Origin of the sequence: Fluctibacter corallii (genome assembly GCF_025751585.1) — a bacterium.
Lineage (GTDB): Bacteria > Pseudomonadota > Gammaproteobacteria > Enterobacterales > Alteromonadaceae > Fluctibacter_A > Fluctibacter_A corallii.
Map to the genome: position 1 here is coordinate 634,643 of NZ_JAOWKX010000001.1, position 57,671 is coordinate 692,313.

Annotated in this window: 58 protein-coding genes (2 of these 58 running past the window's edge); 21 read left to right on the forward strand and 37 right to left on the reverse strand. The window is 43.9% G+C overall.

The features are described 5' to 3' along the window. The 5 genes from OE749_RS02855 to zapE all read right to left on the reverse strand — a co-directional run. Window positions 1-145, reverse strand: partial view of a MotA/TolQ/ExbB proton channel family protein gene (locus OE749_RS02855; protein ID WP_263710835.1) — the 5' end (the start) only. The gene continues 377 nt to the left of window position 1, outside the view; the window shows 145 of its 522 coding nt (coding positions 1-145); it begins with the start codon at window positions 143-145; the stop codon falls past the left edge of the window. Between the two features lie 5 nt (window positions 146-150). Beyond that, the gene (locus OE749_RS02860; protein ID WP_263710836.1) at window positions 151-1,515 is read right to left on the reverse strand and encodes a MotA/TolQ/ExbB proton channel family protein; all 1,365 of its coding nucleotides are present in this window, start codon (window positions 1,513-1,515) and stop codon (window positions 151-153) included. A gap of 13 nt (window positions 1,516-1,528) precedes the next feature. Then, complete coding sequence (locus tag OE749_RS02865; RefSeq protein WP_263710837.1) at window positions 1,529-2,296, reverse strand: DUF3450 domain-containing protein; 768 nt, start codon at window positions 2,294-2,296, stop codon at window positions 1,529-1,531. Between the two features lie 441 nt (window positions 2,297-2,737). Then, window positions 2,738-3,460, reverse strand: coding sequence for a YebC/PmpR family DNA-binding transcriptional regulator (locus OE749_RS02870; protein ID WP_263710838.1), 723 nt, complete (start codon window positions 3,458-3,460; stop codon window positions 2,738-2,740). A 68-nt stretch (window positions 3,461-3,528) separates the two neighbouring features. Next, window positions 3,529-4,626, reverse strand: a complete 1,098-nt coding sequence (gene zapE, locus OE749_RS02875) for a cell division protein ZapE (RefSeq protein ID WP_263710839.1) — start codon at window positions 4,624-4,626, stop codon at window positions 3,529-3,531. Window positions 4,627-4,730: 104 nt separating this feature from the next. Here zapE and OE749_RS02880 point away from each other — a divergent pair, with 104 nt between their 5' ends. The 3 genes from OE749_RS02880 to OE749_RS02890 all read left to right on the forward strand — a co-directional run bounded on the left by OE749_RS02880 (window position 4,731) and on the right by OE749_RS02890 (window position 8,015). Further along, window positions 4,731-5,168: a YhcB family protein gene (locus OE749_RS02880; RefSeq protein ID WP_263710840.1), complete on the forward strand. Its 438-nt coding sequence runs from the start codon at window positions 4,731-4,733 to the stop codon at window positions 5,166-5,168. Window positions 5,169-5,337: 169 nt separating this feature from the next. Beyond that, complete coding sequence (locus tag OE749_RS02885) at window positions 5,338-6,696, forward strand: DegQ family serine endoprotease (protein WP_263710841.1); 1,359 nt, start codon at window positions 5,338-5,340, stop codon at window positions 6,694-6,696. Between the two features lie 230 nt (window positions 6,697-6,926). Further along, complete coding sequence (locus OE749_RS02890; protein ID WP_263710842.1) at window positions 6,927-8,015, forward strand: trypsin-like peptidase domain-containing protein; 1,089 nt, start codon at window positions 6,927-6,929, stop codon at window positions 8,013-8,015. 100 nt (window positions 8,016-8,115) lie between these two features. Here the strand turns inward: OE749_RS02890 and murA are convergent, their stop codons facing one another. The 7 genes from murA to mlaF are packed head-to-tail and all read right to left on the reverse strand — an operon-like array spanning window position 8,116 to window position 12,726. Then, the gene (gene murA / locus OE749_RS02895) at window positions 8,116-9,378 is read right to left on the reverse strand and encodes a UDP-N-acetylglucosamine 1-carboxyvinyltransferase (RefSeq protein WP_263710843.1); all 1,263 of its coding nucleotides are present in this window, start codon (window positions 9,376-9,378) and stop codon (window positions 8,116-8,118) included. A gap of 9 nt (window positions 9,379-9,387) precedes the next feature. Next, window positions 9,388-9,648 (reverse strand): BolA family protein, encoded by a 261-nt coding sequence (locus OE749_RS02900; RefSeq protein WP_263710844.1) that lies wholly within the window; start codon window positions 9,646-9,648, stop codon window positions 9,388-9,390. Between the two features lie 33 nt (window positions 9,649-9,681). Next, window positions 9,682-9,993, reverse strand: a complete 312-nt coding sequence (locus OE749_RS02905) for an STAS domain-containing protein (protein WP_263710845.1) — start codon at window positions 9,991-9,993, stop codon at window positions 9,682-9,684. Next, on the reverse strand, window positions 9,994-10,656 hold the full coding sequence (gene mlaC, locus OE749_RS02910) for a phospholipid-binding protein MlaC (RefSeq protein ID WP_263710846.1): 663 nt from the start codon (window positions 10,654-10,656) through the stop codon (window positions 9,994-9,996). Window positions 10,657-10,668: 12 nt separating this feature from the next. Next, window positions 10,669-11,136 carry an outer membrane lipid asymmetry maintenance protein MlaD gene (gene mlaD, locus OE749_RS02915; RefSeq protein ID WP_263710847.1) on the reverse strand — a complete coding sequence of 156 codons (468 nt, stop codon included), beginning with the start codon at window positions 11,134-11,136 and terminating at the stop codon, window positions 10,669-10,671. 14 nt (window positions 11,137-11,150) lie between these two features. Then, a complete protein-coding gene (mlaE, locus tag OE749_RS02920) occupies window positions 11,151-11,930 on the reverse strand; it encodes a lipid asymmetry maintenance ABC transporter permease subunit MlaE (protein ID WP_263710848.1) in 780 nt (259 codons plus the stop codon). Continuing rightward, a complete protein-coding gene (gene mlaF / locus OE749_RS02925) occupies window positions 11,923-12,726 on the reverse strand; it encodes a phospholipid ABC transporter ATP-binding protein MlaF (RefSeq protein ID WP_263710849.1) in 804 nt (267 codons plus the stop codon). Before mlaF ends, mlaE begins: the two co-directional genes overlap by 8 nt. A 476-nt stretch (window positions 12,727-13,202) precedes the next feature. Here mlaF and OE749_RS02930 point away from each other — a divergent pair, with 476 nt between their 5' ends. The 11 genes from OE749_RS02930 (at window position 13,203) to OE749_RS02980 (ending at window position 20,959) form a co-directional block, all read left to right on the forward strand. After that, window positions 13,203-14,159, forward strand: coding sequence for a calcium/sodium antiporter (locus tag OE749_RS02930; protein ID WP_263710850.1), 957 nt, complete (start codon window positions 13,203-13,205; stop codon window positions 14,157-14,159). 16 nt (window positions 14,160-14,175) lie between these two features. After that, window positions 14,176-15,144 carry a KpsF/GutQ family sugar-phosphate isomerase gene (locus tag OE749_RS02935; RefSeq protein WP_263710851.1) on the forward strand — a complete coding sequence of 323 codons (969 nt, stop codon included), beginning with the start codon at window positions 14,176-14,178 and terminating at the stop codon, window positions 15,142-15,144. Continuing rightward, complete coding sequence (gene kdsC / locus OE749_RS02940) at window positions 15,144-15,698, forward strand: 3-deoxy-manno-octulosonate-8-phosphatase KdsC (protein ID WP_263710852.1); 555 nt, start codon at window positions 15,144-15,146, stop codon at window positions 15,696-15,698. The genes OE749_RS02935 and kdsC overlap by 1 nt, the downstream gene beginning before the upstream one ends. Next, window positions 15,695-16,255 (forward strand): LPS export ABC transporter periplasmic protein LptC, encoded by a 561-nt coding sequence (gene lptC, locus OE749_RS02945; protein WP_263710853.1) that lies wholly within the window; start codon window positions 15,695-15,697, stop codon window positions 16,253-16,255. Before kdsC ends, lptC begins: the two co-directional genes overlap by 4 nt. Further along, window positions 16,227-16,775, forward strand: a complete 549-nt coding sequence (lptA, locus tag OE749_RS02950; protein ID WP_263710854.1) for a lipopolysaccharide transport periplasmic protein LptA — start codon at window positions 16,227-16,229, stop codon at window positions 16,773-16,775. Before lptC ends, lptA begins: the two co-directional genes overlap by 29 nt. A gap of 2 nt (window positions 16,776-16,777) precedes the next feature. After that, window positions 16,778-17,503: an LPS export ABC transporter ATP-binding protein gene (gene lptB, locus OE749_RS02955; protein WP_263710855.1), complete on the forward strand. Its 726-nt coding sequence runs from the start codon at window positions 16,778-16,780 to the stop codon at window positions 17,501-17,503. Window positions 17,504-17,589: 86 nt separating this feature from the next. Further along, complete coding sequence (locus OE749_RS02960) at window positions 17,590-19,062, forward strand: RNA polymerase factor sigma-54 (RefSeq protein ID WP_263710856.1); 1,473 nt, start codon at window positions 17,590-17,592, stop codon at window positions 19,060-19,062. A gap of 27 nt (window positions 19,063-19,089) precedes the next feature. Continuing rightward, entirely contained in the window at window positions 19,090-19,377 is a 288-nt protein-coding gene (gene hpf / locus OE749_RS02965) for a ribosome hibernation promoting factor (RefSeq protein ID WP_263710857.1), read from the forward strand. An 18-nt stretch (window positions 19,378-19,395) separates the two neighbouring features. Further along, a complete protein-coding gene (ptsN, locus tag OE749_RS02970; RefSeq protein WP_263710858.1) occupies window positions 19,396-19,842 on the forward strand; it encodes a PTS IIA-like nitrogen regulatory protein PtsN in 447 nt (148 codons plus the stop codon). Further along, window positions 19,839-20,684 carry an RNase adapter RapZ gene (gene rapZ, locus OE749_RS02975; protein WP_263710859.1) on the forward strand — a complete coding sequence of 282 codons (846 nt, stop codon included), beginning with the start codon at window positions 19,839-19,841 and terminating at the stop codon, window positions 20,682-20,684. The genes ptsN and rapZ overlap by 4 nt, the downstream gene beginning before the upstream one ends. After that, window positions 20,684-20,959 carry an HPr family phosphocarrier protein gene (locus OE749_RS02980; protein ID WP_263710860.1) on the forward strand — a complete coding sequence of 92 codons (276 nt, stop codon included), beginning with the start codon at window positions 20,684-20,686 and terminating at the stop codon, window positions 20,957-20,959. The genes rapZ and OE749_RS02980 overlap by 1 nt, the downstream gene beginning before the upstream one ends. Window positions 20,960-21,000: 41 nt before the next feature. Here the strand turns inward: OE749_RS02980 and OE749_RS02985 are convergent, their stop codons facing one another. Continuing rightward, window positions 21,001-21,585, reverse strand: a complete 585-nt coding sequence (locus OE749_RS02985) for a PEP-CTERM sorting domain-containing protein (RefSeq protein WP_263710861.1) — start codon at window positions 21,583-21,585, stop codon at window positions 21,001-21,003. 272 nt (window positions 21,586-21,857) lie between these two features. Between OE749_RS02985 and OE749_RS02990 the strand changes: the two genes are divergently transcribed. Beyond that, a complete protein-coding gene (locus OE749_RS02990; RefSeq protein WP_263710862.1) occupies window positions 21,858-22,148 on the forward strand; it encodes a Rho-binding antiterminator in 291 nt (96 codons plus the stop codon). Between the two features lie 84 nt (window positions 22,149-22,232). On the opposite strand, the gene OE749_RS02995 is transcribed toward OE749_RS02990, so the two are convergent. The 19 genes from OE749_RS02995 to fadB form a co-directional block, all read right to left on the reverse strand. Continuing rightward, the gene (locus tag OE749_RS02995; protein ID WP_263710863.1) at window positions 22,233-22,898 is read right to left on the reverse strand and encodes a YitT family protein; all 666 of its coding nucleotides are present in this window, start codon (window positions 22,896-22,898) and stop codon (window positions 22,233-22,235) included. Between the two features lie 308 nt (window positions 22,899-23,206). Next, window positions 23,207-23,959 (reverse strand): EAL domain-containing protein, encoded by a 753-nt coding sequence (locus OE749_RS03000; protein ID WP_263710864.1) that lies wholly within the window; start codon window positions 23,957-23,959, stop codon window positions 23,207-23,209. A gap of 106 nt (window positions 23,960-24,065) precedes the next feature. Beyond that, entirely contained in the window at window positions 24,066-27,182 is a 3,117-nt protein-coding gene (locus tag OE749_RS03005) for an efflux RND transporter permease subunit (RefSeq protein WP_263710865.1), read from the reverse strand. A gap of 11 nt (window positions 27,183-27,193) precedes the next feature. Then, a complete protein-coding gene (locus tag OE749_RS03010; protein ID WP_263710866.1) occupies window positions 27,194-28,321 on the reverse strand; it encodes an efflux RND transporter periplasmic adaptor subunit in 1,128 nt (375 codons plus the stop codon). A gap of 84 nt (window positions 28,322-28,405) precedes the next feature. Then, window positions 28,406-28,783: a hypothetical protein gene (locus tag OE749_RS03015; protein WP_263710867.1), complete on the reverse strand. Its 378-nt coding sequence runs from the start codon at window positions 28,781-28,783 to the stop codon at window positions 28,406-28,408. 59 nt (window positions 28,784-28,842) lie between these two features. After that, entirely contained in the window at window positions 28,843-29,421 is a 579-nt protein-coding gene (locus OE749_RS03020; protein ID WP_263710868.1) for a pyridoxine/pyridoxamine 5'-phosphate oxidase, read from the reverse strand. 28 nt (window positions 29,422-29,449) lie between these two features. Then, entirely contained in the window at window positions 29,450-29,863 is a 414-nt protein-coding gene (locus OE749_RS03025) for a hypothetical protein (RefSeq protein WP_263710869.1), read from the reverse strand. Next, window positions 29,864-30,097: a tautomerase family protein gene (locus OE749_RS03030; RefSeq protein ID WP_263710870.1), complete on the reverse strand. Its 234-nt coding sequence runs from the start codon at window positions 30,095-30,097 to the stop codon at window positions 29,864-29,866. Between the two features lie 61 nt (window positions 30,098-30,158). After that, window positions 30,159-31,409 carry a S41 family peptidase gene (locus OE749_RS03035; RefSeq protein WP_263710871.1) on the reverse strand — a complete coding sequence of 417 codons (1,251 nt, stop codon included), beginning with the start codon at window positions 31,407-31,409 and terminating at the stop codon, window positions 30,159-30,161. A gap of 204 nt (window positions 31,410-31,613) precedes the next feature. Beyond that, window positions 31,614-32,072: a nuclear transport factor 2 family protein gene (locus tag OE749_RS03040; RefSeq protein ID WP_263710872.1), complete on the reverse strand. Its 459-nt coding sequence runs from the start codon at window positions 32,070-32,072 to the stop codon at window positions 31,614-31,616. A gap of 141 nt (window positions 32,073-32,213) precedes the next feature. Then, entirely contained in the window at window positions 32,214-32,795 is a 582-nt protein-coding gene (locus OE749_RS03045; protein WP_263710873.1) for a YajG family lipoprotein, read from the reverse strand. Window positions 32,796-33,023: 228 nt separating this feature from the next. Continuing rightward, window positions 33,024-33,560 (reverse strand): DinB family protein, encoded by a 537-nt coding sequence (locus OE749_RS03050; protein ID WP_263710874.1) that lies wholly within the window; start codon window positions 33,558-33,560, stop codon window positions 33,024-33,026. 18 nt (window positions 33,561-33,578) lie between these two features. Continuing rightward, entirely contained in the window at window positions 33,579-34,607 is a 1,029-nt protein-coding gene (locus tag OE749_RS03055) for a DUF2157 domain-containing protein (protein WP_263710875.1), read from the reverse strand. A 21-nt stretch (window positions 34,608-34,628) separates the two neighbouring features. Next, on the reverse strand, window positions 34,629-34,958 hold the full coding sequence (locus OE749_RS03060; RefSeq protein ID WP_263710876.1) for a hypothetical protein: 330 nt from the start codon (window positions 34,956-34,958) through the stop codon (window positions 34,629-34,631). A gap of 127 nt (window positions 34,959-35,085) precedes the next feature. Next, on the reverse strand, window positions 35,086-35,403 hold the full coding sequence (locus OE749_RS03065) for a hypothetical protein (RefSeq protein WP_263710877.1): 318 nt from the start codon (window positions 35,401-35,403) through the stop codon (window positions 35,086-35,088). Between the two features lie 88 nt (window positions 35,404-35,491). After that, window positions 35,492-35,980, reverse strand: a complete 489-nt coding sequence (locus OE749_RS03070) for a YbaK/EbsC family protein (RefSeq protein ID WP_263710878.1) — start codon at window positions 35,978-35,980, stop codon at window positions 35,492-35,494. Between the two features lie 51 nt (window positions 35,981-36,031). Further along, window positions 36,032-36,502: a GNAT family N-acetyltransferase gene (locus OE749_RS03075; protein WP_263710879.1), complete on the reverse strand. Its 471-nt coding sequence runs from the start codon at window positions 36,500-36,502 to the stop codon at window positions 36,032-36,034. A gap of 76 nt (window positions 36,503-36,578) precedes the next feature. Beyond that, complete coding sequence (gene fadA, locus OE749_RS03080) at window positions 36,579-37,742, reverse strand: acetyl-CoA C-acyltransferase FadA (protein ID WP_263710880.1); 1,164 nt, start codon at window positions 37,740-37,742, stop codon at window positions 36,579-36,581. Window positions 37,743-37,763: 21 nt separating this feature from the next. Beyond that, complete coding sequence (fadB, locus tag OE749_RS03085; RefSeq protein WP_263710881.1) at window positions 37,764-39,920, reverse strand: fatty acid oxidation complex subunit alpha FadB; 2,157 nt, start codon at window positions 39,918-39,920, stop codon at window positions 37,764-37,766. 443 nt (window positions 39,921-40,363) lie between these two features. Here fadB and OE749_RS03090 point away from each other — a divergent pair, with 443 nt between their 5' ends. The 4 genes from OE749_RS03090 to mgtE all read left to right on the forward strand — a co-directional run bounded on the left by OE749_RS03090 (window position 40,364) and on the right by mgtE (window position 47,659). Beyond that, window positions 40,364-42,250, forward strand: a complete 1,887-nt coding sequence (locus OE749_RS03090) for a lytic transglycosylase domain-containing protein (RefSeq protein WP_263710882.1) — start codon at window positions 40,364-40,366, stop codon at window positions 42,248-42,250. 126 nt (window positions 42,251-42,376) lie between these two features. Further along, window positions 42,377-43,696 (forward strand): Xaa-Pro dipeptidase, encoded by a 1,320-nt coding sequence (gene pepQ / locus OE749_RS03095; protein WP_263710883.1) that lies wholly within the window; start codon window positions 42,377-42,379, stop codon window positions 43,694-43,696. Between the two features lie 318 nt (window positions 43,697-44,014). Further along, window positions 44,015-46,132 carry a sensor domain-containing diguanylate cyclase gene (locus tag OE749_RS03100; RefSeq protein WP_263710884.1) on the forward strand — a complete coding sequence of 706 codons (2,118 nt, stop codon included), beginning with the start codon at window positions 44,015-44,017 and terminating at the stop codon, window positions 46,130-46,132. A gap of 165 nt (window positions 46,133-46,297) precedes the next feature. Further along, window positions 46,298-47,659: a magnesium transporter gene (gene mgtE / locus OE749_RS03105; protein ID WP_263710885.1), complete on the forward strand. Its 1,362-nt coding sequence runs from the start codon at window positions 46,298-46,300 to the stop codon at window positions 47,657-47,659. Window positions 47,660-47,901: 242 nt separating this feature from the next. Here mgtE and OE749_RS03110 read toward each other — a convergent pair whose 3' ends face one another. Next, window positions 47,902-48,588, reverse strand: coding sequence for an RES family NAD+ phosphorylase (locus OE749_RS03110; protein ID WP_263710886.1), 687 nt, complete (start codon window positions 48,586-48,588; stop codon window positions 47,902-47,904). Next, window positions 48,572-48,961, reverse strand: a complete 390-nt coding sequence (locus OE749_RS03115; RefSeq protein ID WP_263710887.1) for an MbcA/ParS/Xre antitoxin family protein — start codon at window positions 48,959-48,961, stop codon at window positions 48,572-48,574. The genes OE749_RS03110 and OE749_RS03115 overlap by 17 nt, the downstream gene beginning before the upstream one ends. A 554-nt stretch (window positions 48,962-49,515) precedes the next feature. On the opposite strand from OE749_RS03115, the gene OE749_RS03120 reads away from it, so the two are divergent. Next, window positions 49,516-49,962 (forward strand): PA2169 family four-helix-bundle protein, encoded by a 447-nt coding sequence (locus tag OE749_RS03120; protein WP_263710888.1) that lies wholly within the window; start codon window positions 49,516-49,518, stop codon window positions 49,960-49,962. Window positions 49,963-50,053: 91 nt separating this feature from the next. Here OE749_RS03120 and OE749_RS03125 read toward each other — a convergent pair whose 3' ends face one another. From OE749_RS03125 to arcB, 3 genes are all read right to left on the reverse strand, one after another. Then, entirely contained in the window at window positions 50,054-50,392 is a 339-nt protein-coding gene (locus OE749_RS03125) for a tRNA-binding protein (protein WP_263710889.1), read from the reverse strand. A gap of 101 nt (window positions 50,393-50,493) precedes the next feature. Beyond that, window positions 50,494-51,339, reverse strand: coding sequence for a helix-turn-helix transcriptional regulator (locus tag OE749_RS03130; protein WP_263710890.1), 846 nt, complete (start codon window positions 51,337-51,339; stop codon window positions 50,494-50,496). Next, window positions 51,332-53,674, reverse strand: a complete 2,343-nt coding sequence (arcB, locus tag OE749_RS03135) for an aerobic respiration two-component sensor histidine kinase ArcB (protein WP_263710891.1) — start codon at window positions 53,672-53,674, stop codon at window positions 51,332-51,334. Before arcB ends, OE749_RS03130 begins: the two co-directional genes overlap by 8 nt. A gap of 609 nt (window positions 53,675-54,283) precedes the next feature. Here arcB and gltB point away from each other — a divergent pair. After that, a protein-coding gene (gene gltB / locus OE749_RS03140) for a glutamate synthase large subunit (protein WP_263710892.1) crosses the window boundary here: on the forward strand, window positions 54,284-57,671 show its 5' portion. Its footprint extends 1,079 nt past the window's final position; the window shows 3,388 of its 4,467 coding nt (coding positions 1-3,388); the start codon lies at window positions 54,284-54,286; the stop codon falls past the right edge of the window.

A 57,671-nucleotide genomic window follows, 5' to 3' on the forward strand; every position in this document is an offset into this window, starting at 1 on the left:
TAAAAACAGGGTGCGTCACAAACAGATAGAATGCTCGCTCAAGAATCAATAGCCACATAACGAATATCAGCAAACCGATGACCAGCAGAACCTGGCCACCTGTCTCTGTAAAATCTCGAATTGCCTCAAACACTTCGGTAAACATGCGTATTAGCCTCGCTCAGCGCGCTCAGCAATCACACCTGAAGCTTGTTCTTGTAAAATCGCCACGATATTGCGGTTTTGAGTATTGAGCAGTGCATATAGCAGCGTCATCGGAATCGCAACAACCAAGCCCAACACTGTCGTGACAAGGGCTGTAGAAATACCGCCAGCCATTAGCTGAGGGTCGCCTGTGCCGAATAACGTAATCGCCTGGAAGGTGTTAATCATACCGGTAACCGTTCCCAACAAGCCCATTAGCGGCGCGACGACAGAGATAATTTTGATAATCGTTAAATTACGTCCAAGTTTTGGCAACTCGCCAAGAATGGCCTCTGTCAGATGCAGTTCAAGTGCTTCGGTATCGGCCTTGGCGTACCTATCACGTACCTGCATTACGCGACCTAGTGGGTTGTTGTCTTTAAACTCGGGGGTTTTTAATTGCCTGTTCACTTTAGCACGCGTTACCGTTAACGAGATGAGTCGCTCTAATGCCAGTAACAGCCCTACAGCACCGACAGCAAGAATAATGTAACCAACGATGCCACCTTGCTCTACTCGTTCTTGAAGGTTTGGTGCTTGTACAAGTAGCCCCAAAATAGAGCCCCCAGTCGGATCTAAACCAAACTCAACTAGCTCACCTTTCGATTGTTGCAAAGCCGAAGCGGTGTCTTGATAGCGATCAACGGGCTGACGAACCAACTCAGAAACCGATCCTGTTACACCGTTGTACTCAAGGTATTTGCCATCTGAAACCAGCGCGAATGGCCCTACACGTACCACATCTTTATTCACTTTGTTTCCGCCAGCTTCAACAACATCCGTCTTGAACGTCGTGACTTTGCCTGATTCTGTCATTTCACGCTGAATTTCAAACCAGACACGCTCAATCTCTTCGATTGACGCCAACTTTGAGCTTGAGCCCATAGACTGAGCCAGTTCATCTAGAAATTCTGCGCGCCCTGGAATTTGTGCAGAGATCACCGAGTTGTAAAATTTGTTTTTCGTGTCACCCGATACTTGCTGTAACACACCAAACAGCTCTTTAAGCGAACCCAAGCGTTTTGTTAATGCTTCGTTTAAATCTGCAATTTTGAAATCATTTTCTTCAAATTGTGTTTCGAGTTGTTCTGAGTTTCTTAGCATCTGATCACGTTGCTGGCGTGCTTCACGCAACATTTGATCTTGCTCCGCTCGCTTCTGCGTGAAGATTTTTTCACGAGATACATTTTGCTGATTCTGCATGAACTGGCCTTGTTCAAGCTGCTTTAATAGCGCATCAAGATCCAAGGCTCGGCCTTCTTGCGCCCATGCCTGCCCAAGAAACAGGGTTGCCAGAAGGCCGCTTGCGATAGATTTTAGTAGTGTTTTCATTCTCGTCCCCTCCTTAGTCAGTCAATGCAACTGGCATCATAAGTAGATCAGGTGCCATTTGTTTTTTCGCCATACGTAACCCCTTGGTTACCTGTGTACGATAACTGGAAGGCAATGCTTCCCACTGGCGGGTGCGTTTATTCCATACGCCCTGTTCACTAGCATCACGAGTTTGATAAATTAATGCTGTACGCCCAACACGAAGAAAGTCAACATCTCGCTCCTGACCGCTTAGGGTGATCAACCCAGAGTAAGCTTCTAGTGTTTTGCCGTATTCCATCTCAATTTGATAGGCTTCCATCACACGACGAAACTTCTCTGACGCAGCAACATCTGCACGCTCCATCAAGCTTTTTAACTCATTGATGCGGGTAGCACGTTCTTCTGGAAGAAATGGAACATCTAATGCGATGAATTGCTCAAGCCCATCAATCATACGAATCATGAGTGGCGTAATTTGGCGCTCAATCACGCTGACTTCGTCGATGGCTTTATTTAAGTCAGCCATTTCTTGGTCTTGGTTAGCGATTTGCTTTCTCAATTGCGCGTTATAAACTTGCAGGCCATCAATTTCTTTATTGATCGTCTTAAACTGCTGAAGTTTAGACGCTACCTGATCCATAATGTTGTTGATTTTATCTTGAGACTTGGCAGCAGATTCATTAATTTTGGCTGCTTCTTTCGTCACAGGCTCAATATAGTCATTGTCTTGCGCTATGGCTGCATTAACCGCCAAGGCACTAGCGAGTATTGCAACTGGCAGTCGGTTGAAAAGCTTCATACGATCAAACCTTAAAATGTGAAAAGTCAGTAGAGCACTGACCCATTAAAACTGCGCAAAGGATAGGCCGAATGTGTGACATTTTTATTACAAATTTAAATACTTAGATGAGTAAAAAGCGCTAAACATCTCCTGTTTATGCCTCACTCTCAATAGTCACGGGACGTAGCGTTTTTTAAGGCGTTGAAATAAAAACGTCTTGCTCTGTATTCATTTCACTTTGAGATATATCGATTTTTTTGGGCAACTATTTTCAGTCTATGTATGACAATCACGTGAAGGAAGCATGACAGTAAAATGGAAAGGAAAATAATAAATATAACGAAAGAGAAGCTGTCACAAATCAGTAAAAAATCAACCATTTGAACATTAAATTACACTTAGAAAAAAGCCCTCATATGAGGGCTTACTTCACTAAATATTCATTTGATGATATTTGAGTTATCGCTCAACAACGGCATTGTGATAGACGTTTTGTACATCATCACAATCTTCCAGCATCGCCATAAATTTATCAAACATAGCAACATCATCGCCGCTCACCGGCGTTTCAGTTTGCGGAACCCAGGTGATCTCATCCACATCGAACTCAACACCTTCCAGTGCGTCTGTTAGCGTTGTTTTTGTCTTAAAGTATTCTGTATGCGGCGCAAAGACAGTGATTGTGCCATCTTCAGATTCCACATCAGTGACATCAACATCCGCTTCCATCAATAACTCAAGGATGGCGTCTTCATCGTTACCTTTGAAGCCAAGAATCGCTTGATGATCGAACATATGGGCAACAGCACCAGGCGCGCCAATTTTCGCATTCGTTTTAGTAAAGCAGTTGCGTACATCTGTAATGGTACGGTTATTATTGTCTGTCAGACAATCAACAATCACCATACAATTACCCGGTCCGAAACCTTCATAACGCGCCGGTACAAAGTCTTCACCTGCACCACCGGCAGCCTTGTCTATGGCCTTATCGATGACATGGCTTGGAACTTGGTCTTTTTTTGCTTTATCCATCAAGCGACGTAGCGCTAGATTCGTATCAGGATCAGCTCCACCATTTTTAGCGCACACGTAAATTTCTTTACCGTACTTTGAATATACTTTAGTTTTCGCGCCGGCCGTTTTCGCCATGGCCGCCTTTCTTACTTCAAACGCTCTGCCCATTCGAATTCTCTTCTTAATTCATTAATCACATTTCACGATAGTGGCGGAATTCTACCCGCACAGCCGTATCAGGGCAAATGCTCTGTGGCTAAATATTCGTGAGACTGCATTTCTTTTAATCGACTCAAACAACGCTTAAATTCAAAACTAAGCTGCCCTTCGGTATAAATTTCTTCAAGGGGTGCCTCAGCCGAAATGATTAATTTAACGTTGCGCTCGTAAAATTCATCCACCATTGCAATAAAACGACGAGCAATGTCATCTGTCGTTTGTCCCATTTGCTCAACATTGGCAAGCAGTACTGAATGGTATAAGCGACTGATTTCCATATAATCTGTTTGGCTTCTAGGACCATCGCACAGCTCTCGGAATTCAAACATCACCACGCCGTCGGCATTACGTATCGTGTTTATTTTTCGATTTTCAATATCAATCTCTTGATTCAGCGTGCCTTCTTCTGGTGCCAACTGTTTAAAATACATATGCAGATTTTCAGAGGCGGTTTTATCAAGTGGATAATGGTATATCTCGGCTTGCTTTAGGGTACGTAAGCGATAATCAATGCCGCTATCGACATTCACAATGCGCGTGTTTTGTTCAATGAGTTCAATGGCTGGCAAAAAGCGAGCGCGCTGGAGCCCGTTACGATAGAGCTCTTGAGGCACAATGTTAGATGTCGCCACCAGTACGATCCCCTGAGCAAACAACTCTTGCATTAACGTTCCAAGAATCATCGCATCAGTAATATCTGATACAAAAAATTCATCAAAACAAATTACCTTCGCTTCTTTAGCAAAGCGCTTGGCAACAATTTTCAAGGGATCTTGCTCACCAGGTAATGCTTTTAGTTCTGCGTGCACTTTGTGCATGAATCGATGAAAGTGAATACGCAATTTATTGTCAAAGGGCAAACAATCGTAAAATGTATCAACCAGATACGTCTTGCCACGACCAACACCGCCCCAAAAATAAATTCCCTGAATACCAGGGCGTTTCATTCCTTTACCGAATCGTTCGGCTAAGCGCACACGCCATGTAGCTTTTTTCTGGGGTTGCGTCAGTTCGTCATACAGCCGCTGCAATTCTTTTACTGCACGCTCTTGTGCCTCATCATACTTAAATTCCGGACTTTGCAAGTCTTGCTGGTATTTTTGCCAGGGAGTCATGGCCACATTTTTACCTTTTAACACATCTTGATTCAAAATTATTTGACCGCATAGTTTGCTTAGCGAGTATCATTAAGTAAAGACTTTCTGAATTTGGAGTAATTATGGACTGGATTGTTGGAATTTTATTATTGCTTGCTGGCGTGATTGTCGGCTTCTTTATCGCGAAATATGTTTACGCAAACCAAAACAAAAAAGCGAGTAAAGACACAGCCAACACACTCAAGCAAGTATTAGCACAGCAAGCGGCAAGTCATATTAATCAAAGCCGCATGATTGTAGATACCTTAAAACTTGAATGTGAAAAGCTTGAAGAAGAAATCAATGGTTACGAAACGCTTTTGCAAAGCGAAACCAAAAATGAAGGTGGCGCGAAGCTAAATTACTTTGGTGAACACGCGACGACTATCATTGGCAATCAGCAAAAGCGAGAAAAACGCGCTGCTAGTGCCACAGATGTGCAACCACGTGATTTCTCAATGGGTGGTTCGGGCCTGTTCGACGGCTCAGTAAATGAGCAAGTCGTCGACAAACAAAAATAATTAGTGAACTTTTTTCTGTAACACTAAGTCTTTGTAAAACAGTCTGTTGCAAACTGAATATTTTTGTTCAGTTCACAGGTTTAAGACTTAGTGACTTAGCAACTGGCATTCGTTGGCATAGGCCAACGATATCTGTAACTATGGATTTAGCATCGGAGAATTTTCTAGAATGAAAAAAAACGCCAATCGAGTTGTCATCGCAGTTTTCATGATGTTCAGCAGCCTAATAGGTGCATCATCGGTCACGGCAGCATTACCGTTTTTTGGAGAGGATAAGCCGCCTTCACTGGCCCCCATGTTGGAAGAGACCATGCCTGGAGTCGTCAGTATTGCGGTAGAAGGAACACAAGTTTCTAGGCAGCGAATACCTGAAATGTTTCGTCATTTCTTTGGAGGCCCAAGCGAACAAGTGCAAGAAAGGCCATTCAGAGGGTTAGGGTCTGGTGTTATTATCAACGCAGAGCTAGGGTATGTCGTTACCAACAATCATGTGGTCGATAATGCAGATAAAATTATTGTAAAACTGGCCGATGGTCGAGAGTTACAAGCCAAAAAGCTAGGCGCTGATGAGCAAGTAGATATTGCATTATTAAAAATTGATTCAGACGATTTAACCGCGATACCGCTCGCTAACTCAGATAAACTTCGTGTAGGAGATTTCGTCGTTGCAATTGGTAATCCATTTGGTTTAGGCCAAACGGTGACCTCTGGAATTATTAGTGCCTTAGGACGCTCAGGTCTTAACATTGGTGGCCTTGAAGATTTCATTCAAACTGACGCGGCTATTAACCGAGGCAACTCTGGCGGTGCACTGGTGAGCTTGGATGGTAAGTTAGTTGGAATCAACACCGCAATTTTTGGCCCTAATGGTGGAAACGTGGGCATTGGTTTCGCTATTCCAAGCAATATGATGAAGAGTCTGGTTGATCAAATTGCTGAATTCGGTGAAGTCAGACGTGGACTTCTCGGCATTTTAGGCCAAGATGTTGACGCAGGTTTGTCTGAAGCAATGGAGCTTAGTGTGAGTAAAGGGGCATTCGTAAGCGAAGTCCAACCTGACTCTGCAGCTGAGAAAGGCGGATTGCAACCAGGCGACATCATTACCTCCGTTAACGGTAATAGTTTAAATGGTTTCTTTGAGCTTCGAGCCAAAATCGCGACATTAGGCGCCGGATCAGAGGTGAAACTGGATGTATTACGTAAAGGTAAGCGTGAAACAATTACCGTCGTATTAGATGATGCTAAACAAAGCGTCGTTGAGGCCAAAGAAATGCATCCTGCACTGGAAGGTGCAACCCTTGCTAATGGCCAGACAAAGCGAGGCGATGCAGGTGTAGAAATTACCGAATTGGTAAACCGATCTCCAGCTGCACGCATTGGTCTTGAAGAGGGCGATGTGATTGTTGGCGTAAACAGACAACGTGTTAATTCAGTTTCTGAGCTGCGCAACATTCTTGATGAAGCAAAAGGCGTAATCGCCTTCGACATTCAACGCGGTAATTCTACCCGTTACATTGTTATCCGCTAATTACATTCTTTATTTTTCAACCCAGCATCTGTCGTCAGAAGCTGGGTTGACTTCTGTGTCTCAACAAGCCAGCACTGCCACCTTTCACGCCAGCAATCAATTTGACATTTAACAGCTAATCTCAATGGCTGAAATCAAGTTATCAAATTCACCTTAAAATCAAGCATATATCACGATTGTTACTGTTATAATTCAGGGTTCAGTGATATGCTTTCTATCACGTACACTCAATGCTTTTTAATCACGTGAAACTTCCCAGCTGGATAACCTTCATTCTTCGCTCTGCACTGTTAGGCGTGATTATTTCCGTATTAATGCTACTTCTTGTGCCAGAGCTTCGCCGTGGAAGTGGTATTACACTGGATTGGTTCGCTTACGAAAGTAGCGCGCCAGAAAAACTGAGTTATTACAACGCAGTGAGTCATGCGGCTCCTGCGGTGGTAAACATTTACAGTAACAGTATTGATGTGCAAAGTAGTTTGTTTACCCAACGCTCTGTAGAACGGACGCGCACTAGTTTGGGGTCCGGTGTGATCATGACTGAAAATGGTCATATTCTTACTTGTCTGCACGTTATTCAAAATGCAGAAACCATCTTTGTTGGACTACCAGACGGACAATTAGCCGCCGCGGATTTGGTTGGACAAGATATTCATACTGATTTGGCCGTTCTAAAAATCGACGTAGAAAACCTTCACGTGATTCCACAGCTAGACGACCCAGATACGCGAGTGGGCGATGTTGTTCTAGCCATAGGTAATCCTCTCAATCTAGGACAAACTATCACACAAGGTATTGTGAGCCGTATTGGCAGAAATATTTCATCGCATTTTATCGATTTTATTCAGACCGATGCAGTGTTAAATGAGGGGAATTCTGGCGGTGCATTAGTAGACAGCAATGGGTACTTAATTGGTATCAACAATGCCAACTTTAAAACAGTCGATAACCGCCGCCGATTAAGAGATGTCGACGGTGTATTTTTCGCAGTTCCGTATAAACTCGCTCGGCGCGTAATGGATGAAATTATTGCAACAGGGCGTGCAACCCATGGAGTATTAGGGTTCTCTGCAACGTCGATGCCCAACACCATAGGCATTGTTATCAATACCGTATTTCCAGGCGGACCGTCCGAACAAGCAGGTCTGCAACCAGACGACGTTATTATGGCAATAGACGGCGTGGCAGTAAAAAACGTTTACGAGACACTGGATAAAGTAGCCAGTAGCACGCCAGGTACAATACTTACTTTAGAGGTAAGAAGAAACGGTGAAACCCTTAATCTACCGGTGACTGTAGCTGAATTAGGCCAGCAATAGTACATTGATTAGCAGCGTAGACAGCAGCTAGAAACATTAAAAAATAGGGAGCAAGTGCTCCCTATTTTATTATCAACTTATTAGCTAATTCAGTATATATTTAAGCAGATTCTCGACGGATGTTCGCGCCAATTCCTCTGAGCTTTTCCTCAATTTTCTCATACCCTCGATCAAGATGGTAAATACGATCAACGGTCGTTTCACCATCAGCCACGAGACCCGCAATAATTAAGCTGGCAGAAGCGCGTAAGTCCGTTGCCATTACCTGAGCTCCTTTAAGGCGAGGAGTACCATTGCATACCGCACTATGAGCCTCTAACGCAATATTAGCGCCCATACGCTGAAGCTCAGGTACGTGCATAAAACGGTTTTCGAAAATAGTTTCAGTTACCACACCCGTTCCCTCAGCGACACAATTTAGTGCTACGAACTGAGCTTGCATGTCAGTTGGAAAAGCAGGGTGTGGGGCCGTTTTAATATTGACACATTTGGGACGCTGACCTTTCATATCTAGCGATATCCAATCGGCACCTGTTGTGATTTCAGCACCTGCCGAGCGAAGTTTAGCTAACACGGCCTCTAAGGTATCAGGAGCAGCCGCTTCGCATCGCACACTTCCACCGGTGGCAGCCGCTGCCACGAGAAATGTGCCTGTTTCAATACGATCTGGTAATACACGATAATGACAACCTTCCAGGCTTTTCACACCTTCAATCGTGATAGTATCAGTGCCAGCACCCGATACGTTGGCACCCATACGATTTAAACAATTCGCCAAGTCGACAATTTCAGGTTCTCTTGCCGCATTTTCGAGAATAGTCTTACCTTCAGCTAACGCCGCTGCCATCATCAGATTTTCAGTGGCGCCAACGCTGACGATATCCATGAAGATAGTCGCGCCTTTCAGACCGCCCTCGGCTTTTGCTCTGATATATCCACCTTCTACTTCGATAGTTGCGCCCATTTTTTCTAGGCCAGCCAAATGCAAATCAACAGGCCTCGCACCAATCGCACAACCACCAGGAAGAGAAACGTTTGCTTCATGATACTTTGCCAACAACGGCCCAAGTACTAAAATAGACGCACGCATTGTTTTCACGAGCTCATATGACGCCGTGAAATTACCGACAGAAGTCGGGTCTAGCTCCAATACACCCGATTCATGGCGTTGTATTTTCACGCCTAACTCAGTCAATAGCGCAATACTTGTATTGATGTCGCGAAGATTTGGTACGTTGTCAAAATGACAAGGAGAATCGGCCAGAAGCGATGACATCAATAATGGCAATGCGGCATTTTTTGCACCAGAGATTGTTACAGTGCCCGATAATGCTGGGCTAGCCTGAATAACCAACTTGTCCATGGTAACGCTTTACTGCTGTGGCATATTGAACATTTTCTCGCGTGACCATTGCTCAACTGAAAATGTTTTAATTGAAATTGCATGCATCGATCCGTCTGCAATTTTGTCTTTCAAAGGTGCATAAATAAACTGTTGCTTCTTCACTCTCGACATATCACCAAATTTATCGCTAACAGCAATAATTTGAAAATGAGAGCCATCACCTGTCACGTAGACTTCATCTAGGCCTAGTTCATCTTTCAACAAAGATGCAATCTGGTCGTTATCCATTGGGTTTACCTTGTAGGTTAAATTTAGAAAAGACTATTCTAACGGTAAAAGCGATGTCGCATCGCTTATATCAGCGAGTTTACGCAAACTATCTGGTACGTTTTTGAATGACAAGGAAATCTGCTCGGCATCTGCAAACCCTGTTAATTCAATCATTGTTGCCAGTGTAGCAGAATCTACCTTTACCACCTCAGTCATATCAATAACAAGCGCGTTGTTCGACTTTACGGCCTGCAAAACATGCTTTTTACGCTCTGACCAATCACGCGTGACAGTGGTGCGGTTAAAGGCACCACGTAGTTCAATTATACCGTCTTGATCTCGAATTACTTGAAGAGACGACAATTACGCTTCCTCATCACGCTTTTTGATTTCTATAGGTTGCTGAACTTTTTCACGCATAAGCGCGATCACCTTATCAACACCTTCTTGACGCAAAATGGATTCAAATTCTTTTTGCTTACTAGACAGCACGCTGATACCTTCAGCGACCATGTCGTATGCTTTCCATTCATTCGTTTTTGTATTTTTACGCACTTTGAAAGCAAGCTTAATATCTGGACGTCCAGGTTCTTTAACGATAGCTCTAACCGTTACATTGTTGTCACCTTCAACATCACTGACAGGCTCAAACTGTACAGTTTGATTGTCATAGTAACCAAGTGCAACCGCATACGTAGTAATGAGATATTCGCGAAATACTTGAATGTACTCCACCAATTTATCTTTAGGTACTTTTTTGAAGTATTTGCCTAAAACCTTATACGCAGAAAACTTATAATCTACGTACGGAAGCAGTTCTTCTTCCATTATTTGCTTCAGTAAATCAGGGTTTTGCTTGATCTCAGGCTGTTCGTTTTTAATTCTATCGAAGGTCACTTGTGCAACTTCATGAATCATTTCATACGGATTCTCGTATTCCTTCTGCTCAGCCATTGATGGCATTGACACCGCAGACACTAAAACTAGCACTACAGTTGAAACCCAAGCTTTAATATTCGTGTACATGGAAACCCCTAATTAATCGTTATCGCGGCTAAAGAGGAACTGACCAATTAGATCCTCTAATACTAACGCAGACTTCGTGTCTTCAATATAATCGCCTTCTTTGAGCATTTCTATCCCATCAAAGGTGAACCCAGGCTGAAATCCGATGTATTGCTCACCCAATAGGCCGGATGTCAAAATAGAAACTGAACTCGTTTCAGGAAACTCGTTGTATTCTTTGAAAATAGCTAGCTCAACAACTGGTGTATAGTCATCTGGATCAAGAAATATCTTTTCAACTCTGCCGATGGTTACGCCCCCTACTTTGACGGCAGAACGCGGTTTAAGCCCACCAATGTTGTCGAACTTAGCAAGAAGCTGATAGGTGTCTCCATTTCCACTCATGCCCTGATTGGCGACTTTCATTGCTAACATCATGGTGGCAGCAAATGCAATCACCACAAATAGGCCGACCATTAATTCAATCTTACGAGATGCCATTTCTCATTTTCCCTCTAAATACCAAACATCAGCGCGGTAAGAACGAAGTCTAATCCAAGCACTGCTAATGAAGAATACACAACGGTTTCGGTCGTTGCTTTGCTGATCCCTTCAGACGTTGGGACAGCATCGTAACCTTTAAACACACTTATCCAGGTCACCACGAATGCAAAGACAATGCTTTTAATCACGCCATTAACGACATCCTCTTCCCACTCAACGGTTGCTTGCATAATTGACCAATAACTTCCTGCATCTACGCCAAGCCAATCAACACCGACAAGATGACCGCCTATAATGCCCACCGCACTAAAAATAATCGCTAGCATCGGCATTGAAATAAGACCGGCCCAAAGGCGTGGTGCGATGATGCGGCGCAATGGATCTACGGCCATCATCTCTAAACTACTAAGCTGTTCCGTAGCTTTCATCAGACCAATTTCTGCGGTCAATGCTGAACCTGCTCGCCCTGCAAATAACAGGGCGGTCACCACAGGTCCTAACTCTCTTAGCAAAGAAAGTGCAACCATTGGCCCAAGGCTTCCCTCTGCGCCATAATCCACTAAAATAGTGTACCCTTGCAGCGCCATAACCATGCCAATAAATAAGCCAGAGACGACAATAATCGACAATGACTTCACCCCAACTACATGCATTTGTTTGATAACTAAAGGGAAATGCTTAATAGGTTGAGGTTTGGCTACGACTGCTCCCCACAAAATTTGTGTTGCTCGTCCGATAGCACGTAATTTATTTAACGTGCCAGCTCCAACATCCGCTAACCAGCTAACCAACGTGCTTCTCCATAAGATCTTCTTTCAATTCATTTGCCTTAAAATGAAACGGTACTGGACCATCCGCTTTACCTTGCAAAAACTGTTGCACCAACGCCGACTGGCTTTGCTTGATTTCATCAGCCGTTCCCTCACCAATTATTTTTTGCTCAGCAAGTATGTAAATATAATCGGCTATCGTCAGCACTTCGGTGACATCATGGGTGACGACAATACTGGTTAAGTTGAGCGCATCATTTAATTCTTTAATCAGTTTTACCAATACCCCCATTGAGATAGGGTCTTGCCCTGCAAAGGGTTCATCGTACATGATTAACTCAGGATCTAACGCAATAGACCTAGCCAATGCAGCTCTTCTCGCCATCCCTCCGGATAGCTCTGCTGGCATCAAATTAGCCGCGCCACGTAATCCAACGGCTTGTAATTTCAATAATACAATCGTACGAATCAAAGATTCAGGCAGGTGCGCATGCTCTCGCAGCGGAAATGCCACGTTGTCGAATACTGACATATCGGTAAATAGTGCACCACTTTGAAACAACATACTCATTTCACGGCGTGCAGTAAAAAGTGCTGAGCGTGACATGCTAGGAATAGATTGCCCTTTAAAGCGAATATCACCACTGTCAGGTCTGAGTTGGCCACCAATCAATTTCAATAACGTGGTTTTGCCAATACCACTGGGGCCCATCACCGCGATAATTTTGCCTTTCGGAATGGTGAGAGAAATACCATCGTAGATTTTTCTTTCCCCTCGAGAAAAACTTAAATTATCAATTTCTACCAAATTATCCATTAATTATATAAATCCCAAGCTCACATTCAGGTATGCAATGCGGTAAACAGGTGCTTAATATGCGGTTAGTCTACACTTTTTCAAGCAAGTTCAACAAAATCAAAACGTAACAATATATATAAGGTGGTAACCTATCACATTGAAGCAAATATCGATGGTCGCTCTAAAATCATGATAAATAAACGAGCTTAACTTACTGTGCTCTACTTCTATCGCAAATTGCTTAGAAAAACGCCTTTTAACCCTTGAAAGTTTCTTCTTTAGATACAAGGTTATAGGAAATGTTTATAGATTTTGAGACAATCGCTCACGCGTAAACACGTTGCCTGTGCTCTAACACAACTTCGTATGTACGATAAAAGACGTTGCCACTTGCTAAATGGCAAAGATCAAGTTGGCTCAATGTTTATACGCCGCGTAATTATACGCACATGTTAGCCTAAAACATAGTCTGGAAAAGTTAAGAAGATTAAACTGTGATAACTCAATGTATTATTTTTCTCATTGGCCTCGCTGTCTTAAGTTGGAGTGCAGACCGATTTGTATACGGGGCATCTGCATTAGCCAAAAACTTAGGCGTCAAGCCTATGGTTATTGGGCTTACAATAATCGCTATGGGCTCGTCGGCTCCTGAAATTGTTGTCTCCGCCGCAGCATCAATCTCTGGCAATACCGACACAGCAGTAGGTAATGCTATCGGCTCCAACATCACTAATGTCGCTCTAGTACTTGGCGTGACAGCTCTACTCAAGCCGTTGATCGTTAGTTCTACTACAATTAGACGAGAAATGCCCGTGTTATTACTTATCACGTTGTTGGCATTGTACTTTTTGTATGATAATCAATTGACCTTCGTTGAAGGTGCCATTCTTATTGCGTTACTTATCGCGATGATAGCAGCACTAGTGTGGATGTCATTAAATGTAGAAAAAGGCGACCCCATAGAGAAGGAAACCGAAGACGAAATTCCCACAGGCGTTTCCACTGGCAGTGCAATTTTTTGGATTGTTGTCGGGCTGATCATGCTGCCTCTTAGCGCGCATTTTATGGTAGAAGCCGCCGTATTTATTGCGCGTCACTTCGGACTCTCTGATCTTGTTATTGGCTTAACCATTATCGCGTTGGGCACGAGCCTCCCTGAACTGGCTGCGAGCGTCGCGGGTGTACTAAAAGGAGAAGACGACTTAGCTCTGGGGAACATTATCGGCTCGAATATTTTCAACATATTAGCAGTGATGGCCATGCCAGGGCTTATTGCTCCGGGACTTATTGACCCTAATGCCGCATCACGTGACGGTATTGCGATGCTACTAATCACAACACTCATGATTATTTTTAGCTTTAATATCCGCGGAACAAGACGTATTAATCGCTATGAGGGTATTGCCTTAGTGGGCTGCTTTATTGGCTATCAATACATTTTATTCGCCTAAGTTTGAGTAAACGTTCATGATTACAAACTATACGCAATCTGCATTAAACGTTCTGGATATTGAGCAGCGAGCCATTCAACATATAAAACAGTTCATTGACGATAACTTTACCAGGGCATGCCAACTTATTCAGGAGCGAAAAGGCAAAGTCATAGTCACGGGCATGGGTAAATCAGGTCATATTGGTAAGAAAGTAGCCGCCACTTTGGCAAGCACCGGTACACCGTCCTTTTTTATGCATCCCGGTGAAGCCAACCACGGCGACCTAGGTATGTTAGAAGCCAACGATGTTATTTTGGCCATGTCTAACTCTGGTGAAACAGAAGAAGTTATTGGCTTATTGCCTGTAATTAAACGCCTCGACGTGCCGATGATTGCCTTTACAGGCAATCCTAAAAGCACCTTAGCGATTCATGCCAATGTTCACGTTTGCATAGCGGTGGAGGAAGAAGCATGCCCGCTTGGTTTAGCGCCGACAGCGAGCACCACAGCCACTCTCGCTATGGGTGACGCGCTCGCGGTTGCGCTATTAGAAGCAAACGGCTTTACTTCTGATGACTTTGCATTGTCACATCCGGGAGGTAGCTTAGGCAGAAAGCTACTTTTAAAGTTAAGCGACATCATGTTTACAGGTGATCAGTTGCCTCTTGTTAGACCCACTGAAACCATTAGCGACGTCCTATTAGAGATTTCTCAAAAAGGCTTAGGCATGGCAGGCATTATTGATGACAAAGGTAAGTTGCTTGGTATTTTCACCGATGGCGATCTACGCAGAATTCTCGACCTAAAAATTGATATTCATCATACGCAGGTTCAAACCGTTATGACGAAACGAAGTATCACAGGGTCTCCAGACATGCTGGCCGTTGAGGCACTGAATATCATGGAAGACAAAAAAATAAATTCTATGTTTGCAATAGATAACAAGGGTAAGCCCGTCGGCGCACTGAATATGCACTTGCTACTTCGAGCGGGGGTAGTGTAGTGACAACAATTGATACACTTTACGGTGCCCTTCCTATCAATATATTCAAAAGCTTGAGCGGTATAAAACTCGCAGCCTTTGATGTAGATGGGGTTTTTTCAGACGGCCGTATTTACATGGGAAATGATGGCGAAGAATTAAAAGCCTTCAATACGCTCGATGGGTACGGTGTAAAAGCAATTATGAAACTGGGCATTGAGGTGGCAATCATTACTGGCCGACGCTCTCATATTGTTGAAAATCGAATGCAATCTCTTGGCGTAAAACATATTATCCAGGGCGAAGAGGGCAAGCAAAATGCTTTAGCAGTACTGCAGCAGTCTTTGAATATACCTTCCGAGTCTACCCTTGCCGTTGGCGATGATATGCCTGATATTGGTATGTTTAATCAGAGTGTACTTGGAATTGCAGTCTGTAACGCGCACCCTTACGTTAAACAGCAGGCTGATTACATCACCACATGCAAAGGAGGCTTTGGCGCAGTAAGGGAAGTATGTGACTTATTACTTCAAGCGCATGATCAGATTGATATGAATCATGGAAGTAGTGTATGAATCGTATTACCCTGAGCATATTACTGTTGTTCATGCTTGTCTTGGGTATTTATGTTCCAAGCTGGGTGTCAGACGAAGCCGCACAAAAAACGCCTTCGGTAGATGAGTCTCTCAGACCCAACTATCAAGCACACAATATGCGAAGCACGTTTTATAATGCTGAGGGTGAATTAAACCATTTGGTTTATGCAAAAAAAATGGAGCATTATCAGCTCTTAGGGTTCACGCTATTTGAAACGCCTCAGTATACCATTTTTGTAGAGAATCAAGCAGAGCCATGGCAACTAGATGCCGAAGAGGGCACACTGTATGAAAACGAGATTATACGCCTTGAACACGAAGTAGAAATCCGCACATTAAGTAATAAAGGTTATGTGCAAACGATTAAAACTGAATTTCTCGAAGTGAATTTGAAAGACAGAACGATGATGTCTGACCAACCTGTAGAAATTACGGGGCAGAACTTCGTTATTAAGAGTAAAGGGTTTACTGCTAATCTGGAAACCCAGCAATACGAGTTAAAAGACCATGTACAAACTGTTTACGCGCCTTATTAGTGTCGCATATATTGGCAGCGTATGCCTATTGTCTTTCCATGCTAACGCTGGTAAAGATGATTTTAATCAACCTATATTTATAGATTCAAAATCTAATTTTTTTGACGGAAAAACCAAAACGTCAGTATTCCGAGAAGATGTCAGTATTAAGCAAGGTACGTTAGACATCAAAGCTGATGAAGTAGAAGTCATCGCGTTGGCTGGTGACGGCAAAGAAATATTCATCGCTCGCGGTAAACCGGCCATTTACACACAAAAAATGGATGACGGCGAAAAAATAACAGCAAAAGCCGATGAAATTAAATACGAAGTTGAAAACCGTACGTTAACGCTAGAAGGCAATGCTGAGCTAAGCCAGAAAGGTAGCATGGTAAAAACCCAGTCTATCGTATTCAATATGGCGCTACAGCAGCTTATCGCTGAGGGTAACGAAAATGAAGAAGGGCGCGTCCGAACGGTATTTCAACCGAACGTAATTAAACAAGACAAAAACAATAACGAGCAAAAAGGTAAACAGTAGTCATGGCCACTCTCAGTGCCAGTAATTTGGCTAAGTCTTATAAGTCGAGACAAGTAGTTCGAAATGTGAGCTTGGAAGTGGCTACCGGCCAAATAGTTGGCTTGTTAGGGCCTAACGGTGCAGGAAAAACCACGACCTTCTACATGATTGTAGGGCTTGTTCCCCTAGACAAGGGGGAGATATTTATCGATCAAAGCGAATTAACATTGCAACCTATGCATGTAAGAGCGCGTAAAGGTATCGGCTACTTGCCTCAGGAGTCTTCTATTTTTCGAAAGTTGACCGTATATGAAAATATCATGTCGATTTTACAAACACGTAAAGAGTTATCCAGTGAAGAACGAGAAGAAGAAGCGGATGCCCTACTCGATGAGTTTAATATCAATCACATCCGCAATACGTTAGGAATGAGCTTATCGGGTGGAGAGCGGCGCCGCGTTGAAATCGCTCGCGCCCTAGCAGCGAATCCAGAATTTATTTTATTGGATGAACCCTTCGCGGGTGTTGATCCCATCTCTGTAAATGATATAAAGAAGATCATAAAACATTTACGAGATCGCGGCATTGGCGTTTTAATCACCGATCACAATGTGAGAGAAACCCTAGATGTATGTGAAAAGGCATACATCGTCAGTCACGGAGAACTGATCGCGTCAGGCACCGCGGATGAAGTATTAAATAATCAGCAAGTCAGAGATGTATACTTGGGCGAGCAATTCAAGCTATAGTTAACGTAACAAGAAGTAATCAACCTCTATGAACGTTTTTTATTTCAGCATTTTTGGCTATTAAAACGAGCAACAACAAGATATAAATGAAACCCTCATTACACCTAAAGTTTAGCCAACAACTGACAATGACACCTCAGCTGCAGCAGGCCATTAGACTGCTGCAGCTTTCTACGCTCGATTTACAGCAAGAAATTCAAGAAGCGTTAGAGTCAAACCCTTTGTTAGAGGTTGAAGAAGGAACTGACGGCAATACTGAATCTTTGAATGGCGAAAGCACGAGAGACAAAGAGCAGCAAACTGCAGACAACGTATCCTCTGATAGCCTAGAAACGGGTGATGCACTTGAAAAAAATGATCTCCCTGATGAGCTTCCAATAGACAGCACATGGGACGAATATTACAGCGCATCTTCTGCGCCAGCCCCTTCCTCTTCAGGCGCTGACGACGAGCAAATTTTTCAGGGCGAAACGACAGAAGACATCCAAGATCACCTTCTCTGGCAAATGCGCCTGACACATTTCAGCGAGACCGATACTGCTATTGCTATTGCTATTATCGATTCTATTGATGAATCAGGTTATCTAACGGTATCCACCGAAGACATCCTTGAGAGCCTCGATCAAGAGGATGTAGAAATCGATGAAGTAGAGTGCGTATTGAAGCGCATCCAGCTTTTTGACCCTATAGGTTCAGGTTCGCGTTCACCACAAGAGTGCCTACTGATTCAATTGAATCAGTTTAGCCAAGACACACCTTGGCTGGAAGAAGCGAAACGCATTATAAAAGACTTTTCAGACCTGCTAAGCAGCAAAGACTATAGAACGCTCATGCGTAAGAGCAAGCTCAAAGAAGATGAACTACGTGAGACCATGCGCCTGTTACAAACCCTCAATCCAAGGCCTGGCAGCGCGCTAATTACGGGAGAACCAGAGTACGTTATTCCTGATGTGTCTGTGTTGAAGAAAAATGGGCGCTGGGTGGTAGAACTTAATCCCGATAGCTTACCCAAATTGAATGTAAACCAACAATACGCAGCCATGAGCAAAAATGCTCGGAATAGCAGTGATAGCCAGTTTATTCGCTCTCACATGCAAGAAGCGAAGTGGTTTATTAAAAGTTTAGAAAGCAGAAATGATACCCTACTTAAAGTAGCAAACTGCATTGTTCAACAACAAATTGGCTTTTTTGAACATGGGCCCGAAATGATGAAACCCATGGTATTGAATGACGTAGCCGAAATGGTAGATATGCATGAATCTACAATTTCTAGGGTAACCACACAAAAATACATGCATACACCACGCGGTATTTTTGAACTAAAGTATTTCTTTTCAAGCCATGTCGCAACAGACTCTGGCGGCGAGTGCTCGTCTACGGCCATTCGTGCTCTGATTAAAAAACTGGTCGCAGCCGAAAAGCCAGATAAACCATTAAGCGACAGTAAGATTGCCCAATTGTTAGCCGACCAAGGTATAAAAGTGGCGCGGCGAACAATAGCAAAGTACCGGGAATCGCTATCGATACCCCCGTCAAACCAGAGAAAGAGTCTTATCTAGACTCGCTAAACAGAAGGAAGACGCGTTATGCAAATCAACCTAACTGGTCACCATGTGGAAATTACAGATTCTCTTAGAGATTATGTAGACAACAAGTTCACCAAATTAGAGAGGCATTTCGACCACATTAACAACGTTCATGTCATCCTCAACGTAGAAAAACTTAATCAAAAAGCCGAAGCAACGCTTCATTTAAATGGCGCAGAAGTCTTTGCAAGTACCGAACACAATGATATGTATGCAGCCATTGACAGCTTAATCGATAAGCTTGATCGTCAAGTGATCAAGCACAAGGAAAAGCTGAAACGCCATTAACACATTCTGATCATATTAATGGAAATTAAAGACATACTTTCCCCTGACTGCACACATTGTGCAGTTCAGGGCACCAGCAAAAAACGTATTCTCGAAATTATTAGCCAAGTTGTATCAGATCATTTACCTAGCCTTGAACCTTCGCTTATCTTATCAAGTTTGCTATGTAGAGAAAAAATGGGAAGCACTGGTATTGGCAATGGTATCGCTATTCCACATGGTCGCATAGAGGGGCTTGAGGAGGTTGTGGCTGCGCTTATTACCAGTGACACAACGGTGGAATTTGACGCTATTGATAATAAACCCGTCGATATATTCTTTGCGATTTTTGTGCCCGAAGGCCAAGCAGAAGGGCATTTACAAACGCTTGCTATGATTGCTGGAAAACTCAACGATAAAAACACCATCAAACGCATTCGCTCAGCAAGAGGAAACGTGCAACTCTTTGAGGCGATTACGCAATGAAGCTCATCATCATTAGTGGGCGATCTGGTTCGGGAAAATCAATCGCATTGAGGGCGCTTGAAGATTTAGGGTATTATTGCGTAGACAATATTCCCGTTAACCTTCTTCCCACACTCACTCATACTGTTGTAGATGAGTACGATCAGGTGGCTGTCAGTATAGATGTAAGAAATCTTCCCAAGAATCCACAAGAGTTAGTAGAAATTCTAGACTACTTACCTGCGACCTGGGAGATGACAATACTCTATTTGGATGCGAGTGACGACGTTTTGTTAAAGCGCTTTAGCGAAACACGTCGATTACATCCATTGTCTAAGCAAAACAAGTCGTTATCGGATGCCATACGGGCCGAAGCCGAGTTGCTAGCGCCTATCGCAGAGCGCTGTGATTTATATCTTGATACAGATAAATTGTCTGTTCATCAACTGGCGGAATTGGTAAGAGAACGTATTCTAGGTAAAAAAAGCTCTAGGCTTGTTTTGGTATTTGAATCATTTGGATTCAAGTACGGTATTCCTAAAGATGCTGATTACGTGTTTGATGCGAGATTTCTTCCGAATCCACATTGGGAACCAGATTTAAAACATTTAACGGGGCTAGATTCCCCCGTTGAGATCTTCTTGGGCTCGCAACCCATAGTTACAAAATTTATTTGGCAGATACAAAACCTGATTTCAACTTGGCTACCTCATTTAGAACGTAATAACCGAAGTTATGTCACCGTAGCAATTGGATGTACAGGGGGACAACATCGCTCGGTCTATGTGTCTGAGGCCCTAGCAAGAAACTTTCGCGGTGAACATCCTGACGTTCAAATTCGACATAGAGAACTCAACAAATAATGCGCGTTGAAAAAACCCTTACCATTGTTAACAAACTCGGCCTGCATGCTCGCGCGGCGACACAGCTCGTTAAACTAGCACAAACGTTTGATGCTGAGGTTACGCTTGTGCAAGGTAACAAGCAGGCATCAGCCAACAGTGTACTTGGATTAATGATGTTGGAAAGTTCTCAGGGCAAAGAGGTAACCGTCATAAGCGAAGGGCATGATGCAAACGAGGCCCTAAAGGCGATAGAACAGCTAATTGTTGAAAAGCGTTTTAACGAAAAAGAATAAGGGGGACTCAGCCCCCTCACCTGATAATTACGAAAGTTTTCTTATTTGGCTTTACGTCTGAAGGCGATACTGGCCACACCTAATAACATAAGCGCTAAAACGCCTGGCTCAGGAACGGCCGTCGGGTTAGATGCGCGTGATACGCCATCTAGCCATACGCTCCAGAACGACCCCATGTTGATACTATTCGCAGGTTGAGTCCAATCACGCAGTAGTATTGGTGCCTGACTGTCAAAATTAAAACCATCTGATAGCTGACGACCATTGGCCCTGTTGTTATATGTCGCTACGGTAAACAGGTAATCACCTGCCGCCAAAAAGTCGATAGTAAATCCAGAGTCAAATCTGGTCTGTGTGCTCGGGTTAATATTGTCGTTGTCGTCATCTTCCTCAATTAAACTACCGTTTGCATTCCACAAGGCGGTAATTGGATCAAAGTTCGTGCCATCTCGGAAAGAATCCGTCCATACACGTACGTTGGTCGCATCTTGATCCAAACTAAAATACGTGTAAATAACGTCGTTGTGGTAGGTAATATTCCCTGTAAAGTTAATTAATGCGGCATTCGCACTAGCAGACATCTGTAATGCTAATGCAGCACATAAAAGTTTAACTATTTTAATCATTTCTCACTCCTTTAAATAGACACACCTACAAAGGCAAACATCATGCCAAATTCTATTTAATTGATTTATAAGGCTTTTAATGTCATATCAGTCATAAGAAAGGTCAGACTTGTATAAATTCATGACACTCCCCCCTTTTATCCGTTAAAACTACCAAAAATACACTTTTATCAATTTATTTTCTCCGTCAATCACTAAACTTGCGAAATAGGTTCTTTTTACTGGCAAAATTTGGTAGTCTTTTTTACCGATATAGGTAAAAGGATGTGTAAATGATTGATTGCCATATTCATGACTATGTAGAGATTGCATGCATGTATCGAATCGACGTAGAGTTAACTCTAGTTTCAGGCGATAAAGTATTAGGGAAGCCTGTGACAACTGGCTATGACGAGCTAAAAAGGGAATGCTTATATCTTGACGTAAGCCCACACCCAGCAGCAGCGCTAGACAGCATGAAAGAGCCATCACGCGCCGCGATCGTACTTGATGACGTGTTAACCATGAAAGCCATTGAAACCAATCAGCATTTCAATATGATCGATTTTCGTCAATCAGCATGAATTTAGACATGTAAACATGTTTAGCCTAGTGGAAGGCTATTTCATGGATTCCGTCTAAATAGCAGTCAACAAGTAGCAACGCGTTTACTTGGTGAGAGCTTCATGTGCGCCTTGTAGAGCTTCCTGTTCAATTGACTGCTTTGGTGTTGCGGAAATGGTTTGATACCGACCTGGCTTGTGATTCACTGTGAGTACAATATTCATCATCACAGCTCCCAGTACGCTTAACGCGAGTAACCAAGCACTAAAAAAGAAAGCAGCAAAAGCCATGATTGAGATATCCACTACAAGTTGGAATGTACCGGCGCGAATATTGAATTTTTGCTGAAGATAAAAGGCGAGAATCCCTAGCCCCCCCAAGCTTGAGCTGTGTCTGAACATAATCAGTAACCCCACGCCAATCATCATTCCTCCGACAAATGCTGAAAAAATCGGATTTACGCTATCAATAGAAATGACGTTGTGCATATGCTCAGTCAATAAAGACACCAAGCTCACTGAAACAAAGGTGTTAATGGTAAAACGCTTGCCAACCTGCGTCCACGCTAGGTAATAAAAGGGTATGTTAATGAAAAAGAATAAGGTACCAAAGCTGATGTTGGTCAGGTTTGCTACTACAAGAGCCATACCCGCTGTACCACCTGTCAATAAACCATGTTGGTTAAAAAGGCCGATTCCCATCGCCACAAAGAGCCCACCACTGATCAACGCCAAAAGATCTTCATAGAATGGATGAGAGGTCGGTTTCATACAGCATACCCTGATAGTTTTCTGAATAATGATTCTGGATAGCACCACTTAGACTTTTTATCTATGGACACAATAGTCAGAATTGATAAACGGGGGCGTATTCTACGGATAACCTGAATTTTTTCACCTCTTCATATGGGCTTCTGTGACGGCCAAATATCGCAAAAAGTACCTATAAGTTTACAGTTTTTGAATAAGGTGTAATGGAGATAGAATATTGATGTAAATAATATGTTTTCTTTAATTAACACACGACCACATGCGCGTTTTCTCTGTCTTAAACATGGATTTTAACGAGAATAGTGTCGTTAAACTGCAAGCTCAGGTAAAGACTCAAAGCCCGGTCTAGCATAATAATAACCTTGTACGTATCGCACGTTATGTTTGCTCAGCCAGTCATGTTCAAACTGGCTTTCAACCCCTTCTGCAATGACACCAATACCCAGTTCGCGCAATAGTGCCAACGTGTGAGACACAATACTTTGTCGTTTGGCATCTTTGTCGATATTGCGAATCAATGCCATATCTAGCTTTACAAAGTCCGTAGCCAGTTTTGCTAGTAAATTCAATCCTGAATGACCAGAGCCAAAGTCGTCAATTGCCGTTAACATGCCAGAGCTCCGGTAGTAATCGACAATTCCTTTGATATGTGAGGCATCATCGATTCTCTCCATTTCTGAGAATTCGAACATAATTTTTTCTAGCGGAAAGCCAGCCTGATTGGCTGCATGCATCGTAGTACGAATACAACGTTCAGGCTTGTAAACGGCGTTGGGCAAAAAGTTAATCGAGAGCTTCTCTTTCACCCCCAATTGCGCTGCCAGTTGTATGGCTTTTACCCGACATTGTTGGTCAAAGTGATATCGATTATGATCATTAACTTTAGAGAGCACTGTATACGCTGGCTCATTATTCTTTCCTCTGACCAGAGCTTCATAAGCAAACACTGAGGACATCTCCATATCGAAAATAGGCTGCATGGCCATGGAAAAGTCAAAATCCAGATCTCCAGAAACCTTACATTGCTCACACCCTTTATAAGCGTTTTTACCTTCTTCCATTGCCACTCTCGCCTGTATATATAAATAGAAGGCTAGTTGCTCTTTCGATATTTACCACTCTTATGCGTGAGGTCAGTGCCAACCTTCCATTGGCACTGTTTAGGTCTTATTTTCTAGTCACCTTGAGGTACAGGCAAGGCAGCACAATTAAGGTCAACAACGTTGACGAAATTAACCCGCCTAATACAACCACCGCCAATGGCCGGTGAACCTCAGCCCCCACTCCACTGCTCATAATAACAGGTAACAATGCAAAGCAAGTCGTCATCGCTGTGATTAGCACGGGACGCAGCCTGCTCAAGGTGCCTTCTATCACGGCATCTTGCACATCTCCTCCCATCAGGCGGCGCCGATGAATACTTTCTATTAACACGACACCATTTAACACTGCGATACCAAACAATCCGATGAATCCGATGGCACTGGGAACAGATAAATAATGCCCTGAAAAATACAACCCCCATACGCCTCCCAAAGTTGAAAGAGGAATACACACCATCACCAATCCAACTAATTTGATTGATTGAAAGGCTGAAAACAGTAAAAAGCCAATCATTAGGACACATAGAGGAATGATAGTGAAAAGCTTAGCTTGCGCACGTTGCTGACTTTCGTACTGCCCACCAATTTTTATTGTATAGCCATCGGGCAAATTCACTGTTGTATCCAATACGTGTTTAATGTCCGACACAACATTTCCCATGTCTCGATGTTTTATATTTGCCTGAATCGTGATTCTGCGCTGTATATTATCTCGTCTTATTTGCGATGAACCTGACTTAAATGAGACTGTCGCCACTTGCTCTAACTTCACCCAAGCCCCTGTTGGCGACTGCAACATGATATTCTCAATCTCTTTTGTAGATGCTCGATAGTGCTCTGAAAATCTAACATTAATATCGTAACGCTCATTACCGTGAATAATTTGTCCTGCCTGCTGCCCCCCGATACCGTTTTGCACGACAGACATAACATCACTTACTGACAACCCATAACGTGACATCGCAGCTCTTTTTGGCGTGACCACAAGCTGTAACTCTCCTGCCATTTGCTCTATTGCCACATCAGCGGTGCCTTCTACGGCACTTACCATCTTTTCTATCTCAGCGCCTTTTTCTTGGAGTACCTCAATTTCTGGGCCATACAACTTAATCGCAAGCTGCGCTTTTACACCCGAAAGTAATTCATCTACACGTGTTGCGATAGGTTGGGAAAATGTTAAAAGCATGCCCGGAAACGTATTCAAAGCATTTGCCATTTCAGCTTGTAGCGCCTGCCTCGACTTTGCCGTCGTCCACTCTTTCATGGGCTTCAAACCTATATAGATCTCAATGTTACTAACGGGCTCCGGGTCCCCCCCAATTTCAGGTCGACCTATACGGCTCAGTGCGTAGGTCACTTCAGGAAAAGCTAATAACGCATTTTCTAATTTGGGAGCAAGCGCTAAGGCCGTTTCAAGGCTAGCAGATGGAGCCAATGTCACGCGAATATTCAATGTACCTTCTTCTAGCTCTGGCACGAATTCACTCCCCAGCTGAGTTAAAAAATAAGCAGAAGCCAAAGTAATGAGAACGAGAGCAAAGATTAACCTTTGAGTGTGAGCCATTAAATAAACTAAGAGCGCGGTAAACTTATCTTCGAAAACACGCCATACTCGCTGCTTTTTCTTTTGCGGGTTAGACTGCTTCATCATTATCGCCGCCAGAGCGGGTAACACCCATAGCGCCACTACAGTCGCTATACTAATAGCTAACATTATCGTTGTTGCCATTGGTTCGAACAGCTTTGCTTCAACACCTTCAAATGCAAACAGCGGCAAAAAAACACTAAGAACAATCAGCGACGAAAACATGATAGGTTTTGCGACATCGTTAACCGACATGTATATGCCTTCTAACGCTTGCAGCGAAGAAGAAGAGACCGTTTGATTTCGCCGAATGATACTCTCAACAATCACAACGGCACTATCGACTAAGATACCAATAGCGATTGCCAATCCTCCCAAAGACATAAGATTTGCAGATATATCGAACCATGCCATGCAAGCAAGCGTGATCAGCACAGAGGCAATCATTGCAGTGACGACTAATATTATTGCGCTTGCATTGGCCATAAATACAGCCAACACACCGATAATGAGTACAGACGCGATAAGTAGCGCTTTTATGATGGTTAACACCGCCGCATCTACAAGCAGTGATTGGTCGTACACAGGCTTAAAGCTTACGCCCTCAGGCAAGGCTTTCTCTATCAGTTCAACCCGTCGATTTATCGAAGAAATCGTCTCATCAGTATTCGCTCCCATCCGGCTCAACACGAGGCCCGAAACAACCTCACCGTATTGTTTAATTTCCCCATTTTCATCGCGCTCAGAATACGTCACCGCACCTTGGCGGATCTCGCTACCAAAAGACACAATAGCAAGTTGCTCCAAACGAACAATTTCCGCTCCTTCTGTTTTAACCGGTACTTGTTTGAGCTGAGTAAGCCCGATTTCTCCACTTTCAAACCAACCCGCCCCTCTTACAACAAGTTGCTCTTGACCGCGCTGCATATACCAACCGCCCGCGGTTACATTATTACTCTCAATCGCGGCAATGACATCCTCTTGCGTTAAGCCATAGGCTAATAATTTCGACGGGCTCAAGGCCACTTGGTATTGCTTTACCTCTCCACCAAAAGACAACACCTCAGTAATACCCTCTACGGGCATTAATAACACCTTCACTACCCAATCATTCAGGCTTCGAAGCGCAACATTGTCAAAGGTTACAGGATCATCCGACTTTAAAAGATACTGAAATACTTGCCCCAAACCCGAAGTATTTGGGCCCATTGTTGGAGCCCCGACGCCATCAGGAATAAGACGTTCAGCACTGTTAAGTCGCTCAAATACAAGCTGCCTCGCAAAATAAATGTCTATGCCTTCTTTAAAAACAACGGTAACAATAGAAAGGCCCGTTTTAGAAATGGATCGTACTTCTTCTACCTGAGGCAACGCATACATAGCAGACTCGATAGGGTAAGTGACAAGTTGTTCTATATCTTCTGATGCCAGACCCTGTGCTTCGGTATTCACGGATACCTGAACATTTGTTACGTCTGGAAACGCATCTAACCGTAAGTCTGAGAGAGAAACACCAGAAATGACTAACAATGTAGCGAATAGGGCAAGCACCAGATGTCGAGCCTCTATGCTCAGGGCAACCAATTTAGCTAACATGTCACCCCCCACTAATGGTTGTGTGGGTCAAAACCCACTTTATTGAGTTCAGATGCGATAAAAAATGCGCCCGACGTTACCACTGAAATATTCTCAGGTAGGCCTGTGATAATTACGCCACCCTCGACTTCCTCTCCGCGTTTTACTGAGAGCGGGGAAAAGACGCCAGGTTTAAGTTGCATAAACACTGACCAATTTCCCGTAGCGTCAGACATCAATGCAGACTCAGGAACAACCGTTTGTTTATGCTGAAGGAAGGAAGTAAACCTAGCCTCTGCATACATACCTGCATGTAACCTGTCTTTTGGGTTATCTACTTGGAGTCTTACAATGCGAGTACGCGTGCTAGAATCCAGCATATGCGCAGTTTGTATAACGTGAGAAGGGTAGGTTTCGCCATTCACGATGACTACCGCTGGCGTGCCTACGTTAACGTTGAATGTTGAAGATGGCGAAACAAAAACATTTGCCCATAGAGTACGTTCATTGGAAATAGACAACAGCACATCCCCAGACTCCACATGCTGCCCCTGAAGCAAGTTATCTTCCAATACTGAACCCAACAGGCTTGCATAGAGTGTGTACTCTCCTAACGTATCTGCATACTTTGAGTCTGAACTCATCGACAGGATTAATTCATCTTTTAATCCGTAAGCCTGCAAGATTCCTTTGGCTGCATCAAACTCCGTTTTGGCTTCAGACTTTTGCTTTTCACTCACTGACGATGTCTGAAGCCCTTGCATTCTTTGCCACTGAGCGCGTGCGGTTACATAATCCGCTTGTGCACGGGCTACTTCAGCACTAAACAGCGTGACTAAGGGTTGGCCAGGCTTGACGGTTTCCCCCAATGCAACGTGTCTTTTGCGTACAACTGAATCAACAATGGGCGCAACAACTTGCGTCTTAAATCTATTTGCAACAATTTCGGCTGGCGCAAAAAACACACTTTTAGCGCGCTCAGGATTAATTTCACTGACAACAATATTGGCGTTTCGTATTTGTGCTTCCGTCAATTGCACCGTTCGACTGTGTTCATCCTCATGTTCATCATGTGCGTGTTTAATCTCTGCATTGGCAGGTTGAATTGATAAAAAAATAAAACAAAAAAGTAAGCACTTACGTACTTTAAAAATTAGCATAATGGTTTCTCATAAATAAATTCGCTTTACAACGCGATGGAGATAAAAAGGAAATTGCCCCTTAGTTCGGGCGATAGAGAAACGTTAAGCTATAGGAGGTCGGTATGGAGCGGAAATGAAATTATGTGGGATCACCGAAGAGTAAGGAACATCAAGCAATGAAACAGCATCGTGATAGTGTAACTCTGATGTTTCTGTTACCCATGACATGTGCGTTCCTGTGCAGTGCCCACAATGATGGCAATCAGCAGGATCATGACCATCGATGCTTCTGGATTTCTCTTGATTAGGAATATCAACGGCTTCCGTAAGAATACGATCATGTTGATGATCATGAGACAATTTTGCATGAGTAGGGTCATACTGATGTAGCGACTCCGAAGACACAGCAAAAGACAGCGACTGAATAACAATCGATATCATCACCATAAACCATGTAAACGCCTGTTTAGACTCTGTCATCTGCTTCCTTCAAGTAGATAGGCAGGGTAACCATTTCCATTCGTCCCAGCAAGCACATTTTAAGGCTGCAATCTGTTACGTTGCCAGTGTCCCGCACGCTTTGTGTAACACTCTCGAATGTGCAAGCGATCATCAGAAAACTGAAAAAACTCAATGGATTCTGGCTCAACAACAAATCCCCCCCACTCTTGAGGCCTAGGAATGGACTTTCCTTCCCACGCTTTCGCAGCACTCGCCAAGTTGGCTTGGAAAACAGCCTCTGATGCCATAATGTGACTTTGTTGACTAGCAATAGTTGAAAGCTTTGCTTCAAACGATCGTTGAGACCAAAAGTAATCTGCTCGTTCATCAGATAGGAGATGTGCATAGCCAGCTACTCTCACTTGATAGCCAACGTGATCCCACCAAGCAGTCACGCCTACTTTATTACAGCGGCTTATTTGACTGGCTTTAGCAGACGCCAATGACGTACAAATCGTGAGCCCCTTTGCATCTATCGCTTTCAGGTCAACGAATCGTCCTACAGGATAACCGTCTTCGTCTATCGTCGACACACATATTGCACTTTTGTGATTGAGGGGAGACGAACGGGTAGCTTCAACCCACCAGCCTTGCAGTCGAACGAGTGGATCTTTCATTTTACTTCTTTCAAAAACAACGACTTACTCACACTACATTTTCTTCGTTACGTTGACTACGAAGCTTTGACATGCTTATTGCACAAAACAACGTCACCATAATAGCCAAGAGGTTAATTGAAACGAATCCGCCCATATCGTCAAATTGTAAGATAATGTTCACCATTAACCCGCTTTGCAACGAATACGTTAAGGCACCATAACTAAATTGGCACACCTGCACTAAAAACATAACAAACGTGAGCCGTAGTCCAAGTATATAGCGCTTACATAGTACGACCGCAGCAGCCACATGAGCGACAGCAAAGCCTACTCCCTCATATGTTAGAACAGCCGCGTCATAGAGCGTAAAGACCACACTTCCCATCGCAGCCATTGCTGCAATGATATTGAGGGTAATGATCGTTTTAATCAGTAAAGTATGGGGTGAAAATTTTCGCATTTACTTTTCTTTCACTGGTAAGCTGTCGGGCTGATCAGCGTCTGATTTTTTCCATTCATCCGTTAATTGCCCTGCAAATCCCCAGTTTTGTTCCTCTATTTCTTGAATAACAACATGGGTGTGCTCTGGCTTTTTCCCTAACACACGGCTGAGTGAGTCTGTAATGTCTTTCACAATCTCAGCTTTCTGTGATTTACTTGCACCAGATAAAATTTGAACGTTTACATACGGCATAGTAATTTCCTTCTTATTTTTGCGGTATTAAACTGCAATAAATACTTGCTAAATTGTCTGCTTACAATGCTTCAGAAAGAAGATTGATTGCCACCAGCAAGGCTTCATCTTCGCCAGATTGAGTAATATCTGCCGCCGATAGAAGAATATCAGGCTCGAAGTCTTCTCGAAACGTGCCATTGATGTGATAAAGTCGTTCAAATCCTACTTCTAACCATGCACCTGATGTAGGCAGCTCAACACGTTTAATCCCTCCCAACAAATCAGCCATGGGTGCGCCAATCACAGCTTTAGCGCCCAATGCATCAAAGGCAATGGTCATTCCTTCTCCCATACTCCCGGTCCAGCGTCCAGCAAGCACGACAAAAGGCTGTGAAATAAAAGGTGAGGTTGGAGTAACGATTGCCTGTTGCATATCGGCATCACCATAGGACTTGCCACCAGTTTGCACCTTATATTGTTGGTAAGCTGTGGGCTCCTTTACAAAGTGTCCTAATATTGGCTCAGCCACACCCGTATTCCCACCGCTGGGTGTATTACGCATGTCAATAATAAACGCTTCAACGCCTGTTAACTGCTCGAGCGCACTGTGAAATCCTGAGACGGTTTGTTGATTTCCCAGCCCGTTATTAAAACGGATGTAACCAATATTATTCAAACGCTTAAAGCTGACAGCCGGACCATCATTAAGCGCATTGATACTGTCGTACCCTGCCGCAAGCGAGACCGTGCGTTTTTCACCTTGTTGCTCAATGATGAATTGTCTTGGCTGATAACGTTTCCCCCCCAAAGCCACATTAAGTGCGTAGTCTCTCTGACCGTTACTTAAGCGCTCACTATCCACTCCCGCTACCTCAAAAATAGCTTCATCAATAGAGTGCTCATCTATTCCTAGTATCAGGTCTCCAGGCAAGATATTGGCTTCATGGGCCGCTGAACCAGATTTAGTATCGATAACCCTCGCGTTGCCATTTTCATAGGTGACATACACATCAGCCCCTGTCGGATAAACGCTGATATCGTTTTCGTCGTAAGGGCCCAGATTTAAATGAGGATCTCTAAATAGTTTGACGTATTGCTGCGCCTTATCAATGAAGCTATGTTGTGAATCTGCATCCACTAAAGCTGAGCGAAAGGTTTCTGTTAGCTCAGCAACATTCCTTTCAGCTGAATCCAAATAGGCATAATGTTCATCAAGAGCTTGCTTAAGTTCAGAGTATGCTTTCGCACCATCAAACGATTGCTTTTGGTGGAGGACAAAAGCGCTCAAGCCAAGCAAAGAAAGTAAAAGCAAAATAGAAACGGTCTTCATGACAGGGGGTACAACCTTAACGGAACATCAATTTAATCAGACAACATACCGTAAGCATTTTTCCAATTCAATCAGCCAGTTACAAACTGTTACCAAGTTGTCACTATTACGCTAAATCACCACTACGTTAACGGTAATATTTGTAACACAAATACGGGTGAAAAACTCAACATGCCATGTTATGACGTCTGAAATAACGCTTTTTCAGCGTTTTTTGCTCACATGGTCGTTGATATTATTGAGTTGCCACAACACGTTGATGACTTTCCATTGCCCTTCACCGTTTTTGTATAGATGCATGTAATCAATCCAATCATCAGCCGTCAGTTTTACCGAGGCAACACGTTCGTCAATATCATAAATATCTATGTCAACTCGTGGTGAGGCGGGAAATTTATCACCATTTTTATTATAAACACCCGCTAAATTCACCATGTCTTCGTAAGTCGACTCAAGAATAAATTCATTACCCTCTTCTGATTCCCAATACGTTCGCTTTGCCAGAGATGTATCTATCCCGTTCGCCATCATATCGGGCAAGACCCTGTGCTGAGATTGGATATAATCCTTGACCGCTCGCTCTATTGCCGATTTTTCCTTATTCTCTGCAAAGATATAAAGAGATAAAGCGACACAAAGTAACAGTAATCCAAATCGTTTCATACTTACCAATCCTTATAGCAGCGTATACCTCTGATAGCTCTGGGTAGCCGAGTCATTTATACCAAAGATCTTTCTTAACAAATTCGCCCGCTAAATTCGAACCTCATCAGACACACAGTAATATCTCCACGGCGACACGCCTCAATGCGTGCTGATATAAACCAATAAATCTTCATCACTGAGAATTTTCGACAAGGCTCTTGATAGCGCCTCGTTTAACCATTTCGCATTTTTTTCTTCGTCAGGGGAAAACACCACACGCTCTTCTTGCTCAGAGCGGAACGTCTTTTTCATATTTCCCGTTGGTTTCTCAGCTTTAATATCCATAACACTTTTTATTATCACGCCTTTGGTCCAATCTTCATCAACCCTTTCATACTGAAAAGACTGAATAGCAATGCTTAGCGTCATGTCTGCACCGTCAGTGATACGAAAACCTTTACGCGCCAAACCTTCGCTCACAGCTTCCTTGACGATATTTTCTAAAGGCTCTGACGTCATGATAGGCGCTTGTTTTTCGCCTTTTTTCCCCACCATACCCAGATATTTTTGGAGTCGAACGTCAGAAATTTTCACGCTGACGGCTTGCTCACTGCCAATCGATGAACTCTGTATCGTCAGCGCTGGTTCTAACACTACTATCTGTGGTGTGACCGAACACCCAGCCATCATTCCAACTAAACTCATCACTCCCAGTAAATTCAATAGCATTTTTTTGCGCATACTCACTCCTGTTGTAATTGCATAAGTTTTTAGCATTTATTGCTGTACATTAACCCACTACAGTAAAAATGCAGTTGTGTCATCATCATACTCTGTCGAAAGGCCTTCGGTTTAATTTAACCTCGTTGTTGTTCCAAAATACACACAATTGATTGCCTCAATAAATAGTTTAAAAAAGCGCACTCCTGCATTATTCATCATTCTCACTCATACACTTGCTCAGGCATCCTACACATCGGGAATTTTCATGAGCAGATCGGTGACGCCGATGTCTACTCCCATTTGGCTCAGTAGCGTAGATGCTTGACCTCGATGATGGGTTTGATGATAAAATACATGCAGCAATAAATAACTGAGCGGCTTTTGATGAGACTGGCCTTTCATCGATTGATATTTAATAGAGGTTGTTACCAATGCCTCATCCGTTAGTTCGTGTGTAAATGTTAGCATTAGTTTGTCGAGCTGTTGGCGCACTTGCCGCGCTGACTTAATATCATTATGTAGTATCTGATCAAGGCTTACTGGCTGCTGTAGTGCTTGCATGGGAGCCAATGAGGCAAATTGAGGCATCTGCGCATGAAACCGTTTTAACCAGATAATATCGCCAACAAGAATATGATTCAGCGTTCCCAATACCGAACCAAAAAATGCGCCCCGATTAGCATTTAATGCAGAACGACTAAGCTGTGAGGCGGCGTCATACACATTTTCATTCATCCACTCATTGTATTCGGCTAACTTCCTGCAATGCTGTACTAACGACACAAGATGTATCCTTTTGCGTTATTGAATTTTATGCAACCACGTTTGAATGCCAGCAGGACAACGCAGCATTAACCATTGAACAAATTGCGCTTCTCGCTTCTGCCAAACAATTCCTACTAGCACAATCCCCATGCCGAGTATCGTCAATGATATCGGAAAAAACCATGTATCTTTAAATACATCAAACGCCAGATGCCCTAAATAGCCAAACACCCCAAGGCCGCCGAGTATAACGAAAATACGACGACGAATGACAGCGCCAATGACTACCAACACAAAATTCGTCATACAGTACAGGAACTTACTCCATTCGCTGTCTGACTCCATCAAAGATAAGCCACCCCAAAAGGTTAGACCGCCAACAATATATAGCCAGAAAGCAAAGTCTTTTTCTCTGCTAGAACGATAATCTATAACCAACGCAGCAACCACCATGAAAAAACCAACCAACATGGACGTTCGCTTTCGAATATCCCAGTTGCTGTCTTCAATAAACAACACAGTCGCATCAAGCGAGAAATACCAGAGAGTGACAGCAATTGGCATCACCATAAAAGGAAAACGATAGATATACAGGACAAGCGCACCCACTAAGAGGGTTGCCAACTCCATGTACACCCAATACCATTTTACGTCTCGATGATAGTCAGAATAGACCACTTTCTCGGGCCACAACCCCAACATATGTTGAATACCAAAAACGGCTAGAGGCGTGAGGCATATTACAAATGTAAAAGAAATTCCTGCCGGAAGCATGAATTGGCGCTGCATTAAAAACCTGGCGACACCCCACCCAACAACCGAGAATACTCCGCAAAGCGTCACTAACCCTAAACCTTTATAGTACTGCCAACCGAGATTAAAAAATAACGTTACGGCCGCAATGGCTACCAAGCCTCCAAGATAGTAAAGTATATGACTAAACGAAAATGTGGGGCTTTCATCGATTTGGTCTTGCCACAACGCAATCATATTTTGTGCTTGCGCTGACGTAATAATGTCAGCCTCTACGGCTTGCTGAAGTTGCCTCTGTGAGATCTTGGTCACGCTTATTCCTCCTTGAATGTGCTAATAGATGTCAATGTAGCCTGCAACAAGTTGACCATTTATCTCATTCCCGATACCCACTGATGTTAATTTACCATCTAAACGCCACTCTAAACGAAAGTGCGCTTCCACCTTTTTGATACTCAGTAAACGTGAAGCTAATATCTCTTTGTTCTGATTGTAATACGTTACCGTATACTCACCTTCAAACGGAGCCTTTTCTGGTAACTCTTGATGCCCATGCATTTCCGCGTACCCAGTCCCTTCTCCATATTCATCATGTACCCATTGAGCACGTAAGTCAGTACTATTCTCGGCTTGCCAGTATGTCACGTGTCCAATATTTGCCATGGCATTTTCCTTTCTTTAATCTTAAAACCACTAGAAATAACCAAAAGGCTGTCCACTTTTGTTGAGGATAGCCTCGTGAGTGTGGAGGCCTCGAAAGGCCTATCTCAATCGCGCTACTAAACATACGCTAGATCAAAACAACCGACGTCAAAAGGAAACACAGTGCGTAAGCTTCATTGAATGTAATTGAACGAAGCGAAAACACATCAACAATCAATCGATTCCAGATCTCTCTAAAGATTAAAGATATTGTTACAGCTACCATAAGCACTAGCAAAAAGTGAAAAAGCACTGCATACCCCGCATCTTCAAATAGTATATCTATCAAGTTGACTGGTTGAGTCTGTCGATTCAAATCAGCAATAAACATGAAGTGAATTGCCAATACCGTAAACAATCCGAATGTTGATACAATATTAAACAAACTGGTTATGTTTTTTCTCATTTAATTACGTCCTTTAACGTTGATGGTTTCCCCATACCTGGGTTAAACTTTTATTTGAAACACCTACGAAAACTTGCAGCTATTTATTTCATGACGCCTTAGCCAACGCTATCCAATCCCCTTTCGTTAGCTCACTTAATTGTTCCGGTGTGAGTCTGAACACAGAATGAGGTGTGCCTGCTGCGGCCCAAATTTCTGGATAGTGTTGAATATCTTCATCAAGATAGGTAGTCAGGGTGTGGGTATGCGCTACAGGTGGTACCCCTCCAATAGCATAACCAACGTGCTCACGCACAAAGGCTGCATCCGCTTTTTCTAATATGATACCAGTTGCGGCTTTTACTTTTTCAACACACACCGTATTGGCGCCTGACGCAATAATCAATACGGCCTGCTTAGTGCTCGCTTCTTTAAAAACCAGAGACTTAGCAATTTGAGCAACCTTGCAGCCAATGGCTTGCGCAGCCTCTTCAGCTGTTCGAGTCGATGCTGGCATTTGGTGCACAGCGAAGGTGTACCCATGCTCTGTTAAAAATTGCTGAACGCGTTGCGCAGAGGGTTTCAGTGTCTGTGTCATTAACTATTCCTTTTGTACAACCGTTTTTCTACCATAGCAAAAAACACAGGCTTAGTTACAAGAGGATATGATCTCCAAGGCGACTTTTTTCACACCGTGAGAAGGCGTCCAAGTTTTATATTCAATAAAACCGTACTTTTTATAAAGCGCAATAGCAGGCATGTTTGCGGCTGCGGTCTCTACCCGCGCGCGCCGATATTCGAACTCACCAAGGGCAAAAGTCAACATGCTGCCGGCCACGCCTTGTCTAAAGTACTCAGGAGAAACCACTAAGCTTTCAATGTCTAGAGCACCAAGTTCAACGTTCATCTCTACAATACCTGCAATGCGATCAGCGAGGTAAAGTCCATAAAATGCAGTACTTGCCCTCTGGATGTCCTGTTGTGAACGCAGCAAAGGCGGAAAATATTGTTCGTCGCAATCAACCACCTCAGCTTCAATACGATAAGCGCGTTGGAATAGCGAATAAATCTGTTCTGCCACCTCTGGAAGGCAATGTTTCAGCTTCTCAATGTTTGCCACAAATGTCCTTAATCGCCATAAAAAATAAAAAAGGCTCCATTATGGAGCCTTAACATGTAGTGCGAATTAATCGTGCTTACACACGCTCAAATACCGTTGCGATGCCTTGACCTAAGCCAATACACATCGTTGCTAAACCAATGGATTTATCTTTCGCTTCCATTAGATTTATCAAGGTCGTAGAAATACGAGCACCAGAACAGCCTAGCGGGTGACCTAATGCGATAGCGCCACCATTAAGGTTTACTTTCTCGTCGTAGTTCTCTAACCAACCCAAATGCTTAATACACGATAGCGCCTGTGCAGCAAATGCTTCGTTGAATTCTGCAATCTCAATGTCATCCATTGTCATGCCAGCACGCTTCAGCGCCTTTTGTGTAGCAGGAACAGGACCAAAGCCCATGATTGCTGCGTCACAACCCGCCACAGCCATAGAACGAATTTTTGCACGCGGCGTAAGGCCAAGCTCTTTCGCTTTGTCTGCTGACATCACTAACATCGCTGATGCACCATCAGAAATTGCAGATGATGTACCTGCCGTTACCGTGCCGTTTACCGGATCGAATACCGGGCGTAAGCCCGCCATAGCCTCTACCGTAGAATCAGGACGAATCACTTCATCGTGGTCAACCATAGTCATTACGCCGTTAGCGTCATGTCCCATAGTCGGTACGATTTCATTTGCCCAACGGCCTTCTAAATGCGCTTTATGTGCACGCTGGTGAGAGCGAGCGCCAAACTCGTCTTGCATTTCGCGGCTGATTTGGTTTTGACGGCCTAACAACTCAGCTGTCATACCCATGCTACCTGATGCTTTCGCTGTGTACTTCGCCAGCCCTGGGTGGAAATCAACGTTGAAGTCCATCGGTACATGACCCATGTGTTCAACACCACCAATCATAAATACATCACCGTTGCCGGTCATGATGCTTTTCGCAGCATCGTGTAGCGCTTGCATAGAAGAACCACACAAACGGTTAACCGTTACAGCGCCTGTGCTACGCGGGATATCGGTTAGTAACTGCGCGTTACGTGCAATGTTAAAGCCTTGTTCTTTCGTTTGCTGAACACAACCCCAAATAATGTCTTCAACCTCTGCTGGGTTAACACCAGGGTTACGTACTAACAACTGTGTCATTAGGTGTGCTGACAACGTTTCTGCACGAACATTGCGGAAAATACCGCCTCTTGAGCGACCCATCGGGGTACGAATACAATCGATAATTACGACGTCTTTCATGTTTATCTCCTTGGGTCCTATTTATGCTTGTTCAAAGTAAGATTTGCCAGACGCAGCCATTTCACGCACGCCATCTGTCAATTGGTAAATTGGACCCAAATGCGCATATTTGTCTGCCAACTTCACAAAGTTGTCTAGTCCCATTGTTTCGATATAACGGAAAATACCGCCTCTGAATGGAGGGAAGCCTAAACCGTATAGTAGCGCCATATCCGCTTCAGCCGCACTGGCTACGATGCCTTCTTCTAAACAACGAATCGCCTCATTTGCCATTGGGATCATAAGGCGTGCAATAATTTCTTCTTTATCGAATTCTTTGGTATCTGCCACATGTGGCTTAAGCAATTCATACGCTTCTGGTGCAGCATCTTTTGTTGGGCGACCGCGCTTATCAGTACCAAAGTTATAAAAACCTTTGCCATTTTTCTGACCTAAACGTTCAGAACCGTATAGAACCGTGACAGGGTCGTTGTCGATTTTTTGCATACGCTCAGGAATACCGTCGGCCATAACACCTGATGCATGGTCAGCAGTATCCATACCCACTACATCTAGCAAGTATGCAGGGCCCATTGGCCAACCAAAGATTTTCTCCATTACTTTATCTACCGCAGCAAAGTCAGCGCCATCAAGCACCAATTTGCTAAAGCCAGCAAAGTAAGGGAACAATACACGGTTAACTAAAAATCCTGGGCAATCGTTAACAACAATTGGCGTTTTACCCATGCGTAGCGTTGCTGCAACCACCGCATTAATTGTGTCTTCTGAGGTTTTTTCACCACGGATAATTTCAACTAGCGGCATGCGGTGTACTGGATTAAAGAAGTGCATTCCGCAGAAACGCTCTGGCTTGTCTAAAGATTCAGCCAATGAATTGATTGAAATCGTCGACGTGTTTGAACAGATGATTGCATCATCAGCAACCGTTTCTTCTGTTTCCTTCAGTACAATGCCTTTTACCTTTGGATTTTCAACCACGGCCTCAATAATAAGGTCTGATTGTTTAATCGAAGAATACTCTAAAGATGGCGTAATGTTGTTCAGCGTCATCGCCATTTTCTTCGCGTCAACTTTGCCACGCTGCATGCCTTTAGCAAGAATCTTTGATGCTTCGCCAAGGCCCAAATCAAGCGCAGGTTGTGCGATATCCTTCATCACGACTGGCATACCTTTTACAGCGGCTTGGTAAGCAATACCACCGCCCATAATGCCCGCACCTAATACTGCCGCTTGCTTAACGTCTTTTGTAGCCGCTTTTGCTTGCTTTTTACCTTTGCCTTTCACCAACTGATCGGCAAGGAAAATACCAATTTGTGCTTTAGCCGCATCTGTTTTCGCCAGCTGCACAAAACCTTGGTTTTCAAGTTGAAGAGCACCTTCTCGCTCAAGGCCCGCAGCCTTAGACACTACATCAACCATCGCCATTGGAGCAGGGTAATGTTTGCCCGCTTTGGCTGCGACCATTGCTCTGGCAGTAGAGAAGCTCATCATGGCTTCATTCGCATTTAGCTTCAATGGTGAGGTTTTTTGTGCACGGCGCGCTTGCCAATCAAACTTGCCATCGATAGCATCTTTCAAAATTTGTGTCGCTGCTGCAACAAGGTTATCGCCTGCGACAACAGCATCAACTGCGCCTTCAGCCAAGGCTTTATCACCTTTACGTTCAACGCCGGTGGTCATCCACTCAAGGGCGTTGTCTGATCCAATAAGACGAGGAAGGCGTACCGTGCCTCCAAAACCTGGCATTAAGCCTAGTTTTACTTCTGGCAATCCAATTCGCGCGCTGTCGTCAGCGACACGGAAATCACACGCTAATGCCATTTCACAACCACCGCCAAGCGCATAGCCATTGACCGCAGCGATTGTTGGGAAGGGTAAATCTTCAAAACGATCAAAGACCTGAGAGGTTTTTCCAACCCACTCAAGAATTTCGCTTTCAGACAGGCTGAACAACCCGGTAAATTCGGTGATATCCGCACCGACAATAAATGCAGGCTTGGCAGAACGCACAATCACGCCTTTCACACCACCGTGAGCCTTCAGGGCCTGCGTGGCCTGATCTAATTCAGACACTGTTTGTCTATCAAATTTGTTTACTGATCCTTGTGCGTCAAACACAAGTTCAGCAATACCTTCTTCCAACAATTTTGCTGAGAGGCTGCTGCCTTCAAATATCATTATCTTCTCCTTTGGCAAACGCCAGGAATTCGGAGCACCTAGTGTACTCTGTTTGTAGGGTTGCTAAATTCTTATTGAACATCATTGAAATATCAATCTCAATTCGGTGAACGCCACACAACCTGCTTTCCCGGGCTAAGGGTTAACGTTGGGATGTAACTTTCTGTTTACAGGCACTCATATTGACTGCCGTCCTAAACAAAATGTCACACCACCAAGACAAAATTTCACCAAGTCCTCTGACCAGTTAAGGTAAAATAGGAATAGTCTCTCTAAATTCAAGGGCAAAGGCTCATTTATTTTATTTATTCTCATGCTTTCTACTTGCATATTTAGTCAGATATTTTATGGTTTGATGTCTGAGTAAGCAGAAAAGTGCCTTGTTCGAAATCATGTTATTCCTTAGAGGAGTGGTATGCGGGTTCGTTCTTCTTAGTTGCTGTGTGCAGGCTTCACCTGCCAGTGACGACGAACAAGCTTTACAACATCAGCGGAAGATGTTCGTAAAAGCAGAAAGCTTCGCCACTAAACCCAAAAGTTGGGACTACAAATACCTGATGAAACAAATTCAGGATTATCCGCTCAAGCCATACATCGAGCTCAAAACGCTGATGGCGTACCCGTATTTATCAAACAAGAAAAAAATTGAAACGTTTCTCACTCAATACGAAAACACGCCGCTTGATAAACCGCTTCGAAAAAAATGGCTACGTTATTTAGCCAGAAAAAACCAACCGGCTTTATTCCTGCATTTTTATCGTGATATTGGCGATGCGTCGCTCACCTGCCAGCGTTTATCTTTCATGTTAGACAGAAACACCCTTAAAGAAGAAGCGTACGACGAGATTCAACAGCTTTGGCTTGTGGGCAAATCTCAGCCCAAAGAATGCGATCCGGTGTTCAAAGCGTGGAAAGGTGCAGGTAAACAAACGCCAGAACTAGTATGGAAGCGTCTGTCGCTGGCAGCAGATGGCGGAAAACACACGTTGATTCCTTATCTAAAGACGCTACTGCCAAGTAACGAGCAATATTTGGCTGATTTATGGCTAAAAGTACGACGCTCTCCTAGTCAGGTTAGCCGAACGTCTAATTTTCCTGGCAAGTATCCCGACAAAGAGGCAGAAATCATTGCCTACGGATTGTCACGGTTGGTGTGGCGCGATCATAGCCTGGCACTAAAAAGCTATCATACGCTAAGCAAACGTTTTGATTTCAGCCAAACGCAAATGGCTCGTATTGCCAGTAAGTTTGCATTGGCACTCACCATAGACACCCACCCCAGTGCCACCCAATGGTTAGAAAAAGCTAACATGCTTATGAAAGACGAAGAACTGCTTCGGTGGCATTTAGCGCATGTCGTGCGCGAACAAGACTGGCAGCAGGCATTGGGTATTATTGATTCTGCGCCCGATGATATTGCAGACGATTTAAGTTTTCAGTATTGGCACGCCCGCGCATTAGAAGAAACCCAACAGCCTCAACGTGCATCTATTCAATACGACAAACTTGCCGACCAGCGACATTACTATGGGTTTATGGCAAGCGGTAAACTGGCAAAAAACCCATCACTTGCCGACAAGCCATTGGTGTTTGAAAAAGATGCACTGCTTGAGGTAGCTACCCTGCCCGGAGCTCGGCGTGCCTACGAATTCTTGAAACTAAAGCGCTTTACTAGTGCTCGTCGAGAATGGATTTATCTAAGAAAGTCGCTGACTGAGCCACAAAAGCTCATTGCAGCCGTGCTTGCAGACAGTTGGGGCTGGCATGATCAAGCAATCTTTACACTTGCCAATGCGGGTTACATGGACGACGTAAAACGCCGTTTTCCTCTGGCATACAGTGAATATTTGGTCGAAAACGCCAAACAAAATAATATTGATCCTGCCTGGGCTTTTGCCATTGCGCGTCGAGAGAGTTCATTCATGACCGATGCATATTCTGGCGCAGGCGCACGGGGTTTAATGCAACTTATGCCCGGTACGGCACGCTATTTGGCAAAGAAAAAGGTCAGTAACCGAACCCTTTACGACCCGGAAAAAAACACCCAGTTTGGCACCCAGTATTTACGCTACTTAATGGATAAAATGGACAACAATCCCGTTTTAGCCACGGCCTCATATAATGCGGGCTGGCGCAGGGTGAAAAGCTGGCTCCCTAAAGACAATGCCGTACCAATGGATATATGGGTGGAAACCATTCCTTATAAAGAAACCCGGAATTATGTGAAGGCAGTACTTGCATACAAGCAAATTTACGCCAATCAACTCGGGCAGAATAACAACATGTTTAAGTCATTGGCGACCATGCAGATATCCCCTTCACAACTGTAATAAAGATTGCCTCAGAACCATGCTTTCTATGAATACCGTATGAGTGGGATATTGAGTCCTGCTCGTGCAATCTACCTAGGGCTTATGGTAGTGTAACCCAAACACTCTTTTACACTTGAGGACGACATGCAGTCACTTGCAGAATTGTATCCGCATCATATCGAAACCCTTCAAGCGCGCACCCGCGAAGCGTTGGCAAGAGAAAGCTTGGATGGACTAGTTATTCATGCAGGCCAAAGTAAACGCCTGTTTTTGGATGACAACGATTACCCATTTAAAGTTAATCCACACTTTAAGGCGTGGGTGCCAGTAATAGACAATCCAAACTGCTGGCTGGTTGTAAACGGAAACGATAAACCCACATTGATATTCTATCGTCCAAAAGACTTCTGGCATAAAGTGCCGCCGCCTCCGAGTGAATTTTGGGCGGAACAGTTTGATATCATCTTACTTGAGCAGGCTGATCGCGTTGAAAAACACTTACCCTACGACTTAAAGAAGTATGCATACGTGGGTGAGTACATTGAAGTGGCAAACGCACTTGGATTCGAAGTTATCAACCCAGACAGGGCCATGCACTACTTGCATTACCAGCGTGCTTACAAAACTGAGTATGAATTGGCATGTATGCGCGAAGCGAATCGTATTGCCGTGGATGGTCACCGAGCAGCGAAATTGGCATTCGATCAAGGGTTAAGTGAATTCGATATTAATCTCGCGTATAACTGCGCCGCTCGATTAGGTGAAAACCAAGTGCCATACAACAGCATTATTGCTCTGAATGAGCATGCGGCGATATTGCATTACATGCAACTGGATACAGACGCACCATCACAGTTCCGCTCGTTTTTAATTGATGCTGGTGCCAGCTTTCATGGCTATGCCGCCGATATCACTCGAACCTATTGTCGTGAAGACACGATGTTTGCAGAGCTGATTCAAGCTGTTGATGCGGTCACACTCGGTTTGATTGATCAAATGAAGCCTGGCGTGGAATATGGACGTATTCACGAAATGGCGCATGAGCAAATCGCTTCGGTGTTATCTGAGTTTGGTATTGTGAATTTATCGGGCGCAGACACGTTAGAGCAAGGCATTGTACGTACATTCTTCCCACATGGTATTGGGCACTTTTTGGGGCTACAAGTACATGATGTGGGAGGCCAATTTGCTGATGATCGCGCAACACCAAAGCCACCACCAGAAGCACATCCATTCCTGCGTACAACTCGCACCATTGAAGCGTCGAATGTATTTACCATCGAGCCTGGGCTGTATTTTATCGACAGCCTCCTTGCCGATCTTAAAGGCAGTGAGCAATCTAAATACATCAATTGGGACGTGATAGATACACTGAAGCCTTATGGCGGGATTCGCATTGAAGATAATGTGATAGTGCATCGTGATCGCAATGAAAACATGACAAGAGAACTTAAGTTGAATTAAAGCTTCTGACGACGTCAGTACGAAGATATTCAATTTACATTATCACTGTTCACATGAAACAGAAGTACGTCGCTATTTCTGTTTCATGCTTAGATTTAGGCAACGGTTCTAGTCTTAACATGTCAGCTGACGCAATTAACACGTATATCGCATTTTTTATACCTTACTCATAACTATTCCCACCTATAATAAATACACATTATTCATACGGAATCTGCCATATTCATCGCTGCGACAACGTAACATCTAGCGGACACGGTGAAACTCTAATAGGCATGTTTTTTAAAGCAGATCGTTTACGTGCATTACGAGGATAAATTGCAAGTAGCTTCAATACTGCAAAAAAATATTATCGGCTATGGTGTTGCCTACGGTGCGATTGCATCTGTAGTGAATATTCTGTTCTTAGTACCGGTATACGGGCAACTCGCGTTCCATCTTGGGCAAGCGTTTGTTTTCTTGTGTTTTTTAACACGAGGGCTTCCCACTGCATTAATTGCTGGCTCGATTGCGTCAGTGAGCTTGGCGTATTCGATAGATAATTCCGCCTTCATTTTTTTAATGCTTGCAGAGCTTATTACCGTGGCATGGCTTTACAATAAACGCATCGTAATGCTGTTCGCGAATATTCTATTTTGGCTATTAATTGGCATTCCAATCTCTTACCTGCTGGTAAAAGCAAGCACCAATTTTCCGCTTGATTACACCTTGCTCTTGCTGATTAAACAACTCTTAAACGGGGCGCTTTATACGCTGTTAGCAACAACCATGCTGGTGTTTGTGCCATTATCGTGGTGTAAAGATGGGGTGCGACCTCATACCATGCCACTGGGCAGCCGTATTTTCTATCTTTCGATGGTATCAACGGTATTACCGGCATTATTGGTTGCCATGGTATTTACGTCTCGATCAGTTTCAAACTTTAGTCTACAAACCGCGGCAGAAGTAAAGGAAACCTCTCGAGGTACAGTCTCACTGATCGATACCTATATAGACACCCACAAAGCCGTTGTGCGCAATGTCGCTGAGAACATTGTTTATTCGCAAGACCCGCAAACCTATCTACTTCAAACCCAGCAAAACTTCGATGGGTTTATCACCATGCTAATGACGGACACGCAGGGGTATATTGTTGCAGGCGCACCTGATAAATTCTATCAACGGCTAGAAACCCATATTCGCCCTGTTTCTGTCTCAGACAGAGATTACTACCGCGTGCCTCTTGAATCAGGTGAGGATTTTATTTCGTCAGTATTTATGGGGCGAGGCTTTGGCAACGACCCTATTGTTGCAGTGAGTAGCCCTATTATTGAAAATGGTGACTTTATTGGGGTTGTCGAAGGCTCACTCAACCTGCCCAAACTACGCTTTTTTGAAGAGCAAACCTACGTGGTAAAAGACGAACACCTCGTTATTCTCACTGATGCAGAAAACAAGGTAGTGTATGCCAGCACTAGCCTTCCCTTTACCCAGCTGCAAGTATTCTCCCCTAAAACAGAAGACAACGTTTACACCGATCAACTGAAAATTACGCGTATTGATAATCGAGAATACCTTATCTATACGGCCACTGGGCAGTATGGCTGGAAAGCACATACCGTGGTCAGGCCATCCATTCTTACCTCTATGTTTATGCAGAACATTGTTATCTTGCTGATTGTTCTTAGCGTGCTTTCTTTTATTTTCTTACTGGTTTCACGGCGCTTTTCCAGACAACTCACTACGCCAATACGTACCCTGATTAAAAAATTCAGTGCAGGAGAGCGCGATTTGTCTCCAGATGATTCGTTATACCTGACTGAAGAAGTGGTAAATATCGCCCAAGAGCTCAATCATACGCGAGACATCATCGTTGACTACAACGAAAAGTTGCAACGGGATGTAGAAGAAAAAACCGCCGAATTAGTGGCGCTCAACGCTCAATTGGAAGCACTTGCATTAAAAGATGCGCTGACTGAATTGTCTAATCGTCGTCATTTCGACGATCAAGCCGAAAAAGTGTTTAATGTGAATATGCGTAATAAAATCACAACCACGATCGTCGCGATAGATATAGATCATTTCAAACGCATCAATGACACATTTGGTCATCCGACAGGCGATCAATGCATTAAATTTCTCGCCAAAGCGCTCTCGCAACATTTTACCCGAAAGTCTGATATTTTGGCGCGTTATGGCGGCGAAGAGTTTATTCTGCTGCTGTCGGGTGGTGATGCGAAGGGCCACGTGAATAAGTTAGAAACCTTTAGAAAATACATTCAAACTCACCCCTTTACCGATAACCATACAGATATTCATTTCACGGTGAGTTTGGGGGCGATGTGTGTAACCACAAACTATAGAACATCCTTTAATGACGCGATGCGGGAAGCAGACGCGCTGCTTTACCAAAGTAAGCAGAACGGTCGCAACCAAATAACCCATAAAATGGAGTAATCATCCAATGAGTAAATGGATTTATTCCATCATCCAAGTGCCACACTCGAGTACCGAACATTTGATATTCATCAGCATTGTTAATTTATTTGCTGATTTAACCCAAATGTTCCACTAAAATACGCATTATCAATAAGTTGCATCACTTTTGGAACATTCGTCTGCATGACAGAAGCGCTACTCACTAAACATACTCAAAGTCAGTTACAGGCCATCAATCACGCCATGGCCAACGGTATGTATGTGCATGTACGCAAGATGCTTCATAGCATGCCTGCCAGTGACATTGCGCTGGTGCTCGAATCCAGCCCTTCTAAAACACGTGCAGAATTGTGGAACTTTCTTGATGACGACTTTCACGGCGATGTGTTGGAAGAGTTATCAGAAGAAGTGCGTAATGGCATTATTCGTCAGATGGTGCCTGAAAAGGTCGCCGATGCCCTTGAAGACATGGACATCGATGACCTGGCAGAAACCCTATCCAGTCTGCCAGAAGAAGTCACGCAAGACGTATTAAGCTCAATGGATGAACAAGACAGGCAACGCGCAGAGCAAGCCTTGTCTTACGGCGATGATACTGCCGGTTTCATCATGAACACCGACACCATCACGCTGCGCCCAGATGTCACCGTCGACGTGATATTGCGCTACTTGCGGTTAAAGGGTGAAATTCCTGAAGGCACAGACAGCCTGTACGTTGTTAGCCGTAATGACCGCTTAATCGGCGTTGTTGCCGTTACCAAACTGCTTACAGCATCGGCAGATGTTACTGTTGAAGAGCTGATGGACGAAGAAGCAGAAGCCATTTCTGTCGATATGCACGAAACCGAAGTGGCAAAAATGTTTGAGCGCTACAATTGGATTTCTGCACCTGTCGTAGATGAGAACCATCACCTACTTGGCCGTATTACCATCGATGATGTGGTAGATATTATTCGTGAAGACGCTGAACACTCTATGATGAGCATGGCAGGTTTAGATGACGAAGAGGACACCTTCGCTCCCGTATTACAAAGTACTCAACGACGCTCTATCTGGCTGGCAGTAAACTTGGTTACCGCTCTCATGGCCGCAGCCGTAAGCGATTTATTTGAAGAAACCCTGAGCCAACTTGCAGTACTGGCCATTTTAAATACCATTGTTCCCAGCATGGGTGGCGTCGCTGGCAACCAAACCTTAACGCTGGTCATTCGTGGTATGGCGCTGGGCCATGTAAGTGCCAGTAACTCACGATGGTTAGTCAGCAAAGAGCTCGCCATTGGGTTTCTAAATGGGCTCATTTGGGCGGTATTGATCGCCTCGGTGATAGCCCTATGGAAGCAAGATCTCCTCTTAGGTGGCATTATAGCTTTCGCCATGATGGTAAACATGGTTGCGGCAGGATTAGCCGGGGCTACACTCCCTATCATCATGAAGAAAATGAAAATCGACCCTGCGCTTGCAGGCAGCGTTATTCTCACAACCATCACCGATGTAGTAGGCATCTTTGCCTTTTTGGGTACAGCAACCCTGCTGATGATGCCTTAGTTTCCTTAAACACATTCTTCCGCGATGCGAAGACGTTGATGACAAAGTATTCTCGTTGCATAGCTTGTATGCTACTGGCCAAGTCATTGATCTACTCAAGCGGCTCCCTAGCACTGGAACGCCAATCTCACACTGTTTCTCGATACTAGTTATTTTTCGGGAGGATTACCAGTCTCGATAAAAAACGATCAAACTATTAGAGCAAATTAGGCAATAAATAATATTGATGATTTTGAGAAGGATTATTTATTGATGAGGTTAATTTCTAGGATATTTTCTATCCTCTGTTTTCTGCCACTCCAAATGTATTTGTAATGTCCACCTTGTACTGGGATAGTTACAGCTCTAGGTTTAAACGCAGCAACACATTCACCACCTTCATCACGAACACTTCTATACAACAAACCATTACTCCCTTGCGCACGGATTTCCTTTGCGAACTCTTGAGGCGCTGCGTAATCGTCAGAATATAAATTCTCAAACTCCTCACCCCTAACATCATGGAGTTCAAGCGCTACTTTATTGATATAGCAACGCATCGTTAATTCAGTATCAGGCTCGTTAGTCGCCGCCAAAAACTTTTCTCGATGGAAAATGGTCTCAGCAAATGCCGTATTTAAATCTCTTGCTCCGTAATAGACACCGAACTCTGTTCCATCAGTGAATCGAGTAGGAATGGAAATATGAGTAAATGCAGCCATTACAGGTGTCGAGCCAGGGCCAGAAACTCTCTCTTCATCAGGTACAAGCGCCAAGTCACCAACTTCTTCCCTGAGTCTGTCATTAGTAATTGATTCTATTGCAAATACGATCTCAAGCTCATCTGGAGAAGCAACATTTTCAAATAAATCGATGGGAGGGAAATGACTGGGAACTAAACGGTGCAACTTCTCCCAGTCAGGTAAGACTGTATTAACCTCGTTGGGCATCAAGGTATCTCCGCATATCGTTCAAGTGCATCATGCTACCTTTTAGCATATAGGCTAGCGCCGATTCATTGTTAAAATGACTATTAGGCTTTTTGATCCAAGCGTCCGCTTGCTCACGTGTCGGAAACAAAATACCTAGCGCCTTGTAAATACCCATAATGTAAGAAATTCTCTCCATCGTATCTACTGATAGACTGGATACCTGTCCTTTTTTCCAATTATAAAACGTTGTCGAGCCTGGCTTGCCAAGTAAAGTGATTTGATCTTGGTTTCTGACATTCCACTCATTCATGATGTTAAAAAACACCTTAAGTGCGACTTGAGCAGTTTTACTTGGGTTTTGAGCTAGCACGTTATTTTCTAATGCAGGCATGATGATTTCCCCTTTAATTTGCCAACTACAATATAGTCCCATTACGGAGTAATTTCAACATTTACTACAAATACGAACCAAGCAAAAGAAAAAGCCACGCTCTGTGGCTTCGATTTTATTACAAAGGAAATCAGCTTGACTGATCAGAAAAATGCTAATGCATCGCTCGCCGAAACCTCCTTACGAGTTCCTTCTCCAACCAGAACATAAAACGTAATTCTCACATCCAACAGGAAGTATCAACTCGGCCCAAGTAAAATTTTTACATGGTATGACATCGCAACCAGTAATTCTTTCTTGATCGGGTCGGAGTTGTTGATAACTCACATAGTGAGATGCGGTGTTGCCATAATACTTTAATTCTCTGCAAGTCAATGATAACAAGCCCTTCCACACTATAGAGGCAGTAATTTCGCTCGCGATTTACAAGTTGGTCTGAACCCTGCAACAGTCATAGTGAGTTTTAATCGAGTGCTTTCAATGTGGTGTTGTGAACATATTCAAGGCGGTCAATTAAAACATGTTTATTTTTTCACATGAAAATGGAGAATCCCATGTCTAATCAAGTTCGTCAGGTAGAAAAAGTAAGTGATATTATTAAGGTCTTGCGCGCTGGTGCAGAATTCTATGAAGATGCCAAAGACGAAGTGAAAGAAAATCGTATAGAAGTATTTTTCGACCGTATGGCTGACCAAAAGCGTCAGGCAGCTGAATCTTTACAGTCTTTTTCTATCGCTGAGCAAGGCGAAATGGAAACTGGCGAAGCGGTATCAGTCAACATGCGTAAACTATATACCGACATCGTATCGCTTATTTCAACCAACAAAACTCACACGGTAATCAGCCAGTTGGAAGAAGTTGAAGACAAGATTCTAGAAGTCATCGACGAAGCACTGGAAGAAGATCAGCCAGACACCTGTGCGCGCGCACTACGTAAATTACGTGCACAAATGCAAGAAAACCATGACGAAATGAAGGCACTGCAAAAAGCCACTCATTAGTCACTCCCCTTTCATTTTATCTTCTCTTTCCCTATTAACGTGCTGGCCTTGCGCCAGCCGTTTTTTTATAAAAAGTCCAAAGCTCCACAATTTAGCCTAGCTTTGCCCCATTAGGCACCGGCATATCAGGGCTAACAAGCACGACGCGGTTGTCATCGCGATACAGCCCCGTTACTAAACACTCCGACTTCATCGGCCCAATTTGCTTAGGCGGAAAATTTACGACTGCCAGAATTTGCTTTCCCACAAGCTCCTCTGGCGTATACAAGTCTGTAATTTGCGCACTGGATTTGCGCTTTCCCAGTGTTTCACCGAAATCTATAAATAACTTATAGGCTGGTCGCCGCGCTTCAGGAAATGCCTCTACACGCTCAATGGTGCCGACACGTAATTCCACTTGCGTAAATTCATTCCACGTTATTTCATGCATGGTATTTGGATTCCTATCACTGTTTTTCCACTTCAGGTGTTATTGGGGTAGTGAGATGACTGTAATAAACGCCAACGGCATTTTCCATGCAGCAAAGCCGTTTACTTAGGCTCAAGAGCCGATTTCTGTGATAAAAACTGTTTGGGAGATTGACCATAGCTCGCTTTAAAGCGTCGACTAAAAGCACTGCTATCTTCATAACCTAACGCGTGAGCAATACGAATAATCGGCATATCGGTAAAGAGCAATAATGTACGCGCTTTGTCCATGCGAACCCGCTGCATGTATTGGCGAACCGACTGCCCAGTCATCTGTTTAAATAGCACTTTAAATTGTGATTTACCTAACCCCGCCTTTTGCGCCAAAGCGTCAAGCGTGTGATTGACACTTAAATCATCGTGTAATAGTGCGAGGATATCAGCAATGCGTCGATCGTTAGCATAAATAGGGGAAAGATTGTCGATAACTCCCCAGAATAGTTGAGACAACGCTCGCTGAATTGACGGTGTCACCTTCTCTTTAAGCTGCACTTCAATGTAATACAGCAGCGCTCGAGTAGGTGCATCGATACGAAATACCGGCGAGCGCGGTGTGAGCAGGTTTTCTGGCACATTTCGCATGTCGGCTACAACAAAACGGGCGTTATCGTGGGCGCTGAACGTGTGTACCTGATGTGGCGCAATCACAATTCCTTCCCCCATCCCTACCCTGCCTGAGAAATAGGTGTCGTCAGTACGCTCTAAACGAATTTGAATGGCACCATGTAATGGCAATACAATTTGGTAATAGCTATGACTGTGGCTGTCATATTCGGGCGTATACGCCCGAATAGAGAGGTGGATATCGACGTTGTCAGCCACAACGGCAGCATGGTGCTCTTCGGTTGAATCTGACAAAACGCGTTTGGCTGCGGCGAATGCCATCGCATCCGAAAGCGAGTTAGTCATCTATGGTTTGCTGGCTCAACCAATCGTTCAGTTTAGGCAAGTCTTGTTGAATCGCCATTTGCAATTCCTCTACCCAATCATGCACGTTTTCCCACCACGCAGGATGATCGCCTTGCTGTATCCGGTTCGCAATTTTCTGAATGCGCGCTAACCCTACCGAACCCGCTGCACCTTTGATTTTATGTGCCTGCGAACACACTTCATCTTTTTCTTTTGCGCTAAGGGCAATTTCTAGCACATGCATGTACTCAGGCATATTTTCCTGAAAGACTTTCACGCTAGTGCGCACCATTTCCTGACCTATGGTATCAACTAACATTTGCAACAAGTCCAAATCTAGAATACTCAGTAATTCTGATTCTTCAGCTTCTTCTACCACGCAGATTTTTTCCACTTGCTCTTCAGCAAAAAGCGCGTTGAACACCTCAACCACTCGGCTCTTCTTAATCGGTTTGGCAATGACATCGTCCATGCCGTTATTGAGATACTCCTGACGTGTTTTAATCACATTTGCCGTTAACGCCACTATCGGAGTTTGCTCTGCTAGGCCTTCTTCATGCAACGTCGAGGCAACGTCGAATCCTGTCATGTCAGGCAACTGTATATCGAGTAAAATTAAGTCGTATTGTTGGGATCTGGCTTTGTCTAGTGCTTCGCCTCCGGTCATCGCTACATCGACATTTTGCCCAAGCTTTTCAAGCAGCGCCTTCGCCACCATAACGTTCAGCTCAATATCTTCTACCAGCAAAATGTTTAAGCCTGAGACCGCAATTTCTTTAAATTGAGCCGGTTTATGGCTGATAGCAAGAGGCAGTTCAACGGTAAAGCATGTGCCCTCGCCCACCACACTGTTGACTTTGATATCGCCATTCATCATTTCTACCATTTTTTGACAAATGGCCAGCCCGATGCCTGTACCTGTAGCAGTTTGGTGATCAGGATGATTCACTTGATAATACATAGCGAAGATGTTTTCTAGTTCCTCTTTAGGAATCCCTACACCTGAGTCTTTTACTTTGAATTTCACTAAGCTGGCACCGTTTTCTGTTGCCGAAGCTTCCACGCTTAAACTCACTTTCCCTTTTTGCGTAAATTTCACAGCGTTAAATAGCAAGTTCCAGAGTACTTGACGCAAGCGCGTACCATCCACTTCCACCAGTGCAGGAAGAGGCTCAATGATTTCCGACTCGAATGCTAGCCCTTTGTCTGCCGCCAGCAACTGAATAATACTGCTCAGCTCTTGCATAAACTCTTTGAGCGACACGGTTTTTAATGACAACTCCAGACGATCACGCCCTAACTTATCTAAGTCAATGATGTCATTAAATATGTTACCTAACGTAATGGCACTGGCGTAAATAGTCGACACCCAGCTGAACTGCTCTTCGGTTAAACGCGTATCTCGCAGCATGCGACTGAGGCCAACAATGCCATTCAGCGGTGTTCTTAGCTCGTGGCTAATGGTGGCAATAAATGCAGTTTTGTCTCGATTAGCCTGATTCACCGCTGTTTCAGCCTGCTTGCGATCTGTCATATCACGACCAAAGGCTAGCAATCCGAGGCGATGTCCGTCATGGTCAAAAAACGGGACTTTACGCATTTCAAAGTACCGCCTGCGCCCATCGGCAAACCGCAGCCACAACTCTTCGGTTACTGTTGCATTGGAATCAAACACTTCCTGATCACTGGCAACCACTTGTGACGCCAATTCTTCATCGTAGACCTGATGGGGGGTTAATCCAATTAACTCCGCTTCTGTCTTCCCTGTCATCTCTTCCGCAACTCGATTACAGCCAGCAAAACGGCCTTCTTCATTACGATAATAAATAAGATCGGGCGACGCATCGATAATGGAACGTAACAAGGTAGACAGACGTTTGGCCTGCTGTTCTTTTTGCGACTTATTTTTAATCTCTTGCTCGAGATCGGCAAACACTTTTTCGCGCTCTAGTTGCGCGTCTTTGCGCTGCTCAATCTCATGATTCAAACGGCGAATATTGCTTTGCAACTCACGGTTCAGTAATACATCTTCTTCACGCAAGCGTTCTAGCTGCTCTACCACATCTTTTAAACTGTTTCGGGAGTTTTCTAATTGCTTGATCAGTTCACTAAAGAAAAATAGCACCCACGGCGCACTCAATAATGTTAGGAAAATGGCCGTCACAAAATCAACCAAATATACCTCACCGCTGATCCCCATTCGAATCGCATAAGATCCTGCAAGGGTGAGGAATAAGGTAATGATGACGAACAAGACACTGACGCGTAATGTGCCAAACCGACTCACAATTTGAGCAAACCGAATTGCCCAAGAATCTACGGTTTTTTCTTCCATTGGTATTGAATCACTCTAGTTTGATTGATGCGTATGCTATCAAAAAGGAGCGAAAGAGGTTAACTACTTTGTAATACACGCTTACCTACACTATTCACTCTTAATGGATAATTATTCTCATTTAGCAACTAAAAACTGTTCTAGCGGTCTAATTTTTTAAGCTTTATTTACGTTGAATTAACAATTAAAACGCACTTAAAACACTTATTTTGAACCATGTAACATTTTAATATATAGAGACTAAATATTTGTTTTATTTAAATTTTTTAAAACAACCATCATCATATCGCCCCAACATTGTGCATTCTATGCACTAATCTGTTTGATTTCTAAAATTAAACCCATTATGTTGGCTGGCCGGCTTGGAATAAGAATAAAAATTCGATACGCAACAAGTATCCTCATTGGGGTTATCCCCGACATTAACGACAAAAAAGCGTTAGCGGAGAACAAAACTGAACAACGAGTCAGACGCGCTAAACGATAGCCCAACAGGGTAAATAATCGGCACGACGTGCCAAACTGGTGCAACTAAAATAATAACAAGCAACATAAAAGGTTGCGTTAAAGACAGTCCTGCCCAGTCGACGGTTGAAGGAGTCTAGGATAATGAGCTTATATAATCCCAACGATTCGAGGGACAATTGCGGTTTCGGATTAATTGCGCAAATCAATGGTGAAACCAGTCACGATTTAGTTTTGACGGCTATTGAAGCACTGGATCGTATGCAACACCGTGGCGGTATTGCTGCTGACGGTAAAACAGGCGATGGGTGCGGCTTACTGCTGCAAAAACCCGACGCATTTTTTCAAGCAATTGCCAGTGAACATGGCTGGAAATTAGGTAAAAAATACGGCGTAGGCATGATTTTTCTCAGCCGCGATTCAGAGAAAGCCAATGCCGCACGTGATGTCATTAATGAAGAACTTGCAAAAGAAACCCTCAGCGTAGTTGGCTGGCGAGAAGTACCTGTAAACCTTGATGTACTGGGTGACTTAGCATCTGAAGCAGTTCCGCAATTTGAGCAAGTGTTTGTGAATGCACCTCCGGGTTGGCGTAAAAAAGACCTGGAACGACGTTTATTTATGGCACGTCGCCGTGCAGAGAAACGCTTACAAGACGATGATGACTTTTACATCGCCTGCTTGTCTTCATTAGTAACGGTGTACAAAGGTTTGGTGATGCCAAAAGATCTCACCGCCTTTTATCATGATTTAGCTGACGAGCGAATGGCATCGGCGATTTGTGTATTCCACCAGCGTTTTTCTACCAATACCCTTCCAAAGTGGCCGTTGGCGCAGCCATTTCGTTTCTTGGCACATAATGGTGAAATTAACACCATTCGCGGAAACCGTGATTGGGCGACCGCACGCAGTAGTAAATTTGTTACGCCACTCCTGCCAGATCTTCAAGATGCTGCACCATTTGTTAATCACGCAGGCTCTGACTCTTCGTCGCTAGACAATATGCTAGAGCTATTTTTAGCGGGCGGCATGGATTTATTCCGCGCCATGCGGTTATTGGTTCCTCCCGCATACCAAAACAACCAAACCATGGATGAGGACTTACGTGCATTTTACGAGTTTAACTCAATGCATATGGAGCCGTGGGACGGACCAGCGGGTATCGTTCTTACAAACGGCAGACATGTTGCGTGTAATTTGGATCGAAACGGCTTACGCCCTGCTCGCTACGTATTGACCAAAGACGGTATTATCACTCTGGCTTCTGAAGTGGGTATTTGGGATTACAAACCAGAAGATGTGATTGAAAAAGGCCGTGTGGGCCCAGGTGAAATGCTCGCAGTCGACACCTACACTGGAAAAATCTGGCGTTCAAATGAAATAGACGAAGATCTAAAAGCACGACACCCATACAAGGAATGGCTTGATAAGCACATCAAACGTTTATTACCGATTGAAAAATGTGACGCCAGCCTGATTGGCACGCCCGTGTTCGACAACGACATGATGGCCACCTTTCACAAGCTGTACAACTACAGCTATGAAGAAATTCAACAAATCATTAAAGTGTTAGCTAAAGACGGGCAAGAAGCCGTAGGTTCGATGGGCGATGACACACCGATGGCGGTCATGTCTTCTCGTTCACGAACCTTATACGATTACTTTCGCCAACAATTTGCTCAGGTCACCAATCCGCCCATCGATTCATTACGTGAAAACCACGTAATGTCGTTGGCGACTTGTATTGGCCGCGAACAAAATGTTTTCAGCGAAACATCGGGTTACGCAAATCGCGTACTATTTGAATCGCCGATTTTAATGTATACCGATTTAAAGCAACTTCGAGAATTCGATCCTGATCACTATTATTCAGAAATAGTCGATTTGAACTACTTACCCGAAGAAGGATTAAAACACGCCATTGAACGTGTATGTAATGAGGTTGAGTATCTGGTTAAACAAAAGCATGCTGCCTTTGTGATTCTCTCTGATCGCCAGATTAAACCCAATCGAATTCCAATTCCTGCTGCGATGGCAGTCGGCGCGGTACAACGACGGTTAGTAGATAAACAACTTCGTTGTGATGCCAATATTGTCGTAGAAACGGCATCGGCTCGTGATCCGCATCACTTTGCCGTGCTCCTTGGTTTGGGCGCAACGGCAATCTACCCATTCCTCGCATACGAAACCATTGAACAATTGGTGAAAAACGGGGAGCTAGAACTATCTGCTATGGAAGCCGTACTAAATTACCGCAAGGGAATTAACAAAGGCCTCTACAAAATTATGTCTAAGATGGGCATTAGCACCATCGCTAGTTACCGCAGTTCAAAACTGTTTGAAGCCGTTGGAATCAACAGCGAGGTCACTGAGTTATGCTTTAAAGGCGTGCCGAGCCGATTACAAGGCGCAGGGTTCGATGACTTTCATCAAGATCAAATTAACTTAAATCGCATTGCATGGCTTAAACGCAAGAAGCTCTCTCACGGTGGCTTATTAAAGTATGTTCACGGTGGCGAATACCACGCTTATAACCCAGATGTAGTCACGCGATTACAAATCGCTGTCAAGTCTGGTCGCTACGCGGATTATCAACAGTATGCGACGCTAGTTAATGAGCGCCCCGCATCGCATATTCGAGATTTATTGGCGCTTAAATCTGCAGCCTCCCCTATTTCTATTGATGAAGTGGAGCCTGCTGAGTCTTTGTATCCAAGATTTGATACCGCAGCAATGTCAATTGGGGCCTTAAGCCCAGAAGCGCACGAATCGCTGGCGATTGCGATGAACCGGTTAGGTGGTCAATCTAATTCAGGCGAGGGCGGTGAAGACCCAGCGCGTTTCAATACTGAGAAAAACTCGAAAATTAAGCAGGTGGCCTCTGGGCGCTTTGGCGTAACCCCTCACTACTTGGTTAATGCCAGCGTGATACAAATTAAAGTGGCACAAGGAGCAAAACCCGGTGAAGGCGGGCAATTACCCGGCGATAAAGTCAATAATTACATTGCAGAGCTACGCTACTCAGTGCCCGGTGTAACATTAATTTCGCCTCCGCCACATCACGATATTTACTCAATAGAAGATTTGGCGCAGCTCATTTTTGATTTAAAACAGGTGAACCCCGACGCGCTTATCTCCGTTAAACTCGTTTCTGAGCCGGGCGTTGGCACCATCGCGACAGGTGTTGCCAAAGCCTATGCCGATTTGATTACTGTTTCAGGCTACGATGGTGGCACAGGTGCAAGCCCCTTAACCTCAGTAAAGTATGCCGGTAGCCCATTTGAACTCGGCCTTGCAGAAACGCAACAAGCCTTAGTTGAAAATGGCCTTAGACACAAGGTAAGAGTACAAACAGACGGCGGCCTAAAAACCGGCCTAGATGTAGTAAAAGCGGCCATCTTGGGCGCTGAAAGCTTTGGCTTCGGTACGGGCCCTATGGTTGCGTTAGGGTGTAAATACTTACGTATCTGCCACTTGAATAACTGTGCAACGGGTGTCGCAACACAAGACGAGCAGCTGCGTGAAAATTATT

Excerpts from the sequence above, each read along its gene's own strand:
- OE749_RS03130 (WP_263710890.1), bottom strand. The coding sequence starts at position 51,339 with ATGACTAACTCGCTTTCGGATGCGATGGCATTCGCCGCAGCCAAACGC.
- OE749_RS03065 (WP_263710877.1), bottom strand. The coding sequence starts at position 35,403 with ATGAGAAAAAACATAACCAGTTTGTTTAATATTGTATCAACATTCGGA.
- OE749_RS03015 (WP_263710867.1), bottom strand. The coding sequence starts at position 28,783 with ATGACAGAGTCTAAACAGGCGTTTACATGGTTTATGGTGATGATATCG.
- murA (WP_263710843.1), bottom strand. The coding sequence starts at position 9,378 with ATGGACAAGTTGGTTATTCAGGCTAGCCCAGCATTATCGGGCACTGTA.
- OE749_RS03040 (WP_263710872.1), bottom strand. The coding sequence starts at position 32,072 with ATGAAACGATTTGGATTACTGTTACTTTGTGTCGCTTTATCTCTTTAT.
- OE749_RS03035 (WP_263710871.1), bottom strand. The coding sequence starts at position 31,409 with ATGAAGACCGTTTCTATTTTGCTTTTACTTTCTTTGCTTGGCTTGAGC.
- OE749_RS03125 (WP_263710889.1), bottom strand. The coding sequence starts at position 50,392 with ATGCATGAAATAACGTGGAATGAATTTACGCAAGTGGAATTACGTGTC.
- mlaF (WP_263710849.1), bottom strand. The coding sequence starts at position 12,726 with ATGGATAATTTGGTAGAAATTGATAATTTAAGTTTTTCTCGAGGGGAA.
- OE749_RS03000 (WP_263710864.1), bottom strand. The coding sequence starts at position 23,959 with ATGGAAGAAGGTAAAAACGCTTATAAAGGGTGTGAGCAATGTAAGGTT.
- OE749_RS03045 (WP_263710873.1), bottom strand. The coding sequence starts at position 32,795 with ATGCGCAAAAAAATGCTATTGAATTTACTGGGAGTGATGAGTTTAGTT.
- OE749_RS02880 (WP_263710840.1), top strand. The coding sequence starts at position 4,731 with ATGGACTGGATTGTTGGAATTTTATTATTGCTTGCTGGCGTGATTGTC.
- mlaC (WP_263710846.1), bottom strand. The coding sequence starts at position 10,656 with ATGTACACGAATATTAAAGCTTGGGTTTCAACTGTAGTGCTAGTTTTA.
- OE749_RS03070 (WP_263710878.1), bottom strand. The coding sequence starts at position 35,980 with ATGACACAGACACTGAAACCCTCTGCGCAACGCGTTCAGCAATTTTTA.
- OE749_RS02995 (WP_263710863.1), bottom strand. The coding sequence starts at position 22,898 with ATGAAACCGACCTCTCATCCATTCTATGAAGATCTTTTGGCGTTGATC.
- OE749_RS03110 (WP_263710886.1), bottom strand. The coding sequence starts at position 48,588 with ATGCCCAACGAGGTTAATACAGTCTTACCTGACTGGGAGAAGTTGCAC.
- OE749_RS03060 (WP_263710876.1), bottom strand. The coding sequence starts at position 34,958 with ATGGCAAATATTGGACACGTGACATACTGGCAAGCCGAGAATAGTACT.
- pepQ (WP_263710883.1), top strand. The coding sequence starts at position 42,377 with ATGCAGTCACTTGCAGAATTGTATCCGCATCATATCGAAACCCTTCAA.
- lptA (WP_263710854.1), top strand. The coding sequence starts at position 16,227 with ATGTACAAACTGTTTACGCGCCTTATTAGTGTCGCATATATTGGCAGC.
- OE749_RS02885 (WP_263710841.1), top strand. The coding sequence starts at position 5,338 with ATGAAAAAAAACGCCAATCGAGTTGTCATCGCAGTTTTCATGATGTTC.
- OE749_RS02890 (WP_263710842.1), top strand. The coding sequence starts at position 6,927 with ATGCTTTTTAATCACGTGAAACTTCCCAGCTGGATAACCTTCATTCTT.
- fadB (WP_263710881.1), bottom strand. The coding sequence starts at position 39,920 with ATGATATTTGAAGGCAGCAGCCTCTCAGCAAAATTGTTGGAAGAAGGT.
- OE749_RS02960 (WP_263710856.1), top strand. The coding sequence starts at position 17,590 with ATGAAACCCTCATTACACCTAAAGTTTAGCCAACAACTGACAATGACA.
- OE749_RS02870 (WP_263710838.1), bottom strand. The coding sequence starts at position 3,460 with ATGGGCAGAGCGTTTGAAGTAAGAAAGGCGGCCATGGCGAAAACGGCC.
- lptB (WP_263710855.1), top strand. The coding sequence starts at position 16,778 with ATGGCCACTCTCAGTGCCAGTAATTTGGCTAAGTCTTATAAGTCGAGA.
- lptC (WP_263710853.1), top strand. The coding sequence starts at position 15,695 with ATGAATCGTATTACCCTGAGCATATTACTGTTGTTCATGCTTGTCTTG.
- hpf (WP_263710857.1), top strand. The coding sequence starts at position 19,090 with ATGCAAATCAACCTAACTGGTCACCATGTGGAAATTACAGATTCTCTT.
- zapE (WP_263710839.1), bottom strand. The coding sequence starts at position 4,626 with ATGACTCCCTGGCAAAAATACCAGCAAGACTTGCAAAGTCCGGAATTT.
- OE749_RS03020 (WP_263710868.1), bottom strand. The coding sequence starts at position 29,421 with ATGAAAGATCCACTCGTTCGACTGCAAGGCTGGTGGGTTGAAGCTACC.
- mgtE (WP_263710885.1), top strand. The coding sequence starts at position 46,298 with ATGACAGAAGCGCTACTCACTAAACATACTCAAAGTCAGTTACAGGCC.
- OE749_RS02985 (WP_263710861.1), bottom strand. The coding sequence starts at position 21,585 with ATGATTAAAATAGTTAAACTTTTATGTGCTGCATTAGCATTACAGATG.
- OE749_RS02980 (WP_263710860.1), top strand. The coding sequence starts at position 20,684 with ATGCGCGTTGAAAAAACCCTTACCATTGTTAACAAACTCGGCCTGCAT.
- OE749_RS02860 (WP_263710836.1), bottom strand. The coding sequence starts at position 1,515 with ATGAAAACACTACTAAAATCTATCGCAAGCGGCCTTCTGGCAACCCTG.
- OE749_RS03025 (WP_263710869.1), bottom strand. The coding sequence starts at position 29,863 with ATGCGAAAATTTTCACCCCATACTTTACTGATTAAAACGATCATTACC.
- OE749_RS02865 (WP_263710837.1), bottom strand. The coding sequence starts at position 2,296 with ATGAAGCTTTTCAACCGACTGCCAGTTGCAATACTCGCTAGTGCCTTG.
- OE749_RS03120 (WP_263710888.1), top strand. The coding sequence starts at position 49,516 with ATGTCTAATCAAGTTCGTCAGGTAGAAAAAGTAAGTGATATTATTAAG.
- OE749_RS02990 (WP_263710862.1), top strand. The coding sequence starts at position 21,858 with ATGATTGATTGCCATATTCATGACTATGTAGAGATTGCATGCATGTAT.
- arcB (WP_263710891.1), bottom strand. The coding sequence starts at position 53,674 with ATGGAAGAAAAAACCGTAGATTCTTGGGCAATTCGGTTTGCTCAAATT.
- fadA (WP_263710880.1), bottom strand. The coding sequence starts at position 37,742 with ATGAAAGACGTCGTAATTATCGATTGTATTCGTACCCCGATGGGTCGC.
- mlaD (WP_263710847.1), bottom strand. The coding sequence starts at position 11,136 with ATGGCATCTCGTAAGATTGAATTAATGGTCGGCCTATTTGTGGTGATT.
- OE749_RS03010 (WP_263710866.1), bottom strand. The coding sequence starts at position 28,321 with ATGCTAATTTTTAAAGTACGTAAGTGCTTACTTTTTTGTTTTATTTTT.
- OE749_RS03030 (WP_263710870.1), bottom strand. The coding sequence starts at position 30,097 with ATGCCGTATGTAAACGTTCAAATTTTATCTGGTGCAAGTAAATCACAG.
- OE749_RS03005 (WP_263710865.1), bottom strand. The coding sequence starts at position 27,182 with ATGTTAGCTAAATTGGTTGCCCTGAGCATAGAGGCTCGACATCTGGTG.
- OE749_RS02900 (WP_263710844.1), bottom strand. The coding sequence starts at position 9,648 with ATGGATAACGACCAGATTGCATCTTTGTTGAAAGATGAACTAGGCCTA.
- rapZ (WP_263710859.1), top strand. The coding sequence starts at position 19,839 with ATGAAGCTCATCATCATTAGTGGGCGATCTGGTTCGGGAAAATCAATC.
- OE749_RS03115 (WP_263710887.1), bottom strand. The coding sequence starts at position 48,961 with ATGCCTGCATTAGAAAATAACGTGCTAGCTCAAAACCCAAGTAAAACT.
- OE749_RS02935 (WP_263710851.1), top strand. The coding sequence starts at position 14,176 with ATGATTACAAACTATACGCAATCTGCATTAAACGTTCTGGATATTGAG.
- ptsN (WP_263710858.1), top strand. The coding sequence starts at position 19,396 with ATGGAAATTAAAGACATACTTTCCCCTGACTGCACACATTGTGCAGTT.